Below are 56,453 nucleotides of genomic sequence, written 5' to 3' on the forward strand. Positions count from 1 at the left end.
GGACACGGTGTGCTCCGCTCGCAGGCGTGGGGACCGGCCCCGAGCGGGCCCGGCCGATGACCGGGCCAGTATAGGCGGGGGTGTGCCGACGCCGCGGGGCACCCCACCGGGGCCCGGCCCCTGGGCAGCGCGGTCCCGACCACCGCCCCGGCCGCGCCCGGCGGGTGGTCGGGGCCCGGCGGGGGACGCATGGCGGTTACCCTGGCACCAGGGCGCGGAACAGATCACCGCCCGCAGGCCGGCCCGGAGGAACCTCCCCATGAAGTACGCGCGCATCATCATCGCCGCCGTGGTGGCGCTGGTCCTCGCGCTCACGGCCGGCCTCCTGGGGGGCTGGGCGCCGTTCGTGGTCTCCGTGGGCATGGCGGTCACGATCGGCGTGGGGTGGCCCGCCGCGGCGGGGATCCAGGCCCGGCGCCGCCACAACGTGCTCATCGCCTCGGCCGGCGCCCTGGCGTGCCTGCTGGTGCAGCTGGTGCCGTCGCAGCGTCTCGTGTGGCTGCCCGCCGTCATCGGTGTCTCGTTCATGGCGGTGTGCGTGGCCGAGCTCGTGCGCGGTGAGGGTGCGAAGTACCGGCTGGAGTCCACTCTGGCGTCCGTCACGGGGGTGCTCGCGGCCGTGGCCGCCTCCGGGTGGATCGCGTTCTCCACCGTGGCCCACGAGCAGGGTCTCAGCGGGTGGCTCACCGTGGCCGGTGTGGGCGCCCCGTTGACCGTAATCCTCGTGGTCGCGGGTGCCCGCGTGATCTCTGCGGCCCCCGAGAACCTGGCGCGGCGGGGAATGATCACGCTCGGTGTGACGCCCGTGGCGCTGCTGGGAATGGTGGCAGTTTTCACGGGTCAGGTACTGGCCGCCGTGGTAGCGTGAAGCCATGCTTGCACTCGAAATCTTCTACCTGGTCCTCCTGGGTCTCGCGACCCTCGCCATCCTCGGAATTGGCGCGAAGGTCGTGTTCAGCCTCTTCAAGGGGCAGATGTAGCTCGTGCCCATCGAGATCCCCTCTGACCTGACCCCCGAACTCGTCCCTTTCGCGTGGCTCCTGGGCACGTGGGAGGGCAACGGCTTCATGGGGTACGGCGACGCCGAGCAGCGCGCTTTTCGCCAGCGCGTCTCGTTCGAGCAGACCGGGCTCCCGTTCGTGATCTACCGCGCGCAGACCACGCTCCTCGACGAAGAGGGCGAGCCGCAGCGCGAGGCCACGTACGAGCAGGGCTTCTGGGAGCTCGCGCGTCCCCGTGAGGACGGTGACATCGGCCCCGGCATGCTGCCCCCCGATCCCGTCCCCGTGCTCACCTCTGCGGAGGACGTCGAGAAGCTGCGCAACGCGAACGGTGGCTTCGACATCTCCGTGAGCATCCTCCAGCCCGGTGGGGTGGCGGAGCTGTACCTCGGACAGATCAAGGGCCCGCGCGTGGACCTGCGCACCGACGCCGTGATCCGCGCCCAGGGTGCCAAGGAGTACCAGTCCGGCACTCGCCTCTACGGACTCGTGAACAACCACCTCATGTGGGCCTGGGACATGGCCGCCCAGGGGCGGGAGCTGGCCACGCACGCCTCCGCCGAGCTCACCAAGGTCGAGCCCACGGCAGATCCGCGGTCGTGAGCACGGCGGATTCCGTGTTCCCCTCCGTGCTGCTGGGGCGTCACGGAGCGGTGCCCGCCCAGGGCCTCGACGCCGGGGTGGCCGCCCACTACGGTGACCCCGTCCCGGAGCAGCGGGCCCTCGCCCGCGGACGAGCCGTGGTGGACCAGTCCCAGCGCGGCGTCGTGACCGTGAGCGGCCCGGACCGTCTGAGCTGGCTCACCACGCTCTCCTCCCAGGTGCTGACCTCCCTGGAACCCGGCCGCAGCACCGAGGCCCTGTTCCTCAGCGTGCAGGGACGCGTGGAGTACGCGCCCCACGTCATCGACGACGGCACCACCACGTGGCTCATCACCGAGGCCGGGGAAACCTCCGGTCTGACGGACTGGCTGACCTCCATGCGTTTTGCCCTGCGGGTGGATGTGCAGGATGTCTCCGCGCAGTGGGCCGTCCTGGCGGCCACGCAGGACCTCTCCGCACGGATCCCCGCGCTGCTCCCGGACCGCTCGGGCCCCGCCGTGGGCCCGGTGTGGCAGGACCCCTGGCCCGGGATCGCCGCGGGCGGTCACGGGTACGCCGCTGAGCAGGACCACCCCGGCAGCGCTCGCACCTGGTTCGAGCACCTCGTGCCGCGGGACGCTCTGGCGCCCGTGGTCGAGGGCCTTGAACGGGAAGGTTTCCAGCTCGCGGGATCGTGGGCCGCAGAGGCCCTGAGGATCGAGTCCTGGCGCCCCCGCTGGGGCGCGGACACGGACGAGAAGACCATTCCCCACGAGCTGGACTGGATGCGCACGGCCGTCCACCTGTCCAAGGGTTGCTACCGCGGTCAGGAGACCGTGGCGCGCGTGCACAACCTGGGGCATCCGCCCCGCAGGCTCACCTTCCTGGACCTCGACGGCTCCCAGCACACCCTGCCGGAGGCGGGGGCGGCGGTGGAGCTGTCCGGGCGGGTCGTGGGTCGTGTGACAGCGGCCCAGCTGCACCACGAGGCAGGCCCCATCGCCCTCGCCGTGCTCAAGCGTTCGGTGGATCCGGAGGCGGTGCTCACCGTGCGGGAGATGCCTCACGCCGTGGGCCAGGAGGAGTCCGACGGCTCCGCTCCCGCAGCGGAGCAGTGGGCGGCGTCGCAGACCGTGGTGGTGCCGCCGGAGGCCGGCTCGGTGGTCGGCCGAGCAGGTGGACTCATGCGCGGACCACGCGGCGGAGGCATGCGGATCTGAGCCGTGCGGCGTCGTCGCCCCAGGCCTCAGGTGGACGCGACGGGTGACGGCGGCACCAGGACGACGTGGGCCCTCGGAGGCAGTCCCTCCGAGGGCCCACGTCGTGGAGCAGGGCTCAGCGGCCGAAGAGTTCCTTGGCCTCGTCGTAGCGGTCCTGGGGGACGGCCTTGAGACCGTCGAGGGCCGCGGAGAAGTCCACGCGGACCACGTCGGTGCCGTGCAGGGCGCACATCTTGCCCCACTCCTGGTCCGTCACCATGGTCACGGCGGCGATCCCCAGGCGCGTGGCCAGCACCCGGTCGAAGCCCGTGGGGGCGCCGCCACGCTGGATGTGGCCCAGGATCGTGTTGCGGGTCTCGATGCCCGTGATGCGCTCGATCTCCTGGGTGACGAACTCGCCGATGCCGCCCAGGCGCGGTCGGCCGGAGGCCTCCACGCCCTTGCCCGCAATGGCCTCCTCGCGGTCGTCGGGGATGAAGCCCTCGGCCACGACCACCAGCGGAGACCGGCCGCGGTCGTGGACCTCGCGCACCCACTCGGAGACCTGCTCCATGGACTCGCGAAACTCGGGAATGAGAATCGCGTGGGCGCCGGCGGCCATGCCGGAATGCAGTGCGATCCAGCCCACGTGGCGGCCCATCACCTCGGCCACCATGCAGCGGTGGTGGGACTCGCCGGTGGTGCGGATCCGGTCCATGGCGTCCGTGGCGATGGACACCGCGGTGTCGAAGCCGAAGGTGTAGTCCGTGGCCTGGAGGTCGTTGTCGATGGTCTTGGGCACGCCCACCACCGGAAGCCCGGCGTCCGCGAGACGCTTGGCCCCGGCCAGGGTGCCCTCGCCGCCGATCGCGATCACGGCGTCGATGTTGTTGCTCTCCAGGACCTTGGCGATGTTCTCCGGCCCGCCGTGGGGGCCGTCGAACGGGTTGGTCCGGGAGGTGCCCAGGATGGTGCCGCCCTCACGGGCGAGGCCGCGCACGCTCTGGCGGGGCAGCTCCATGATGTCGCCCTCCACCACGCCGCGCCAGCCGTCACGGAAGCCCACGAACTCGTGGCCGAAGGATTTGATGCCGTGCAGCACCGCCCCGCGGATCACCGCGTTGAGCCCGGGGCAGTCGCCGCCGCTGGTCATAAGCCCGATTCGCATGATGGGGTCAGTGCTCCTCTGTGGTGTCGTGGTCGTTCTGACACCCTCCATCCTAGTGACCGGGGGTTCGTGCGGGGCGGGCGACGCCCCCGCGCACGGACGGGTTCCGTGAACGTTCCCGCCACGGCACGCCCCGGACATTCACCCGGGGTTAATGCGGGGAACTAAGATCGGAGCCGAGAACTGTGAACACGCCGTTCGCGACGCCAGGCCACCAGGAGGACCAGATGACCGCCCAGCAAGAACCGGCCCGTGAGAACCTGCGCGAGTTCATCGACAAGCTCGTGGATCAGGGGTACACGGTGCGGGACGGGCAGTCCCCGGACCCGGACCTGATCGACCCGGGGGGAAGCGCCGTGGAGACGTGGCGCGAGGGCTACCCGTACGACGAGCGGATGTCCCGGGAGGACTACGAGCTGGAGAAGTACCAGCTGCAGATCGAGCTGCTGAAGTTCCAGTACTGGGGCCAGGACAACGACCTCAAGCACGTGGTGGTCTTCGAGGGCCGGGACGCCGCGGGCAAGGGCGGCACCATCAAGCGCTTCACGGAGCACCTGAACCCGCGCGCCGCCCGCGTGGTGGCGCTGAACAAGCCCTCGGACCGTGAGCAGGGGCAGTGGTACTTCCAGCGCTACATCCAGCACCTGCCCACCAACGGCGAGATCGTGCTGTTCGACCGCTCCTGGTACAACCGCGGCAACGTGGAGCGCGTCATGGGGTTCTGCACGGACGAGCAGTACGAGGAGTTCATGCTGCAGGCGCCGGTGTTCGAGAAGATGCTCGTGGACTCCGGGATCCACCTCACCAAGTTCTGGTTCTCCGTGACGCAGCACGAGCAGCGCACCCGCTTCGCGATCCGCCAGATCGACCCCGTGCGCCGCTGGAAGCTCTCCCCCATGGACCTCGCGTCGCTGGACCGCTGGGAGGACTACACGGTGGCCAAGGAGGAGACGTTCCGGCGCACGGACACGGACCACGCCCCGTGGATCACCATCAAGTCCAACGACAAGAAGCGTGCCCGGCTCAACGCCATCCGCTTCTTCCTCAACCAGTTCGACTACGAGGACAAGGACACCTCGGTGGTGTACCCGCCGGACCCGCTGATCGTGCGCCGCGGCCGGGACGCCGTGGACGACTGAGCCGCACTCCGCAGCACCTGCCCCACCTGCCCCAGGCCACCCGATGGATTCCAGCGCGCCCGTGAGCCGCCCCGCCCGGTTCCTCCGAGGCTGGGCGGCCGCTGGCATCAGCATCCTCTGCGCGGCCACGTCCCACTACGCGATCGATCCCAGCCCGCCCAGCGCGCTCCTGCTCGGGGTCGCGTTCACGCTGGCGGGGATGGCCTGCGTGCTGCTCGCCGGGCACCGCATGGGCGCGCTGCGCACAGGGTTCGCAGTACTGCTGAGCCAGGTGCCGTTCCACGTGATGTTCTCGGCAGGTGGTCACTCGGGCTCCCCGGCATCCACCCGCCACGCCGCCGGGGTGAGCTCCCACGCGCACCACGACCCGTCCGTGCTGCACTCCCTGGCCGGTCACGGCGGCGCCGGTCTGACGGAGGCCGCGGCCGCGAGCCCGGTCCCGGGGATGTCCCACGGCGCGGAGATGCTCCACGGCCCCATGATCTGGGCCCACCTGGCGGCCGCGGCCGTGACCTTCGTGCTGCTGCGCCACGCCGAGGACGGCTGGTGGCGCCTGCTGCACGCCGCCGTCCAGCTCCTCTTCTCGGCCGTGGTGCTGCTGCGCCCGGTGCTCGTGCCGTGCCACGGGCTGCGCCCGGTCCCGCTGGCCTACCTCCTGCCACCGCGCACGTGGTCGCCCGTGCGCGTGATCTCGCGGCGCGGGCCGCCCCTCCTCTCGATCTGAGCAGTCCACCACCGACCACACCCCGTCAGGCACGGGGTGCCGTCGGCCTGTCTTTCATCGAGAGGTACTTCACCATGTCCACAGCACTGGATGCATCGTCGTCCGAACGCGCCCGCACCGGCGCACCCATCATGTCCGTGTGGCTGCTGCCGCTGCTGCGACGGCTGCACTTCTACGCGGGGCTCCTCGTGGGCCCCTTCCTGGTGGTCGCCGCGGTCACCGGGGCCCTGTACGTGTTCACGCCCCAGCTGGAGCGGGTGGTCTACGCGAATGCGCTCACCGGCACCGCCTCGACACAGCCCCTGAGCCTGGACGATCAGGTCGACGCCGCCCGGCGCTCGATCGGCTCACCCGACTCGCCGGTGAACGTCCGGCCCGCGTCCGACGGCGGGACCACGCGGGTAATGTTCGCGGATCCCGCACTGGAACGGGGCGAGTCCCGTGCGGTGTTCGTGGATCCCGGCACGGGACGCGTCACGGGGGACATGACCGTGTACGGCACCAGCGGGGCCCTGCCGCTGCGCACCACCATCGACCGGCTCCACCGGGACCTGCTCCTCGGCGAGCCCGGTCGGCTCTACAGCGAACTGGCGGCCTCGTGGCTGTGGGTCCTCGCCCTGAGCGGTCTCTGCATGGTGGTTCTGCACCGGCGTCGTGTGGCGCGGGGCCGCCGCGCCCGGGTGACGCTGGTGCCCCGGCCCGCAGAGGCGAACGCCTACCGGCGGACCCGCTCCTGGCACACCGCCACCGGCGTGTGGCTCGCGGTGGGCTTCCTGTTCCTCGCGGCGTCGGGCCTCACGTGGTCCGCGCACGCGGGGGAGAACGTGGCGCAGCTGCGCACCGCGCTGAACTGGACCACGCCCAAGGTCTCCACCGACCTCGGCGGGGCCTCCGGCGGCGGGGCCGAGGACGAGCACGCCGGTCACCACGGTCACGACGGGCACCAGGGTCACCAGGGACCCGACGACGCCGGGGCGCAGGGCTCCTTCGACGCGGTGCTGGCCACCGCCCGGGAGGCGGGTCTGGACTCGCGGATCGTGGAGCTCAAGCCCGCCTCCGCGGACGGGGCGGCGTGGACGGTCTCCGAGAACGAGCGCTCCTGGCCCACCCAGGTGGACAGCGTGGCGGTGGACCCGCAGCGGTTGCACGTCACCGACCAGGTGCGGTTCTCCGAGTGGGGCCTTCCCGCGAAGCTCACCCAGTGGGCCATCGCCGCGCACATGGGGCTCCTGTTCGGGCTGCCCAACCAGCTCGTGCTGCTCGCACTTGCCGCGGCGATCGTGGTGCTGGTGGTGAGCGGGTACTCCATGTGGTGGCGGCGCCGCCCCACCCGGGCCGCGGGCGTGCAGTTCGGTCCGCTGCCGCCGCGCGGGGCCCTGCGCGCCACCCCGGTGTGGGCGTGGCTCGCGCTGGGGCTGGGAACGGTCGCCGTGGGGCTGTTCGTCCCGCTGCTGGGTCTCTCGCTGCTGGGTTTCCTGGCCGTGGACCTGCTGCTGGGGCTCCGGGCACGACGCCGCTCGGACGGCACCGCGGCCCGGGTCGCCTCACAGGAGCGAGGGCGCGGGGGCATCGCGGGCGCTGACGCGGGAGAGGACCGTGCTCCGCTGCCGGCGCCCTCACTGGAGGGGATGGACCGGGGCTAGGGGCCCGTCACCCGGCACCGGCCCGTGCCCGCCACCCGCGCACGGGGTGAGGAAGGCCGTGGGCCCCACCGTTCGGTGGGGCCCACGGCCGTGGTGCGCTTCAGCGCGGTGTCAGGTGGCGCGCGGTGCGGCGTGCCGGGAACGGGCTCAGGCGGCGTCGGGCCCGAAGTTGTGACGGTCCACGAGCGCCCAGGAGGCCGCGGCGTTGACCGCGGCCACCGTGAGCACCGAGGGCCACGCGCCCATCTTCTTGGCCAGCGGGTGGGACGCGCCGAAGCTCCCGCCGTAGAGCATCCCGAGGCTCGTGGCGGTCGAGGGCCCGGCGGACGCGATCCACGTGCGGCCCGCTGCGGCGCCGCACGCCGCGAGGACCACGCCGCCCAGCGCGCGCACGCCGGTGACGCGGGCGATGCCGTAGCCGCCGATCAGCCCGGCGCCCACGAGGAGCGCACTCGGCACGGCCACGGGGGACGGCAGGTGCGCGTCCAGGCTCTTCACGGTGTCGGTGGCTGCCATGTCAGTTCTTCCCTCCCAGGAACGCCTGCAGCCGGGAGAGCCCCTCGGCGAGGTCGTCGTCACCCAGCGCGTAGGACAGCCTCAGGTAGCCGGAGGGGCCGAACGCCTCGCCCGGGACCACGGCCACCTCGGCTTTCTCGAGGATCAGCTCCGCGAGCTCGGCGGAGGTCTGCGGCGTGACGCCGTCGAACTCGCGTCCGAGCAGGGCGGTCACGTCCGGGTACGCGTAGAAGGCGCCCGTGGGCACGGGGCAGTTCACGCCCTCGATCGCGTTCAGCCCGTCCACGATCGTCCGACGACGCCGGTCGAACGCCTCCCGCATCTCGGCCACCTTGTCCATGGGGCCCTCCAGGGCGGCGAGTGCGGCGGCCTGCGCCACGTTGTTCACGTTGGACGTGAGGTGGGACTGCAGGTTGGCGGCGGCCTTGACCACGTCCTCGGGACCGACCATCCAGCCCACGCGCCACCCCGTCATGGCGTAGGTCTTGGCCACACCGTTGAGCAGGATCAGGTGCTCGTGCAGCGCGGGAACGGCCTGGGCCATGGACACGAACTGCACGTCGTCGTAGGTGAGGTGCTGGTAGATCTCGTCGCTGATCACGAAGATGCCCTTGGCCGCGGCCCACTCGCCGATCGCGCGGGTCTCCTCCTCGGTGTACACCGAGCCCGTGGGGTTGGACGGGGAGCAGAACAGCAGCGCCTTGGTGGCGGAGGTGCAGGCGGCCTCGAGCTGCTCGGGGGTGACCTTGTAGTCGTTCTCCGCGCCCGCGAAGACTTCCACGGGATTGCCGCCGGCCAGGCGGATGGCCTCAGGGTAGGTGGTCCAGTACGGGGCGGGGAGCAGGACGTCGTCGCCGTCGTCCACCACGGTCTGGAAGGCCTGGTACACGGCCTGCTTGCCGCCGTTCGTCACGAGCACCTGCGAGCTCTTGACGTCCCAGCCGCTGTCGCGCGCGGTGGCCCGGGCGATCGCCTCGCGCAGCTTCGGCTGACCGGCGGCGGGGGAGTAGCGGAAGTTCGCCGGGTCCCGCAGGGCCTCGGCCGCGGCCGCCACGATGTCCTCCGGTGTGGAGAAGTCCGGTTCGCCCGCGCCGAACCCGATCACGGGACGACCCTCGGCCTTGAGGGCCTTGGCCTTCGCGTCCACCGCAAGGGTCGCGGACTCCGCGATCGCCGCGATCCGGTGCGAGATGCGCTGCTGCGCTGGTGACATGGGGATCATCTCTCCTGGGCTGGCTGGCGTCGCCCGCGGCGGAACCCGGGCGCTGGTCTCCCAGCTTAGGTGCCCCGCCCCCGGCTTTGCACGGAACGAGGCGGCCGCGTACCATAGTTGGTTGGTGCCGCCACCCGGGACCCCGTTGCCCCACGGCGGAACGGATCCGGGTGACACGAGCCGGTGATAGGCTCGGGCACCGTTGCCGCGGTCGTGGTTCCCTCGACGCGGCAGATGAAGGGCAGTGGCGCAATTGGTAGCGCAGCGGTCTCCAAAACCGCAGGTTGCAGGTTCGAGTCCTGTCTGCCCTGCTTCACGACCCACCACGGCACGAACACCACCGCCGAGAAGCTGCTTCACGCAGGGGAGAGCCGATGTCGCACACCGTCACAGGACAGACCCCGGGTCAACCCGCCGGTTCGGAGCGCAAGCGCGGCTTCTTCGGACGGATCTGGCTGTTCATCCGCCAGGTCGTGGGGGAGCTCAAGAAGGTCGTCACCCCGTCCCGGCGGGAACTCGTCAACTACGTCCTGGTCGTGCTGGTGTTCGTCGCTTTCATGATGGTGCTGATCTCCCTGCTGGACCTGGCCTTCGGGCAGCTGGCCCTCTGGCTCTTCGGTAACGGCGACCAGGCCCAGTAAGACCGCGCAGCACGTCCAGCCGTCCACAGAAAGCAGGAGAAGCCAGTGACCGATCACGAGCTCGAGAACGACGACACTCAGCCCGCGCAGCTCGACACCCCGTCCGGGGACGCTGCGCGCGAGGAGTCGGCGGAGAGCGTGTCCGACACTGTCGCGTCCGCCGAGCCCACGGACTCGCAGGACGTCACCGACGAGAAGGCCGTCCAGGAGGCGGACCTCGACGTCGCCGAGGGCAACGGCGAGGCCACTCCGGTGCCGCTCGTGGAGGTCGAGGTCTCCGAGGAGGCGGCCGAGGACCAGGTGGATCCCGTGGCCGAGTTCAAGGCCAACCTGCGCCGCCAGGAGGGCGACTGGTTCGTCATCCACACCTACGCCGGTTACGAGAACCGCGTGAAGACCAACCTCGAGACCCGCATCCAGTCCCTCAACATGGAAGAGGACATCTTCCAGATCGAGGTGCCCATGGAAGAGGTCGTGGAGATCAAGAACTCCCAGCGCAAGACCGTGCGTCGCGTGCGCATCCCCGGGTACGTGCTGGTGCGCATGAACCTCACTGACGCGTCCTGGGGCGCGGTGCGCCACACCCCGGGCGTCACGGGCTTCGTGGGCCAGGACGCCTACAACCCCGCGCCGCTGCGCCTCGACGAAGTGTTCGACATGCTGGCACCCACGTTCGAGACCCCGGAGAAGGCCAAGGGCCTCGGCGAGACCGCCGGCTCCGGCGCGGGCGCCCAGGGTGGCGCCGCCCCGCAGGTCACGGTGGACTTCGAGGTGGGTGAGTCCGTGATCGTGAAGGAGGGCCCGTTCGAGACCCTCCCGGCCACGATCTCCGAGATCAAGGTGGAATCCCAGCAGCTCGTGGTGCTGGTCTCCATCTTCGAGCGCGAGACCCCCGTGACTCTGGGCTTCAACCAGGTCACCAAGATCTAGCACCCCAGACTTCGGAGTTCCCCGGATGCGCTTTGGTCCGGGGCTTCTCCGTCCGGTCGCCGCGCCACGGCGACCACCCGCCGTCGTACGCTCCTGTGCGGCGGTACGCACAGCCAGAAAGAGGACCATCACATGGCTCCCAAGAAGAAGAAGGTCGCAGGCCTGATCAAGCTGCAGATCCAGGCAGGCGCCGCCAACCCGGCTCCTCCCGTGGGTCCGGCGCTGGGTCAGCACGGCGTCAACATCATGGAGTTCTGCAAGGCCTACAACGCGGCCACGGAATCCCAGCGCGGCAACATCGTGCCGGTGGAGATCACCGTCTACGAGGACCGCTCGTTCTCGTTCGTCACCAAGACCCCGCCCGCCGCGCAGCTGATCAAGAAGGCCGCCGGCGTCGCCAAGGGTTCCGGCGTCCCCCACACCACCAAGGTGGGCAAGATCACCATGGACCAGGTCCGTGAGATCGCCGAGACCAAGAAGGAAGACCTCAACGCCAACGACATCGACGCCGCCGCGAAGATCATCGCCGGCACCGCCCGCTCCATGGGCATCGAGGTCAACTGAGTCCTCCCGACTCACCAGCAACACACTTCATCGTGGCAGGGCCGAGCGCGGTCCGCAGACCACAACTGCACAAGGAGAAGAAGCAGATGGCACAGCGCAGCAAGGCATACCGGGCAGCTGCCGAGAAGATCGAGGCGGGCAAGCTCTACGCTCCCGCCGAGGCGGTCGCCCTGGCCAAGGAACTGGCCGAGGGCAGCAAGTCCGATCCCACCGTGGAGGTCTCCATGCGTCTCGGCGTGGATCCCCGCAAGGCGGACCAGATGGTCCGCGGCACCGTGAACCTGCCCAACGGCACCGGCAAGACCGCCCGCGTGGTCGTCTTCGCCACCGGTGACAAGGCCGCCGCGGCCGAGGCCGCCGGCGCCGACTTCGTGGGCAATGACGACCTGATCGCCAAGATCCAGGGCGGCTGGACGGACTTCGACGCCGCCGTGGCCACCCCGGACATGATGGGCAAGGTGGGTCGCCTGGGCAAGATCCTGGGTCCCCGCAACCTCATGCCGAACCCCAAGACCGGCACCGTGACCATGGACGTGGCCAAGGCCGTCAACGACATCAAGGGCGGCAAGATCGACTTCCGCGTCGACAAGCACTCCAACCTGCACTTCATCATCGGCAAGGCGTCCTTCGACGCGCAGAAGCTCGCCGAGAACTACGGTGCAGCCCTGGAGGAGGTGCTTCGTCTGAAGCCCTCCGCCTCCAAGGGTCGCTACATCACCAAGGCCACCGTGGCCACCACGTTCGGCCCGGGCATCCCCGTGGACCCGAACGCCACCGAGGTGAACGCCCAGGCGTGATCCCGGCTCACCGTGGGGCCCCGCAGGGTGCCACGGCGCAGCAGTGACAGTAGGGTCCGTGCCGTCCCAGGCCGGGCCCTACTGCCATGTTCGGGGCCGGATCGCGATGGGCGTTCCATGATGTACTGGAGGTTGGATCCCGGCGCGGATCCGCCACCGGGTGCCGTCCGGGCTGTGGACGGCACGGAAGGAGAACACAGTGACGCAGTCGTCACCGGTACGTATCGAGCTCTTGCGCATCCCCGAGGCGTTCGACGCGGACGCCCAGCGGCTGCTGGGGGACGTCGCCTCCCTGGTGCAGTCCTCCCGACGCCACGTGTGGGGCACGGACCAGCTGAGCAACGAGGCCCACGACATCTTCCGGGACCTCAAGGACCCCTACGAGCGCGTCAACATCCTGTGCGCCTTCCTGGAGGACCGGCTGGTGGGGCGCGCCGAGGTGCGGATGCCGCTGATCGCGGACACCGGGATGGCGCAGATCGTGGTGCACGTGGACCCGGACGAGACGTCGGAGGGCATTGGACGCGGCCTCCTGGGTGCTGCTGAGCAGCTGGCGCACGGAGAGTCCCGCCGCCTGGTCCGGCTCGTCACCGAGCACCCCGCGTCGGAGGCCCGGGATCCGGCGGGCCCGGGGGACGGCAGCGTGGACGGCAGCTCGGACGGCGAGGAGCCCTCCGGCGGTCACGGCGCGCCGGTGGCGTGGCTGGACGCTGCGGACGGCTCCGGCCGGCTGCCGGCCAGCCACCGTCAGACCCGTTTTGCCCAGCACGCCGGGTACGGCCTGCGCACGGTGAGCAGCTTCGCCCTGCTGCCCGTTCCCCTGGCGGAGACCCGGCTGCAGCGCATCCAGGAGTCCCTGAGCTCGAGCCCGTTCGCCGAGCACTACCGCATGCACACGTGGGTGGGAGAGGCCCCCGAGGAGCTGCTCGCCCCGCTCGCGCAGCTGCACGCGAAGATCCCCACGGACTCGTTCGTGCGCCCCATCGTGGCGGATCCGGATCCCTGGGACGGTGACCGGGTGCGCCGCACCGAGCAGCTGCGCCAGGAGGACGGCGACCGTTCGCTCATGGCCGTGGTCCAGGACCTGCGCACCGGTGAGCTGGTGGGCATGACCGAGCTGATCCTCGCGCAGCACCGCCCCGTGCTGGCGCTGCAGGACGAGACGCTCGTGGTGCGGGAGCACCGCGGCCACCGGTTGGGCATGCGTCTCAAGCTGGCCAATCTGGAGCAGCTCGCGGCCGTGGCGCCGGAGGTCACCACCGTGTACTCGTGGACCCACAGCGGCAACGACCGCATGAACTGGGTGAACGCGCAGCTCGGGTTCCAGGAGGCCGGGCAGTCCGCGATCTGGGAGCAGGACTTCAGCGTCGTCTGACCCCTCGGGGGACGTGCCGCCCCACGCGGGGCGTTCCACCGGAGGTCACCAGGGCAGCGGCAGCACCACAGTGCGGTCTCCGGGCACGAGGCCGGCGCGCGGAATGCTCAGCAGCCCCTCTGCCTCGCTCAGACCCCGCAGCATGTTGGGGCCGACGGCGCGGCACGGCTCCCACGCGTCCCCGCGGCGTCGTGCGGGCACGAGCTTCTCCCGCCGTCCGCCTGCCGCGTCCGCGCCCACGGTGGCGGGAACGAGCTGCGCTGCGGGGTGCCCCGCGAAGCCGGCTAGCAGCGGCCCTCCCACGAGCAGCAGCACCGTGAGCGCCGCCAGGGGGTTGCCGGGCAGGGCCAGCACCGCACTGCGCTCTGCCGCACCCAGCAGGGCGGGGTGCCCCGGCTGCAGGTCGAGCTGGTCCACGAGCACCCGGGTCTCCCGCTCCAGCAGCGGGCGGACCTGGTCCGCCCCGGAGCGGGACGTGCCCCCGGTGGTGATCACCACGTCGTGCTCTGCACACGCCTGCCGGAAGGCCGTGCTCAGGGATGCGGGGTCGTCGTCGACCCGGTGCACGGTGCCCGGCACGGCCCCGTACGCGGTGACCACGTGGGGCACGGACATGCTGAAGGCGTCACGCACCAGACCGGGGGCGGGGACACCGCGCGTGCGCACCTCGGAGCCGGTCAACAGCAGGGCAACACGGGGTGCCCGCCGGACGGGGACGTGGTCCAGTCCGGCCACGGCGGCGAGGGCGGCGTCCGCGGGGGACAGCACCCGGCCGGCGTGGAACAGCACCTCGTGGGCCTGGCACTCCGTGCCCGCCGCGCGGATGTGGCGGCCCTCCAGCTCGGAGGGAGGGGCGCCCGGCGCCAGGCGCACGATGGAGCCGGAGCGGCACGAGAACTCCTCCCGGACCACGCTCGTGGTGCCCTCGGGAATCACGCCCCCCGTGACCACCGGGACGGCAGTGCCCGGTGCGAGGGCCACCGCAGACGCCGCGCTGGGAAGAGGCACCGGGGCACCGGGTTCCGAGTGGGCGGATGGCGAGCCGCCGGTCACCAGGTCCCACGGCCCGGGACCGCGGACCGCGTAGCCGTCCATCGCGCTGGAGGCGTAGTGCGGCACGGAGCAGGCGGCCTCCACGTCCTCGGCGAGAACCCGCCCGGACGCCCGTGCCAGTGGCACCTGATCGGTGGGCACGCCTCCGGTGCCCGCGGCCGGCCCACGCCGCCCGGAGGCCGGATCGGCTCCGGCACGCTGGGCGAGCGCCGCTCCGGCGCGGTGCGCGAGGTCCCGGGCCTCGTCCCGCCCCGCGTGCTGCCGCGATGCGAGTCTGCGGGCCCACACGGGCCCGTCCGGGGAGGGCACGGGCTCACCCACCGGCGAAGGGTGGCAGGACGTCCACGGCGGCGCCGGGAGCCACGGGCGAGTGCGGATCCTTGGCGGCCACGCCGTCCACGAGCCACGAGCAGCGGGGGAGCACCTGCGCGAGGGCGGGCTCACCGGGCGGAGCCACGGGGTGCAGGCTCACGAGCAGCTGCGCCAGGTCGGTACGGCTCAGCGCCAAGGGCGTGGCCACGTGCTCCTCCTCGGTGCCGGCGGCGGCGGCCGCCGCGGCGAAATACCTCACGCGCACCGCGTCAGCCCCCGATCGCGCTCATGCTGCGGTCCGGCTGGATGTAGTCCCCGGAGTCCAGACCGGTGTGGTCCATCCCGTGCGCCCTGGGTTTGACCCACATGGCCTCGCGCCAGCGCTGGGTCACCTGGGCGTCGGTGGCGCCGGAGCGCAGGAGGTGCATGAGGTCGGTCTCGTGGTGGGAGAACAGGCACGAGCGCACGTGGCCCTCGGCGGTGATGCGGGTGCGCGTGCAGTCCTCGCAGAACGGCTCGGTCACCGAGGCGATGATGCCCACGGTGCCCACCACCCGGTCCTCGGCCTTCCGCCGCACGAGGAACTTCTCGGCGGGTGCACCGGCCCGGGGCGCGGTGTCCGGGGCGAGGTCGAAGTCCTGGGAGAGGCTCTCGCGGATCTGCGCGGCGGTCACCATGTTCTCCCGGGTCCAGCCGTGGTCCGCGTCCAGGGGCATCTGCTCGATGAAGCGCAGGTCGCACGCGTTCTCGAGCGCCCAGTGCAGCAGCTCGGGTGCCTCGTGCTCGTTGACGTTCCGCATCAGCACCGCGTTGATCTTCACGGGGCTCATCCCCGCGCGTTGGGCCGCGGCGACGCCGTCCAGCGCCTCGGTGAGCCGCCCGCGGCGAGCGAGGCGTTCGTAGGTCTCCGCGCACAGGGTGTCCAGGGAGATGTTCACCCGTGTCATGCCCGCGTCCGCGAGCCCCTGCGCGCGAGCGGCCAGGCCGATCCCGTTGCTCGTCATGGACACGGGCACGCCCGGCAGCGCGGTGCGCAGGGCCCGCACCAGCTGCTCGAGATCCGGTCTGATGAGAGGTTCACCCCCGGTGAGGCGGATCTCCCGCACTGCGAACTCGGTCACGGCGATGCGTGCGAGCCGCACGATCTCCTCGACCGTCAGCAGGGACTCTCGGGGGAGCCACTGCATGCCCTCCGCGGGCATGCAGTAGGTGCACCGCAGGTTGCACTTGTCGGTGATGGAGATGCGCAGGTCCGTGGCGGTTCGTCCGAAACGGTCCGTCAGCGGTCCCTGCGTGGGCACTCCCCGCGTGGGAAGCACTTGGGGGTTGCCGAGGAAAACGGACATGCGCACCAGTGTAGGTCTCCACCCCGACACCCTCGCCGCCCCCGGGAGGGTGACTACCCTGGACCCATGTCCCGCACCCCGTCCGCGCACCGCACCATCTCCGAGCACCGGGAGGCGGTCCGGGCCCTGCTCCGCTGCGCCCGCGCCCGGGGCCGCGAGGACGACGCCGCACGGCCGGTTCCACTGGCGGCGGCTCGCGGGCGCGTGCTCGCGGAGGATCTCGTGGCTCCTCTGGACCTGCCACCCCACACGAACTCGCAGATGGACGGCTTCGCGGTGCGGGTCGCGGACCTCGCCCCCGCGCACAGGGCAGGGCAGGTCACGCTCCCCGTGCACGGCACCCGCGCCGCCGGGGCCGCCCCGGCGCCCCACGTCCCCGGCACCGCGACCGCCGTGATGACCGGGGCAGTGCTCCCCGAGGGAGCCGATGCCGTGATCCCCGTGGAGCGCGTCCTGCCCCCGCGCTTCGACACCCCCACCGTCACGGTTGCCGCCGCCGACGTCCCGCGGGAGGGCAGCTTCGTGCGGGAGGCCGGCAGCGACGTCGCCCGGGGGGAGGTGGCACTGCCCGCCGGAACGGTGCTCGGAGCCGCCGCGCTGGGGGCGTGCGCGGCGCTCGGGCTCACGGGGGAGGACCCGGTGACGGTGCAGCACGGTCCGCGTGTGCTCGTGGTCAGTGGCGGGGACGAGGTGGTGCCCGCCGGCAGACCGCTGCCCGCGGGGTCCGTGCACGACGCGAACGGGCCGCTGCTCGAGGCGTGGCTCACCGGCCACGGTGCCGCGCGCGTGAGCCGGCTGCGCGTGGACGACGACCCCCACGCGTTCCTCGGTGCCCTCCGTGCGGCACTGGAGGAGTCACGCGCGGACCTCGTGGTCACGAGCGGAGGCATCAGCGCGGGTGCCTTCGAAGTGGTGCGGCAGGGTCTTGAACGGGCGGGCACGCGGATGTGGTTCGGCCACGTGGACATGCAGCCCGGCGGCCCGCAGGGCTGCGGGCTGCTCCGGGGGACACCCGTGCTGTGCCTGCCGGGCAATCCCGTGAGCACGTGGGTCTCGTGCGAGGTGTTCCTGCGCGCCGCGCTCGCGGACGTGTGGGCCTGCTGCCCGCCCGCGCGCTGGACCTCTGCCCGGCTGGACGCCCCGGTGGAGCCCTTGGAATCCCGCACCCAGCTGCGTCGGGGCACGCTGCTGCCCACCGCGCCTGCGCGGGTCGCGCTGGTGGGCGGCGCGTCCTCCCACCTGCTGACCGCGGCCGCGCGGGCGGACGTGCTCGTCCGCATCCCGCCCGGCACCGGTACCCTGCCCCGGGGGACCGAGATGGACGTGCTCGTCCTCGACGGCGGGGTGGTGACCCGGTGCTCGGAGACCTCGGACGAGGCGGCCGGGGCACCTCGCGGAGCTCGGAACGGACCGTGAGACCGGAACGCACACCCGCCCGGCCGGTGAGCCCGGTGCGCACCACGACACGACACGCACGGCGCCCCACGGCGCACGACCACAAGGAGAACAGTGAGCGATCAGCCCGAGGACAGGACGCCGCAGCGTCTCACGCACGTGCGCGAGGACGGCACGGCGCACATGGTGGATGTCAGCGAGAAGGCCGTGACGTCCCGGGAGGCCACGGCCCAGGCCGTGCTCGTCACGCGCCCGGACGTGGTCGAGCTGCTCGCGAACGGGGACCTGCCCAAGGGTGACGCCCTGGCCGTGGCTCGGATCGCGGGCATCATGGCGGCCAAGCGCACGCCGGAGCTGGTGCCCCTGTGCCATCCGTTGCCGTTGAGCAAGGTGACCGTGGACCTCGAGCCGCAGCGGGACAGGGTGGTCGTGCAGGCCACCGTGCGCACCCGCGGTGTCACCGGTGTGGAGATGGAGGCGCTGACCGCCGCGAGCGTGGCGGCTCTCACGCTGTACGACATGGTCAAGACCGTCGACAAGGCCGCCAGCATCGAGGACACCCGGGTGCTGGCCAAGTCGGGCGGCAAGAGCGGTGACTGGAGCGCATCGTGAGCGGACACGGCGAGCGGCACGTGGGCGCCCGGCGTCCGGCCCACCGGGACGAGATCGGCGACTTCCACCTGGTGGGACGCCGGGCGGAGGTCGTGATCGTCTCCAGTTCCGCGGCCGCGGGAACGGCGCAGGACCTGTGCGGACCTGTGCTGCGGGACTGGCTCGAGGGAAGGGGCCTGCGGAGCCGGGTGCACGTGGTTCCGGACGGACCGGAGGTGCTTGCCGCACTGCGGCGTCTCACTGCGCACTCCCACACGGAGGAGGGGCCGCGGTTCGTGGTCACCTCTGGGGGGACGGGGCTGAACTCGGACGACGTCACTCCCGAGGCCACCGCCGCGGTGCTGGAACGGCAGTCCCCGGGCATCGTGCACGCGCTGTGGGCGCAGGGACTTCAGAAGACTCCCACCGCCGCGATGAGCCGCGGCGTGGCCGGTCAGGTGGGGCGGACGTTCGTGGTGAACCTCCCGGGCTCGCGCGGCGGGGTCAAGGACGGGATGGCGGTGCTGGATCCCCTCATCGACCACATCAGCGCCCAGCTGGAGGACGTCCACGGCCACGGGGAGGACCGCTCGGTGACCCGCTCCGGGGACGAGGTTCTCCCCGCCGCCGAGGGCGACTCCCACCCGGACGACGCGGACGCCCAGGTGGCGGCCGGCAGCACGGTCGCCTCCGGGCCCGGGCCGGCGCACGACGCCGCCCGGGCCGCGGACCCGGACGCGGCGGCGTCGTCCCCGGGTGGCGGTGACCCGTGCAGCGGGTCGGAGGCGGCAGACCACGTGCTCCGGGCTCGGATCACGGAGGAACCGCTCGACGGGGACCTCGCCCGGCGCGAGGTGGCCGACCCCGGCTGCGGTGCGGTGGTCGGCTTCAGCGGGGTGATCCGCGACCACGACGGCGGCAGGAGCGGTGTGACGGGGCTCGAGTACAGTGCGCACCCCGCGGCCCAGCAGGTCATGACGGACACGGTGCGCGAGGTCGCCCGTGAGCACCCGGGGGTCCGGCTGTGGGCCGAGCACCGCATCGGGGCGCTCGCCGTGGGGGACAGCGCCCTGGAGGTCGCCGTGGCCGCGGCCCACCGAGCGGAGGCCTTCGCGGCGTGCTCCCGGCTGGTGGACCGCATCAAGGAGTGCGTGCCCATCTGGAAGCGGGAGAGCTTCGAGGACGGGCGGCACACCTGGGTGGGACTGGACGCCTGAGATGGTGGCGCGCAGAATCGTCCCCGCCCGCGTGCGGAGCTTCGACGCCTCGGGGGAGGTCGCCGCTGGGCCGGACCGGCTCGCGGGGGAGGAGCCGATGGAGATCCGCCTGGACGGTGAGCCGTTCACCGTGACCATGCGCACCCCCGGGGACGACTTCGAGCTCGTGACCGGCCTGCTGCTGAGCGAGGCCGTGATCACCGAGATCGCCCACGTGCTCAAGATGGACTACCGCTCCGGTGTGGACCAGGACGGGCACCGCACGTACAACGTGGTGGACGTGCGGCTCTCCCCCCGCGCTCCGGGCCCGGACCGCGGTGCGCGGCGCCAGGTGTTCACGAGCTCCTCGTGCGGGGTGTGCGGCACGCCGTCCCTGGACTCCGTGGCGAAGCCGAGCGCCCACCCGGTGGCCCCGCCCCGCCCCCTCGTGAGCGCGGCACGGCTCGTCTCCCTGCCGGATGAGCTGCGCGGGCACCAGCGGATCTTCGACGCCACCGGGGGAGTCCACGCCGCGGCCCTCTTCCCCGTGGGGCGGGACGAGCCCCTCGTGGTCCGGGAGGACGTGGGTCGCCACAACGCCGTGGACAAGGTGGTCGGGTGGGCCGTTCAACGAGAGCTGCTCCCCCTGGACGAGGTGGTGCTGCAGGTCTCCGCACGAGCATCCTTCGAGCTCGTGGGGAAGGCGGCCATGGCCGGGATCCCCGTGCTCTCGGCCGTCAGCGCGCCCTCGGCGCTCGCCGTCAGTGCGGGGCGCGAGCGCGGTGTCACCGTGGTGGGTTTCAACCGCCGGGGCCGGTGCAACGTCTACACCCTTGCGGAGCGCATCACGGGACGATGACCCGCGCGACCGTCAAGACGCGCCGTCACCTCGCTGGGCGGTCACTCCGCCGGGCGGCCGACGCAGCGCAACCGTCGCGCCGCGGGGAGGGGCCGCTCCCGACCCCACCCGTGCTCACGACCACGCCCCGGGTGGGCGGTGACCGCGGGAAATTGCGTGGGCCCACGCCCCTGGGGTACGGTGGTGGTACCAAAGACCGCCGGTCATCATGCGCACCTCGGTGCGCGTGGTCTAAGAGGTTCTCGGCAACGAGGACCGTCCAGCGCAGGTGAACCAGCACGAATCCTTCATCGGAACACGTACTCACGTGTGTGAATCCGAGCATGGTCGAGCCCCGGGCATCTGCGCGGGGCTTTTGTCGTGTCAGCCTCCGGCGGACACGGAGCCGGCATCCACATGTAAGGAAGGAGCACCATGGCGAATCCTGAAAAGGCTGCCGCGGTTGCAGAGTTGAAGGACTTGTTCTCCAACTCGCACGCTGCCGTCCTGACGGAGTACCGCGGGCTCACCGTGGCTCAGCTGAAGACGCTGCGCCGTGCACTCGGTGAGAACGCCGAATACGCCGTGGTGAAGAACACGCTCACCGCCATTGCCGCGCGTGAATCGGGCATCGAGGCGTTCGAGGGCCAGCTCACCGGCCCCTCGGCCATCGCCTTCGTGTCCGGTGACGCCGTCGAGGCCGCCAAGAGCCTGCGTGACTTCGCCAAGGACAACCCCCAGCTGGTCGTCAAGGGCGGTTACCTGGACGGCGTCGCAATGGACGAGAACGAGATCAAGAAGCTTGCGGACCTCGAGTCCCGCGAGGTTCTGCTGGCCAAGGTCGCCGGTGCCGCCAAGGCGTCGATGTCCAAGGCCGCCGCGCTGTTCCAGGCCCCGCTGTCCAAGACTGTGCGCACCGCGGATGCGCTGCGCGCCAAGCTGGACGAGCAGGGCGAGAGCGCTGCCTGATCCCCTCCGGGGAACCCCAGGTTCCGGGTGGTCGGGCCCCGTCCCGCACAGACCCGTGTTCTTCCCACGCACACCTCGTCGGAGCCACCCGCTCCGGCACCACGTACAAGTAAGGAGCCAACACCATGGCTAAGCTGACCACCGAAGAGCTCATCGAGGCCTTCAAGGAACTGTCCCTCATCGAGCTGTCCGACTTCGTGAAGGCCTTCGAGGAGACCTTCGACGTCACCGCTGCCGCCCCCGTGGCCGTGGCCGGTGCAGCCCCCGCCGGCGGCGACGCCGGTGCCGCCGAGGAGGAGAAGACCGAGTTCGACGTCGTCCTCGAGTCCGCCGGTGACAAGAAGATCCAGGTCATCAAGGAAGTTCGCGGCCTGACCTCCCTGGGCCTGAAGGAAGCCAAGGACCTCGTGGACAGCGCCCCCAAGGCCGTCCTCGAAGGCGCCACCAAGGAAGCCGCTGACAAGGCGAAGGAAGCCCTCGAGGGCGCCGGCGCCACCGTCACCGTCAAGTGATTCCCGGCGCCTCGCGCGCCTGCCGCGCCCGAGCGAGCGTTCTCTGACGCCGCCCGACCGGCTCCCTGCAGAACCCCGCACCGCACGGTGCGGGGTTCTGTGCGTTCCGGGTCTCGTGGGCCGCTCCTCGGCCGGGGGCGTTCACGTCGTCGGTGTGATGTGCGAAACTGTCTCCTGACCATTCGGCCGTCACAGTGCGGCGGGAGAGCGTGGCGGGTCGGGGGCGGGGAACCGTCCGGGACCGCGCCATCGCCGAAGGAGCAAACCCTCCCCGGGAATCTCTCAGGCACCCGTACCGCCGCACCAGGCCACTCTGAAGAGCTCACCGTCCTGCGGGCCGGGGAGCACCGGCGGGGCAGGTCGGTGGTACGCCGCGGGCGGCCCCGGCGAAATCTCTCAGGTCATGGAACAGAGCGGGGAGGACTCATCGGGCACGCCGTGCCCACGAGCAGCCCAGGAGACTTTCGCATGTCCTTCCTGTCACGCCACATCGGTCCCGACGCCGATGACCTCACCACCATGCTCGGCGCCGTGGGTGCCGAGAGCCTGGACCAGCTGATCGACCGCGCCGTCCCGGAGAGCATCCGGATGCGCGAGTCGCTCGACCTGCCCGAGCCCCTGGACGAGCCCGAGGCGCTGTCCGCGCTGCGCCGGATCGCCTCCCGCAACACCGTGATGCGCCAGATGATCGGCCAGGGCTACCACGACACCGTGACGCCCGCCGCGATCCGCCGCAACATCCTGGAGAACCCGGGCTTCTACACGTCCTACACGCCGTACCAGCCGGAGATCTCCCAGGGCCGCCTGGAGCTGCTGCTGACCTTCCAGAACGCGGTCATCGACCTCACCGGCCTGGAGGTCGCGAACGCGTCCCTGCTGGACGAGTCCTCCGCCGTGGCCGAGGCGGTGCTCATGATGCGCCGCGCCAACCGCCGTTCCAAGAGCATGCGTGTCCTCGTGGACAGCCGCAGCCTGCCGCAGACGCTGGCGGTGCTCACCGGACGCACGCGCGCCGCGGGCATCGAACTGGTGCTCGCGGACCTCGGGGATCCCCAGGCCGCCGCGCAGGCGATCTCGGAGGGTGACTTCTTCGGCGTCGTCGTCGCGCAGATCGGCGCGGACGGGGACGTCACCGATCCCACCGCCGTGATCGAGGCCGCCCACGAGGCCGGAGCGCTCGTGAGCGTGAGCACGGACCTGCTCGCCCTGACCATGCTGCGCAGCCCGGGGGAGATGGGCGCGGACATCGCGGTGGGCTCCGCCCAGCGCTTCGGTGTGCCCCTGTTCTTCGGCGGCCCCCACGCGGCGTTCCTGGCGTCCCGCAAGGGCACGGAGCGCTCCCTGCCCGGGCGCATCGTGGGCGTGTCCACAGACTCGTCCGGTGCCCCCGCCTACCGCCTGGCGCTGCAGACGCGCGAGCAGCACATCCGCCGCGAGAAGGCCACCTCCAACATCTGCACCGCCCAGGCGCTGCTGGCCATCGTGGCCGCGGCGTACGCGGTGCACCACGGCCCGGTGGCGCTGCGCGCCCTGGCCGAGCGGCTGCACGGCATGGCCGCGGACCTCGCGGCAGGACTGCGGGCCCGTGGCATCGAGGTGGCCCACGAGCGCTTCTTCGACACGGTGACCTTCTCCGTGCCGGGCCAGGCCGACGCCGTCGTGGCCGCCGCCGCGGACCGCGGGTACAACCTGCGCCGCGTTGACGGGGACACCGTGGGCGTGAGCTTCGGCGAGCCGCACACGGACCGGGACGTCGCGGAGGTGCTCACCGCGGTGACCGAGGCGTGCGGCGCGTCCGAGGGCGAGTCCGCCGCGGACGGCTCCGCGTACGAGCTGCCGGAGACGCTGCTGCGCACGGACGAGTACCTGACCCATCCGGTGTTCCACACCCACCGCTCGGAGACCTCGCTCATGCGCTGGCTGCGCGAGCTGTCGGACAAGGACCTCGCGCTGGACCGCACCATGATCCCGCTGGGCTCGTGCACCATGAAGCTCAACGCGGCCGCGGAGATGGAGCCCATCTCGTGGCCCGAGTTCGCGAGCATCCACCCCCTGGCCCCCGAGGACCAGACCCGCGGGTGGACCGAGCTCATCGAGCAGCTGCAGGACTGGCTCGCGGAGATCACCGGCTACGCCGCGGTCTCCGTGCAGCCGAACGCGGGCTCCCAGGGCGAGCTGGCCGGTCTGCTGGCCATCCGCCGCTACCAGGTGGACCGCGGCGAGCACCAGCGCAAGACCATCCTGATCCCCTCCTCGGCGCACGGCACCAACGCGGCGTCCGCGGTGCTCGCCGACCTCAAGGTCGTGGTGGTGGCCACCGCCCAGGACGGCACGATCGACCAGGACGACCTCCGGGCGAAGATCGACACCGTGGGTGACGAGCTGGCCGGCATCATGGTCACCTACCCCTCCACCCACGGCGTGTACGACACCGACATCACCGAGGTCTGCGCCGCGGTGCACGACGCCGGTGGGCAGGTCTACGTGGACGGCGCCAACCTGAACGCGCTCATGGGCCTCGCACGTCCCGGCCGCTTCGGCGGGGACGTGTCCCACCTGAACCTGCACAAGACGTTCTGCATTCCGCACGGCGGCGGCGGACCCGGCGTGGGCCCCGTGGCCGTGGCCGAGCACCTCGTGCCGTACCTGCCCGGCAACCCGGCCACGGCAGACCTCGACGAGCGCGGCGCGGGCTTCCCCGTGGCCCAGGCGCCGCACGGCTCCGCGGGCGTCCTGCCCATCACGTGGATGTACATCGCCATGACCGGGGCACAGGGGCTCACCGAGTCCTCCCGCACGGCCGTGCTGGGTGCGAACTACATCTCCCGCCGGCTCTCGGACGTGTTCCCCACGCTCTACACGGGGGACGGCGGGCTGGTGGCCCACGAGTGCATCCTGGACCTGCGTCCCATGACCAAGGTCTCGGGCATCACGGCCGAGGACGTGTGCAAGCGGCTCGTGGACTTCGGCTTCCACGCGCCCACGCTGGCGTTCCCCGTGGCGGGCACCCTCATGGTGGAGCCCACCGAGTCCGAGGGGATCGAGGAGCTGGACCGCTTCATCGAGGCCATGCGGACCATCCACGCGGAGATGCAGGAGATCGCGGACGGGAAGGTCTCCCTGGAGGAGTCCGTGATTCGCCACGCGCCGCACACCGCGCAGGTGCTCACCGCGGACGAGTGGGACCGTTCCTACTCCCGCAGCCAGGCCGGCTACCCCGTGTCGGGGCTGCGCCGTGTGAAGTACTGGCCCCCCGTGGGTCGCATCGACAACGCCGCCGGTGACAGGAACCTGGTGTGCGAGTGCCCGCCGATCGAAGCGTTCGACGCCGCGCACGCCGCCGCGTCCGGAGAGGAGAAGTGATGAGCGAGCGTCAGACCGCACTGCACGCGGCCCACGAGCGTCTGGAGGCCCGGTTCACGGACTTCGGCGGCTGGTCCATGCCCGTGCGCTACGCGAGTGACACCGCCGAGCACCACGCCGTGCGCCGCGGCGCCGGGATCTTCGACCTCTCCCACATGGGCGAGGTGGAGGTGACCGGGCCGCAGGCCGGGGCCTTCCTGGACCACGCCCTCGTGGGTGTGCTCTCCGGCATCGGCGTGGGTCGGGCCAAGTACTCGGTGATCGTGGACGAGGACGGCCGCGTGCTGGACGACCTCATCACCTACCGCCTGGGCGAGGACCGCTACCTCGTGGTGCCGAACGCCGGCAACCAGGACACGGTGGTCGAGGCGCTGCAGCAGCGGGCCGAGGGCTTCGACGTCACGGTGCAGAACCAGGGGCCGGAGACGTCCCTGATCGCCGTGCAGGGCCCCCGGGCGCTCGAGGTGCTCCGGGCCACCGGTCTGGACCCCGCCGAGGAGGTGGCCGGCCTGAAGTACTACGCGTGCGCCGTCGCCCGCTGCGGCGGTGCGGACGTGCTGGCCGCCCGCACGGGCTACACCGGCGAGGACGGCTTCGAGCTGTACTGCGCGAACGCCGACGCGGAAACCCTGTGGAACGCCCTGCTCGCGACCGCCGAGGAGCTCGGCACCGAGGACGCACCCGTGCAGCCGGCGGGACTGGCGGCGCGGGACTCCCTGCGCCTGGAGGCGGGCATGCCGCTGTACGGGCACGAGCTCTCGACCGAGATCACGCCCGTGGAGGCTGGACTGGGCAAGCTCGTGGAGATCGCCCTGCGCAAGAAGGACGAGGCCGGGACCCGCACCGTGGGCCACGACGCCCTCGCCGCCATGCTGCAGAACGCCCCCGAGCGCACCCTGATCGGGCTGGAGGGCCTCGGACGCAAGCCCATCCGTGCGGGGTACACGGTGCTGGCGGGGGAGCAGACCGTCGGTGAGGTCACGAGCGGCCTGCCCTCGCCCACGCTGGGCAAGCCCGTGGCCATGGCCCTCGTGGCCACGGACGCGCTCGCCGAGATCGAGGCCGGGAACGTGAGCGTCCAGGACGCCCGCGGCCGCGGCGTCGAGGTCGCGCAGACCGGAATGCCGTTCTACAAGCGGGGCTGATCGCACCGCGCACGACCCCCAGGGGTGGTGCCACGAGCGGGCCTGTCGGGAGTAGCCTCCTGGCAGGCCCGCTCCGTCGTGTGACACCCGACCACCGTGCGGGCCGGGAGAGGCCCGCCGCGCGTGAGCGGGGCGGGCGGAGAAGGAGACACCGTGTTCCTGCGAGACGTCGCCCCCGGGATCCACATGATCCAGAACCACCACGTCAACTGCTACCTGCTGGAGGACTCGCGCGGGCTGACGCTCGTGGATGCGGGACTGCCGCGGGTGTGGAACGAGCTGGGGTGGGCGGTGCGCGAGCTCGGGAGGACGCCGCAGGACATCCGGGCTCTCGTGCTGACCCACGCGCACTTCGACCACGTGGGGGTCGCAGCCAGGCTCGTGCGGCGCCTGGGGATCCCCGTGCACGCCCACGTGAACGAGCGCCACCTCGCGGCGCACCCCTACTCCTACGCCCACGAACGACCCACCGCGCTGTACCCGCTGCGCCATCCCCGGGCCGTTCCCGTCCTGGGATCCATGCTCGCGGGCGGGGCCGCCGCCGTGCGCGGGGTGGCCGTCACCCGGGAGCTCACCGCGGGGCAGATCGTTCCCGTCCCGGGCAGCCCCCGGGTGGTGGCCACCGCGGGGCACACCTGGGGACACTGTGCGCTGCACCTGCCGGACTCCGACGCGGTGATCACGGGCGACGCCCTCGTGACCCTCGACCCCTACACCGGTCTGACCGGGCCGCGCATCGTGGCCGGCGCCGCCACCGCGGATGCGGACATGGCCCTGGACTCCCTCGCTGCGATCGCGGACACCGGCGCGGCCCTGGTGCTGCCCGGTCACGGAGATCCGTGGCGGCTCGGGGCGGTCCGGGCGGCGTCGGAGGCGCGCGCTAACGGCGTCGCCTGAGGGACGGCCGGGCATCTTACGGCCCGGGTGGGGTTTCGTCCAGCAAGGGTGTGGACAAGCTCCGGCGGTTCGCCTAAGCTAGTGCTTTGCGTTGTCCCTTATACATGCGTGCCTTCATATAGCGGTGGGCGCCGCAGGGGCGGTCCGCGACACTCGTCGTCACCGGCCCCTTTCTCTCTCCCCGGGAACCTCGCGTATTCACTGCATGTCTGTGGAAGGATCACATCTTGGTCGCCTCGAGCACCGATACGAACGTCTCCGCCAACCACCCCACGAGCGACAACATTCCGCGTCGCATCTCCTTCGCGAAGATCCACGAACCGCTGGACGTCCCCAACCTGCTCGCGCTGCAGACCGACAGCTTCGACCGCCTGGTGGGCAACGAGCGCTGGCAGGCCCGCGTGGTCGAGGCCCAGGAGACCGGTGACACCAGCGTGTCCACCACGTCCGGGCTCTCGGACATCTTCGAGGAGATCTCCCCGATCGAGGACTTCCAGGGGACCATGTCCCTCTCGTTCTCCGAGCCGGAGTTCTACGACCCGAAGTACACCATGGACGAGTGCAAGGACCGCGACGCCACGTACTCGGCGCCGCTGTACGTCAAGGCCGAGTTCATGAACAACAACACGGGCGAGATCAAGCAGCAGACCGTGTTCATGGGCGACTTCCCGCTGATGACGGAGAAGGGCACGTTCGTGATCAACGGGTCCGAGCGCGTCGTCGTGTCCCAGCTGGTGCGTTCCCCGGGTGCCTACTTCGAGAAGGGCCAGGACCGGACGTCCGACAAGGACATCTACTCCGCCAAGATCATCCCCTCGCGCGGTGCGTGGTTCGAGCTCGAGATCGACAAGCGCGACCAGGTGGGCGTCCGTCTGGACCGCAAGCGCAAGCAGTCCGTCACGGTGCTGCTCAAGGCGCTGGGCTGGAGCGAGGCCAAGATCCTGGAGGAGTTCGGCGAGTTCGACTCCATCCGCGCCACCCTGGAGAAGGACACCACGGAGTCCCGCGAGGACGCCCTGCTGGACATCTACCGCAAGCTGCGTCCGGGGGAGCCGCCCACGGTCGACGCCGCGCAGTCCCTGCTGGACAACATGTACTTCAACCCCAAGCGCTACGACCTCGCGAAGGTGGGCCGCTACAAGCTCAACCGCAAGCTGGGTCTGGACAAGCCGTTCTCGGACCCGGACGCCTCCGTGCTGTCCCTGGACGACATCGTGGCCATGATCCGCTACCTCGTCACCCTGCACGACGGCGGCTCCACCATGCCCGGCACCCGCGACGGCGAGGCCCGCGAGATCCACGTGGACGTGGACGACATCGACCACTTCGGCAACCGTCGCATCCGCGCCGTGGGCGAGCTGATCGAGAACCAGATCCGCACCGGCCTCTCCCGCATGGAGCGCGTGGTGCGCGAGCGGATGACCACCCAGGACGTCGAGGCGATCACGCCCCAGACCCTGATCAACATCCGCCCCGTGGTGGCCGCGATCAAGGAGTTCTTCGGAACCTCCCAGCTGTCGCAGTTCATGGACCAGAACAACCCGCTCGCGGGTCTGACCCACAAGCGCCGCCTGTCCGCGCTGGGCCCCGGTGGCCTCTCGCGCGACCGCGCGGGCATGGAGGTCCGTGACGTCCACCCCTCGCACTACGGCCGCATGTGCCCGATCGAGACCCCTGAGGGCTCCAACATCGGTCTGATCGGCTCGCTCGCGACCTACGCGCGCATCAACCCGTTCGGGTTCATCGAGACGCCCTACCGCAAGGTCGTGGACGGCACCGTCACCGACGACGTCGTCTACCTCACCGCGGACGACGAGCGCGGGCTCACCATCGCGCAGGCCAACGCGCCCCTGACCGAAGACGGGCACTTCGCCGAGGACGCCGTCCTCGCGCGTGCCTCCGACGGCTCCGGCGAGGCCGTGCTGGTGGAGCCCACCGACATCGAGTTCATGGACGTCTCCCCGCGCCAGATGGTGTCGGTGGCCACCGCCCTGATCCCGTACCTCGAGCACGACGACGCCAACCGCGCGCTCATGGGTGCCAACATGCAGCGTCAGGCCGTGCCGCTGCTCACCTCCGAGGCGCCCCTGGTGGGCACCGGCATGGAGCGCTACGCCGCGCTCGACGCCGGCGACTCCGTTCTGGCCACCAAGCCGGGCGTGGTCGAGGAGGTCTCCGCGGACCTCGTCACGGTGCTCAACGACGACGGCACCACCAAGCTCTACCCGATCAACAAGTTCGTGCGCTCCAACCCTGGCAACACGTACAACCAGCGCGTGATCGTGTCCGAGGGCCAGCGCGTGGAGCCCCGCACGGTGATCGCCGACGGTCCCTCCACGGACCACGGCGAGCTCGCACTGGGCAAGAACCTGCTGATCGCGTACATGTCCTGGGAGGGCCTCAACTACGAGGACGCCATCATCCTCTCCCAGCGCATGGTCTCCGAGGACGTCCTCACGTCCATCCACATCGAGGAGCACGAGATCGACGCCCGCGACACCAAGCTCGGTGCCGAGGAGATCACCCGTGACATCCCGAACGTGTCGGAGGAGGTGCTCTCCGCACTGGACGAGCGCGGCATCATCCACATCGGTGCCGAGGTCCAGGCCGGCGACATCCTCGTGGGCAAGGTCACGCCCAAGGGCGAGACCGAGCTGACCCCGGAGGAGCGCCTGCTGCGCGCCATCTTCGGCGAGAAGTCCCGCGAGGTGCGCGACACCTCCCTCAAGGTGCCCCACGGCGAGTCCGGCACCGTGATCGGCGTGCGCGTCTTCGACCGCGAGGACGAGGACGACGACCTGCCCGCCGGCGTCAACCAGGTGGTGCGCGTCTACGTGGCGCAGAAGCGCAAGATCACGGACGGCGACAAGCTCGCCGGACGCCACGGCAACAAGGGCGTCATCTCCAAGATCCTGCCCGTCGAGGACATGCCGTTCATGGAGGACGGCACCCCGGTGGACGTCATCCTGAACCCGCTGGGCGTGCCCGGGCGCATGAACCTGGGCCAGGTGCTCGAGGTCCACACCGGCTGGCTGGCCAAGCAGGGCTGGAACATCGAGGGCGACCCCGAGTGGCTCAAGGGGCTCAGCAACTTCCCCAAGAGCTCCGGTCCCACCAACGTGGCCACCCCGGTGTTCGACGGCGCCCGCGAGGACGAGATCTTCGACCTGCTGGACCACACCAACCCCACGCGGGACGGTCAGCGCCTGATCGGGCGCTCCGGCAAGGCCCGGCTGTTCGACGGCCGCTCCGGTCAGCCGTTCCCGGACCCGGTCTCCGTGGGCTACCAGTACATCTTGAAGCTCCACCACCTGGTGGACGACAAGATCCACGCCCGCTCCACCGGCCCGTACTCCATGATCACCCAGCAGCCGCTGGGCGGTAAGGCGCAGTTCGGCGGTCAGCGCTTCGGCGAGATGGAGGTGTGGGCGCTCGAGGCGTACGGCGCCGCCTACACGCTCCAGGAGCTGCTCACCGTGAAGTCCGACGACGTCCACGGCCGCGTGAAGGTGTACGAGGCCATCGTCAAGGGCGAGAACATCCCCGAACCGGGTGTGCCCGAGTCCTTCAAGGTGCTCATCAAGGAGATGCAGTCCCTGTGCCTGAACGTGGAGGTCCTCTCCGCGGACGGCAACGCAGTGGAAATGCGTGATTCCGAGGACGACAGCTTCCGGGCTGCCGACGAGCTCGGCATCGACCTCTCCCACTCCGAGCCCAGCTCGGTCGAAGAGGTCTGAGACCCCGCTCGTCCACAGATCAGCTCGTCACACTTCAGGATTTTACGAAAGAGGGACAGGACCTTATGTCCAACGATTCTTCACTGGGTCTCATGCAGATCGGCCTGGCCACCGCGGATCAGATCCGCGGCTGGTCCTACGGCGAGGTCAAGAAGCCGGAAACCATCAACTACCGCACGCTCAAGCCCGAGAAGGACGGCTTGTTCTGCGAGAAGATCTTCGGTCCCACCCGGGACTGGGAGTGCTACTGCGGCAAGTACAAGCGTGTGCGCTACAAGGGCATCATCTGCGAGCGCTGCGGCGTGGAGGTCACGCGTGCCAAGGTGCGGCGTGAGCGCATGGGCCACATCGAGCTCGCCGCTCCCGTGACCCACATCTGGTACTTCAAGGGCGTTCCCTCGCGCTTGGGCTACCTGCTGGACCTCGCGCCCAAGGACCTCGAGAAGGTCATCTACTTCGCGGCGTACATGATCACGTCCGTGGACGAGCAGGCCCGTCACGACGACCTGCCCAACCTGCAGGCCGCGATCGACCGCGAGAAGAAGCAGCTCGAGGACACCCGGGACGCGGACATCAACGCGATCGCGCGTGATCTCGAGAACGACCTCGCACGCGTCGAGGAGGAGGGCGGCAAGGCCGCCGAGAAGCGCAAGCTGCGCGACTCCGCCGACCGCCAGATGGCCAACGTGCGCAAGCGCGCCGACCGCGAGATCGACTACCTCGAGAAGGTCTGGGACCGCTTCAAGAACCTCAAGGTCAACGACCTCGAGGGCGACGAGGCCCTGTACCGCCAGATGGTGGACCGCTACGGCATGTACTTCGAGGGCTCCATGGGCGCCGAGTCCATCAAGAAGCGCCTGGAGACCTTCGACCTCGCGGCCGAGGCCGAGGCGCTGCGCGAGACCATCGCCACGGGCAAGGGCCAGCGCAAGACCCGCGCCCTGAAGCGCCTCAAGGTGGTCAACGCGTTCCTCACCACGGACAACTCCCCGCTGGGCATGGTCCTGGACGCCGTCCCGGTGATCCCGCCGGAGCTGCGTCCCATGGTGCAGCTGGACGGTGGCCGGTTCGCGACCTCCGACCTCAACGACCTCTACCGTCGCGTGATCAACCGCAACAACCGCCTGAAGCGTCTGCTGGACCTCGGTGCCCCCGAGATCATCGTGAACAACGAGAAGCGCATGCTGCAGGAGGCCGTGGACTCGCTGTTCGACAACGGTCGCCGCGGTCGTCCCGTCACGGGCCCGGGAAACCGTGCCCTGAAGTCGCTGTCCGACATGCTCAAGGGCAAGCAGGGACGATTTCGTCAGAACCTGCTGGGCAAGCGCGTGGACTACTCCGGTCGTTCCGTGATCGTGGTGGGCCCGCAGCTGAAGCTGCACCAGTGCGGTCTGCCCAAGCAGATGGCGCTGGAGCTGTTCAAGCCGTTCGTGATGAAGCGTCTGGTGGACCTGAACCACGCGCAGAACATCAAGTCCGCCAAGCGCATGGTGGAGCGCTACCGCCCCCAGGTGTGGGACGTGCTGGAAGAGGTCATCACCGAGCACCCGGTGCTGCTGAACCGTGCGCCCACCCTGCACCGTCTGGGCATCCAGGCTTTCGAGCCGCAGCTCGTGGAGGGCAAGGCCATCCAGCTGCACCCGCTCGTGTGCGGCGCGTTCAACGCGGACTTCGACGGTGACCAGATGGCGGTTCACCTGCCGCTGTCCCCGGAGGCGCAGGCCGAGGCCCGTGTGCTGATGCTGTCCTCGAACAACATCCTCAAGCCCTCCGACGGCAAGCCGATCGCCCTGCCCTCGCAGGACATGATCATCGGCCTGTACCACCTCACCACCGTGCGTGAGGGCTGGGCGGGGGAGGGCAACAGCTACTCCTCCGTGGCCGAGGCCATCATGGCCAACGACTCCGGCGAGCTGCACCTCAACGCCAAGTGCAAGATCCGCCTCGAGGACTTCGTGCCCTACGCGGGCTGGGAGGCCCCGGAGGGCTGGGAGCCGGGTCAGCCCGCCGTCGTGGAGACCACCCTGGGGCGCGTGCTGTTCAACGAGACGCTGCCCGAGGACTACCCCTGGGACGAGAACGTCGCGGACAAGAAGCACCTGTCCGCGCTCGTGAACGACCTCGCGGAGCGCTACCCAATGACCCGCGTGGCCAAGACGCTGGACAACCTCAAGGACGCCGGCTTCCACTGGGCCTCGCGCTCGGGCGTCACCGTGGCCATCTCGGACATCGCGACCCCGCCGGAGAAGCCTGCCATCATGGAGGGCTACGAGGCGCAGGCCGCGCGCATCCAGGGCCAGTACGACAAGGGTCTGATCGACGACGACGAGCGCCGCTCGGAGCTCATCGACATCTGGTCCAAGGCCACCGACGAGGTTGCGCAGGCCATGCGCGACAACCTGGAGCCCACCAACACCATCAACCGCATGGTGTCCTCGGGCGCTCGAGGCAACTGGATGCAGGTCCGCCAGATCGCCGGCATCCGTGGCCTCGTGGCCAACCCCAAGGGCGAGATCATGCCCCGTCCGATCAAGTCCTCCTACCGTGAGGGCCTGTCGGTGCTGGAGTACTTCATCGCGACCCACGGTGCCCGAAAGGGTCTCGCGGACACCGCGCTGCGTACCGCCAACTCGGGCTACCTGACCCGTCGTCTGGTGGACGTCTCGCAGGACGTCATCGTGCGCGAGTCGGACTGCCAGACCGTGCGCGGTCTGACGTTGCCGCTGGCGGACATCACGGACACCGGCGTGCGCACGCTCGGCGAGGACGTGGAGAACACGGTGCACGGCCGCGTGCTGGCCAGCGCCGTGGCGGACGAGAACGGCGAGGTGCTGGCCGAGGCCGGCGCGGACATGTCCGACGCCATGATCGAGAAGCTCTACAACGCCGGTGTGGACCAGGTGCGCGTGCGCTCGGTCCTGACGTGCGAGTCCGCCGTGGGCGTGTGCGCCGCGTGCTACGGCCGGTCGCTGGCCACCAACCAGCTGGTGGACATCGGCGAGGCCGTGGGCATCGTGGCCGCGCAGTCCATCGGCGAGCCCGGTACCCAGCTGACCATGCGCACCTTCCACACCGGTGGTGTGGCGTCCTCGGACGGTGACATCACGCAGGGTCTGCCCCGAATCCAGGAGCTCTTCGAGGCCCGCACCCCCAAGGGCGTGGCCCCGATCTCCGAGGTGGCCGGTCGGATCCGCATCGAGGACACCGACAAGTCCCTCAAGATCGTGGTGGTCCCGGACAACGGCGACGAGGAGTTCGCCTACCCGGTACTGCGCCGTGCCAAGCTGCTCGTGGCGGACGGCGAGCACGTCGACGTCGGCCAGCAGCTCGTCACCGGTGCGGTGGATCCCAAGGAGGTGCTGCGCATCCGCGGGCCCCGCGAGGCGCAGAAGCACCTCGTGGACGAGGTTCAGGGCGTATACCGCTCACAGGGCGTGGGCATCCACGACAAGCACGTGGAGGTCATCGTCCGGCAGATGCTGCGTCGCGTGACCATCATCGAGTCCGGTGACACCGCGCTGCTGCCGGGTGAGCTGGTGGACAACGTGCGCTTCCTCGAGGCCAACCGCGGTGCGGTGGCCGAGGGCAACCGTCCCGCCGCCGGTCGTCCGGAGCTCATGGGCATCACCAAGGCCTCGCTGGCCACGGACTCGTGGCTGTCCGCCGCGTCCTTCCAGGAGACCACGCGTGTGCTCACGCAGGCCGCCATGGAGGGCAAGTCGGACCCGCTGCTGGGTCTCAAGGAGAACGTCATCATCGGCAAGCTCATCCCCGCGGGTACCGGTCTGGACCGGTACAACAGCGTGGACGTGGAGCCCACCGAGGAGGCGAAGGCCCAGATGTTCACGGACCCGTCCGCGTTCGCCGACTTCAGCTACGCCGAGGAGAACGCCGGCGGACTGGGCTCCGAGTTCCAGGCCATCCCGCTGGACGACTACGACTTCGGCAACTGAGTCGCCCGCACTGCCGGTCCCGCGCCACGGGCGCGGTGACTGCGTGGTGAAGAGCGACTGAGTTCCGACCCGGCCCGGGTGGGTCTCCCGCACGAGGGAGGTCCACCCGGGCTTCGTCGTGTCCGGGCTCCTGTCGTTGGTCCAGACGCGGACGGCCGCAGGGGGAAGGGGCGCAGATTGGTGAGAGCCGAGATCAAAGAACAAACGCATGCAGTTGACCGCGCACGAAGCTTCCACTGCCAGCCCATAAGGCAAACGAAAACAGTTGTCCAGACCGGGCCGGCGCGTGGTGGAAGGGTGGCCGCACGGGCTGCTGTCCGGCGGGTGGCCCGCACGTGAGGCCGCGACGGCTCGCGGGAGTTTCCAGGACGGTCCCTCTCCGGTTCCGCGGACCGGACGGGTCTGATACGATGGGGCAGAATTGCTCGATTCCGGGCATTCTGCAATGAGATGGCAAATCGGACCCTGTCCTGTGGTACGCACCCTGTACCTAGATGCCATCTTTCGTCATGCTCAGGGGAGGATCCGCGGCGCGGAACCTGCCCGCGAGCACCCCGGGATCAATGTTCCGTCACCGGCGGGCCCGGCAACCACCGGACTCCGCTCCAACAGGAGGCACTGTGCCAACTATCCAGCAACTGGTCCGCAAGGGCCGGCACTCCAAGGTCGTGAAGACCAAGGCTCCCGCGCTCAAGGGGAACCCCATGAAGCGCGGCGTCTGCACCCGCGTGTTCACCACCACCCCCAAGAAGCCGAACTCGGCGCTGCGCAAGGTGGCCCGTGTCAAGCTCAACGGCGGCGTGGAAGTCACCGCCTACATCCCCGGCGAGGGCCACAACCTGCAGGAGCACTCCATCGTGCTCGTGCGCGGCGGTCGTGTGAAGGACCTCCCCGGTGTCCGCTACAAGATCGTGCGCGGCGCGCTCGACACCCAGGGTGTCAAGGGTCGCCAGCAGGCCCGCTCCCGCTACGGCGCCAAGAAGGAGAAGAAGTAATGCCTCGTAAAGGTCCCGCTCCCAAGCGCCCCCTCGTCGTCGATCCCGTCTACGGCTCGCCCGTGGTCACGCAGCTGATCAACAAGGTCCTGCAGGACGGCAAGAAGTCCACCGCCGAGCGCATCGTCTACGGTGCCCTCGAAGGTGTGCGCAACAAGACCAACTCCGATCCGGTGGCCACCCTGAAGAAGGCCCTGGAGAACGTGAAGCCGGCCCTCGAGGTCCGCTCCCGTCGCGTCGGCGGCGCCACCTACCAGGTGCCCGTCGAGGTCAAGGCCGGTCGCGCCCAGGCGCTCTCCCTGCGCTGGCTCGTGGGCTACTCCAAGGCCCGTCGTGAGAACACCATGACCGAGCGCCTGCAGAACGAGATCCTCGATGCCTCCAACGGCCTCGGTGCCGCTGTCAAGCGCCGCGAGGACACCCACAAGATGGCCGAGTCCAACAAGGCCTTCGCCCACTACCGCTGGTAAAATTCGGTAGTCCTGTCGGCCCCGCGGATCCGCGGGGCCGACTTCCAGGGCCCGGCACCACCTTTTACGAAGGGAACCATCGTGGCACTCGACGTGCTTACCGACCTCAACAAGGTCCGCAATATCGGCATCATGGCTCACATCGATGCCGGTAAGACCACGACCACCGAACGCATCCTGTTCTACACGGGCATCAACCACAAGCTCGGCGAGACGCACGACGGTGCCTCCACGATGGACTGGATGGCCCAGGAGCAGGAACGCGGCATCACCATCACCTCCGCCGCGACGTCGTGCTACTGGCACGACTACCAGATCAACATCATCGACACCCCGGGTCACGTGGACTTCACGGTCGAGGTCGAGCGCTCCCTGCGCGTGCTCGACGGCGCCGTGGCGGTCTTCGACGGCAAGGAGGGCGTGGAGCCCCAGTCCGAGACCGTGTGGCGCCAGGCCGACAAGTACGAAGTGCCCCGCATCTGCTTCGTCAACAAGATGGACAAGCTGGGCGCCGACTTCTACTTCACCGTGGACACCATCAAGTCCCGTCTGGGTGCCACCCCGCTCGTGCTGCAGCTGCCGATCGGCGCGGAGAACGACTTCGTGGGCGTGGTCGACCTCATCACCATGAAGGCCCTGGTCTGGGAGGGCGACTCCAAGGGTGACGTCTCCCTGGGTGCCAAGTACGAGACCCGTGAGATCCCCGAGGACCTCCAGGACCGCGCCGCAGAGTACCGCAACCAGCTGGTCGAGGCCGTGGCCGAGGCCGACGACGACCTCATGGAGAAGTACCTCGGCGGCGAGGAGCTGACGGAGGACGAGATCAAGCTCGGCATCCGCAAGCTCACCATCTCCTCCGCCGCGTACCCCGTTCTGTGCGGCTCCGCGTTCAAGAACCGCGGCGTGCAGCCCATGCTCGACGCCGTGGTGGACTACCTGCCCTCCCCGCTCGACGTGGAGGACGTGCAGGGTCACGCTGTGAACGACGAGGAAGAGGTGCTCACCCGCACCGCAGACGCCAACGGCCCGTTCGCCGCGCTGGCGTTCAAGGTCGCGTCGCACCCGTTCTACGGCCAGCTCACGTACATCCGCGTGTACTCCGGCAAGGCCAAGGCCGGCGAGCAGGTCCTGAACTCCACCAAGGGCAAGCGCGAGCGCATCGGCAAGCTCTTCCAGATGCACTCCAACAAGGAGAACCCGGTGGAGGAGATCTCCGCCGGTCACATCTACGCGGCCATCGGTCTGAAGGACACCACCACGGGTGACACCCTGTGCGACTCGTCCAGCCCGATCGTGCTGGAGTCCATGAGCTTCCCCAAGCCCGTGATCTTCGTGGCCATCGAGCCCAAGACCAAGGGCGACCAGGAGAAGCTCTCCACCGCCATCCAGAAGCTCTCCGCCGAGGACCCCACCTTCACGGTGTCCCTCAACGACGAGACCGGCCAGACCGAGATCGGCGGCATGGGCGAGCTGCACCTGGACATCCTGGTGGACCGCATGAAGCGCGAGTTCCGCGTGGAGGCCAACGTGGGCAAGCCCCAGGTGGCCTACCGCGAGACCATCAAGAAGGCTGTCGAGAAGGTCGACTACACCCACAAGAAGCAGACGGGTGGCTCCGGCCAGTTCGCCAAGGTGCAGGTCTCCTTCGAGCCGTTGCCCCTGGACGCCGAGGAGCTGTACGAGTTCGACAACGCCGTGACCGGTGGTCGCGTGCCGCGCGAGTACATCCCCTCCGTGGACCACGGCATCCAGGACGCCATGCAGCTCGGCATCCTCGCCGGCTACCCGGTCGTGGGCGTCAAGGCCACGCTGGTCGACGGCGCCTACCACGACGTCGACTCCTCCGAGATGGCGTTCAAGATCGCCGGCTCCATGGTGTTCAAGGAGGGTGCGCGCCGTGCCAACCCGGTGCTGCTCGAGCCGCTCATGGCCGTCGAGGTCCGCACGCCCGAGGAGTACATGGGTGACGTCATCGGCGACCTGAACTCCCGCCGTGGCCAGATCCAGTCCATGGAGGACGTCACGGGTGTCAAGCTCGTGCAGGCTCTGGTGCCGCTGTCCGAGATGTTCGGCTACATCGGCGACCTGCGTTCCAAGACGCAGGGTCGCGCCGTGTACTCGATGCAGTTCGACAGCTACTCAGAGGTTCCCAAGGCCGTGGCCGAGGAGATCATCCAGAAGAACCGCGGCGAGTGAGCCATCGGGGTTCGCCCCGAGATTTCAGTAAATTCGTAATCCAGAAGTAGACTTGCACAGGTTTCGACACGCTCAGCGCCGATGCGCTGTGGTCACATGCTCCGGTGCCCGGAGCAGTCGAGCAAGTCTCACCTCAATGTTCTAGGAGGAACACATCATGGCGAAGGCCAAGTTCGAGCGCACCAAGCCGCACCTCAACATTGGCACCATTGGCCACGTTGACCACGGCAAGACCACGCTCACCGCTGCAATCTCCAAGGTCCTGGCTGACAAGTACCCGGACGTCAACGAGCAGCGCGACTTCGGTGCCATCGACTCCGCCCCGGAGGAGAAGCAGCGCGGCATCACGATCAACATCGCGCACATCGAGTACCAGACCGACAAGCGTCACTACGCCCACGTGGACGCCCCGGGTCACGCCGACTACGTGAAGAACATGATCACCGGTGCGGCTCAGATGGACGGCGCGATCCTCGTGGTCGCCGCCACCGACGGCCCCATGGCGCAGACCCGCGAGCACGTGCTGCTCGCCCGCCAGGTGGGCGTGCCCTACCTGCTGGTTGCGCTGAACAAGTCCGACATGGTGGACGACGAAGAGCTGCTCGACCTCGTCGAGATGGAGGTTCGCGAGCTGCTGTCGGACCAGGGCTTCGACGGTGACAACGCCCCCGTGGTGCGCGTCTCCGCTCTGAAGGCCCTCGAGGGCGACGCCCAGTGGGTCAAGTCCGTCGAGGACCTCATGGAGGCCGTGGACGAGAACGTGCCGGATCCCATCCGTGACACCGACAAGCCCTTCCTCATGCCCATCGAGGACGTCTTCACCATCACCGGTCGTGGCACCGTGGTGACGGGCCGCGCCGAGCGCGGCACCCTGCCGATCAACTCCGAGGTCGAGATCGTGGGCATCCGCCCCGTGCAGAAGACCACGGTCACCGGCATCGAGATGTTCCACAAGCAGATGGACGAGGCCATGGCGGGCGAGAACTGCGGCCTGCTGCTGCGCGGTCTCAAGCGTGATGACGTCGAGCGCGGCCAGGTCGTGTGCAAGCCGGGTTCCATCACCCCGCACACCGACTTCGAGGCCAACGTCTACATCCTGTCCAAGGAAGAGGGCGGGCGTCACAACCCGTTCTACTCGAACTACCGTCCGCAGTTCTACTTCCGCACCACCGACGTCACCGGCGTCATCACGCTGCCCGAGGGCACCGAGATGGTCATGCCCGGCGATAACACCGAGATGACGGTCGAGCTGATCCAGCCGATCGCCATGGAGGACGGCCTCGGCTTCGCCATCCGCGAGGGTGGCCGCACCGTTGGCTCGGGTCGTGTGACCAAGATCATCAAGTGATCATATGATGATCGGGGAGAGGTTCTGAACTAATCCCTTGCGAAGCCCCGTGGTTCCCCGGAACCACGGGGCTTCGTCGTACCCGCGAGCTACGCCGAGGTTTTCACGTCCCCAGGTTCCCCGGTGACCCGGTGCCGCGGGTCGACGCCGCCGGCGGCCGGCGATCGCTGTCGCAGCGGTGCGCCCCGGTGCATGACACCTGGGACTACCGGCGGCGGCCACCTGACCTCGCGTTCCCGAGTCGGGCGGGGCGACGTCGTTCGGCCCGGGCGAGCGTCCCAGGTGCGGTCTCCCAGGTTGCGCCGCTGCTGTTCTCTCTGGCAGAATGGTCGCTGTTGTTCGCTCAGCGGCGCGTGCTTCACGCGCGGCGGCACCAACGCCTCGTACGTCGCAGGAACCGGGTGCAATGCAGTTGTGTAGCCGAAGCACTCGTGACGCACGCAGCACCGCGCGGCCGCGCCGCGGACAACCACTCATCACCGGCACCATGTCATTGTGCGAGTTCGGTAGCGTCGTCCACCGCGACACGCCCGAGTTCGGGTGCCGGAGCCCCGGCAGGGTGAGGAACCCGGAATCGTCCGGATTCAGTCTGTGCGGGGTGGTGGCAGAGGCCGCCGAACACAAGGAGCCCTGGGCTCCATACAGGGAAGTACTTGAAGAAAGAGAGTCACGACGCCATGGCGGGACAGAAAATCCGCATCCGGCTGAAGTCCTATGACCACGAGGTCATCGACGTCTCGGCCCGGAAGATCGTTGAGACGGTGACGCGCGCAGGCGCCACGGTGGTGGGACCCGTCCCGCTGCCCACCGAGAAGAATGTGTACTGCGTCATCCGGTCGCCGCACAAGTACAAGGACAGCCGCGAGCACTTCGAGATGCGCACGCACAAGCGGCTGATCGACATCATCGACCCCACGCCCAAGGCTGTCGACTCGCTCATGCGTCTCGACCTGCCCGCTGACGTGAACATCGAAATCAAGCTGTAAAAAGGATCGCACCCCAATGACTACCACTTTCGAACGCCAGGTGAAGGGCCTGCTGGGCACGAAGCTCGGCATGACCCAGGTCTGGGACGAGAACGGGAAGTTCGTGCCGGTGACCGTGGTCAAGGCCGACTCCAACGTCGTGACGCAGCTGCGCAACGAGGACAAGGACGGCTACAACGCCGTGCAGATCGGCTTCGGTGCGATCGATCCCCGCAAGGTGACCAAGCCGCTGGCCGGTCACTTCGCCGCTGCAGGCGTGACGCCCCGTCGCCACGTCGTCGAACTCCGTACTTCCGACGCCGCCGAGTACGAGCTGGGACAGGAACTGTCCGTCGAGCTCTTCGAGGCCGGCGCCAAGGTCGACGTGGTCGGCACCACCAAGGGCAAGGGCACGGCCGGTGTGATGAAGCGTCACGGCTTCTCCGGCGTCGGCGCCTCCCACGGTGCGCACAAGAACCACCGCAAGCCGGGCTCCATCGGCGGCGCGTCGTACCCCGCACGCGTGTTCAAGGGCATGCGCATGGCCGGTCGGATGGGCAACGCCCGTCACACCACCATGAACCTGACCGTGCACGCGGTTGACGCCGAGAACTCCCTGCTGCTCATCAAGGGCGCCCTGCCGGGCCCCAAGGGATCGGTCGTCCTCGTCCGTTCCACCGTGAAGGGAGCTTGATATCCATGGCAACTGAAACCGTCAACGTCGAGCTGCCCGCTGAGATCTTCGACGCGCAGACCAATGTGGCGCTGCTGCACCAGGTCGTCGTCGCCCAGCTGGCCGCCGCGCGTCAGGGCACGCACAAGACCAAGACCCGCGCCGAGGTCTCCGGCGCCGGCCGCAAGCCGTTCAAGCAGAAGGGCACTGGCCGCGCCCGTCAGGGCTCCATCCGCGCCCCGCACATGACCGGTGGTGGCGTGGTCCACGGTCCGACGCCGCGTGACTACTCCCAGCGCACCCCCAAGAAGATGAAGGTCGCCGCCCTGCGCGGAGCCCTCTCTGACCGGGCCCGCAACGGCCGCATCCACGTGGTTGCGGATCTGGTGAGCGGGGCCGAGCCGTCCACGAAGGCCGCCAAGCAGGCGCTGCGCTCGATCTCCGAGCGCAAGAACCTGCTGGTCGTGCTGGGCCGCGGCGAGGACACCGCCGCGCTGTCCGTGCGCAACCTGGTCAACGTGCACGCCGTGTACGCCGATCAGCTCAACACGTACGACGTGCTCGTCTCGGACGACGTGGTCTTCACCAAGGCCGCCTACGAGTCGTTCGTGGCAGCCGCGTCCGGTAGCAAGCAGGAGGACGCCAAGTGAGCGCCATCTACAACAAGGACCCGCGCGACGTCATCATCCGTCCCGTGGTCTCCGAGAAGTCCTACGGTCTGATCGACGAGGGCAAGTACACCTTCCAGGTGGACCCCTCGGCCAACAAGACCGAGATCAAGTACGCAATCGAGCAGATCTTCGGTGTGAAGGTTGCGTCCATCAACACCCTCAACCGTCCCGGCAAGCGCAAGCGCACTCGCTTCGGCTGGGGACAGCGAAAGGCCACCAAGCGTGCCGTCGTGTCCCTTCGGGAAGGCTCCATCGACATCTTCGGCGGTCCGCTCTCCTGAGCGGAGACCACTTTAACGAGGAACTCAAAACATGGCTATCCGTAAGCACAAGCCGACAACCCCGGGCCGTCGTGGCTCGTCGGTTGCGGACTTCGTAGAAATCACGCGCACCACGCCCGAGAAGTCCCTGGTGCGTCCGCTGCCCAAGAAGGGCGGTCGCAACAACACGGGCCGCATCACCACCCGCCACAAGGGTGGTGGCCACAAGCGCCAGTACCGCGTGATCGACTTCCGTCGTCACGACAAGGACGGCGTGGACGCCAAGGTCGCGCACATCGAGTACGACCCGAACCGCACGGCTCGCATCGCCCTGCTGCACTACGTGGACGGCACCAAGCGCTACATCATCGCGCCGAACCGCCTCAAGCAGGGTGACGTCGTGGAGTCCGGCCCCACCGCGGACATCAAGCCCGGCAACAACCTGCCGCTGCGCAACATCCCCGTGGGTACCGTCCTGCACGCCGTGGAGCTGCGTCCGGGTGGGGGAGCCAAGCTCGCCCGCTCCGCCGGCGCATCGGTCCAGCTGGTCGCCCGTGAGGGCAAGTACGGCCAGCTGCGCCTGCCCTCCGGCGAGATCCGCAACGTGGACGTGCGCTGCCGCGCGACCATCGGCGAGGTCGGCAACGCCGAGCAGTCGAACATCAACTGGGGCAAGGCCGGCCGCAACCGCTGGAAGGGCATCCGCCCGACTGTCCGCGGTGTGGTCATGAACCCGGTGGACCACCCCCACGGTGGTGGCGAGGGCAAGACCTCCGGTGGTCGTCACCCGGTCAACCCCAACGGCAAGCCCGAGGGACGCACCCGTCGCCCCAACAAGGAAAGCGACAAGCTCATCGTGCGTCGTCGTCGTACCGGCAAGAACAAGCGCTAAGGAGCCTGAACAATGCCACGCAGTCTCAAAAAGGGCCCTTTCGTTGATCAGCACCTCTTCGTGAAGGTCGCCAAGGAGAACGAGAAGGGCACCAAGAACGTCATCAAGACGTGGTCCCGCCGTTCCATGATCATCCCCGACATGCTCGGCCACACCATTGCCGTGCACGACGGGCGCAAGCACGTTCCCGTGTTCGTCACGGAGTCGATGGTCGGGCACAAGCTCGGCGAGTTCGCTCCCACCCGCACGTTCCGCGGCCATGTGAAGGACGACAAGAAGGGCAAGCGTCGCTGACCCCAGGGGTCAGCACGCTGCACTTCTTCGACAAGACGAGAGAAGGAAAGCAATGGAAGCCAAGGCATCTGCGCGCTACATCCGCGTGACGCCTATGAAGGCCCGGCGCGTCGTCAACCTGATTCGTGGCCAGCAGGCGAATGAGGCATTGGCGATTCTGAAGTTTGCCCCCCAGGCAGCTTCCGAGCCGGTGTTCAAGGTTCTCGAATCCGCCGTGGCGAACGCCCGGCAGAAGGCCGACCGCGAGGGACTCGCGTTCAAGCCGGAAGACCTCGTGGTCTCCGCGGCCTTCGTGGACGAGGGACCCACCATGAAGCGGTTCCAGCCGCGTGCCCAGGGCCGTGCGTTCCGCATCAACAAGCGCACGAGCCACGTGACCGTGGTCGTGGCGACCCCGGAGAAGGAGGAGGTCCGCTAAGTGGGACAGAAAATCAACCCCAACGGATTCCGTCTGGGCATCACCACCGACCACGTCTCGCACTGGTACGCCGACTCCAACCAGCCGGGTCAGCGCTACAAGGACTACATCCGCGAGGACGTCAAGATCCGCGAGCTCATGTCCAAGGGCATGGACCGCGCCGGCATCTCCAAGGTCGAGATCGAGCGCACCCGTGACCGCGTCCGCGTGGACATCCACACGGCACGTCCGGGCATCGTGATCGGCCGCCGCGGCGCCGAGGCGGACCGCATCCGCGGCGAGCTCGAGAAGCTCACCGGCAAGCAGATCCAGCTCAACATCCTCGAGGTGAAGAACCCGGAGATCGACGCGCAGCTCGTCGCCCAGGGTGTTGCCGAGCAGCTGGCCTCCCGTGTCGCGTTCCGCCGCGCCATGAAGAAGGCCATCCAGTCCGCGCAGCGCGCTGGTGCCAAGGGCATCCGGATCCAGTGCGCCGGCCGTCTGGGCGGTGCGGAGATGTCCCGCTCGGAGTTCTACCGCGAAGGCCGTGTGCCCCTGCACACCCTGCGCGCGAACATCGACTACGGCTTCTTCGAGGCGAAGACCACCTTCGGCCGCATCGGCGTGAAGGTCTGGATCTACAAGGGCGACCTGACCGACAAGGAACTGGCTGCCCAGCAGGCGGCTGCTCCGTCCTCGCGCGGTCGCAACGACCGTCGCGGCGGTGGCGAGCGGCGTCGTCGTCCGAATGACCGTAACGACCGTGGCGGGCGCCGTGAGCGCGACTCCGCCGCAGCCCCCCAGCAGAACAGCGCTGCGGAGGCCAACAACGCAGAGGGTGGTAAGTAATGCTTATCCCACGTCGTGTGAAGTTCCGCAAGCAGCACCACCCGCGTCGGCGGGGACAGGCCAAGGGCGGAACCCAGGTCACGTTCGGCGAGTGGGGCATCCAGGCGATGAGCCCGGCGTACGTCACGAACCGTCAGATCGAGGCCGCGCGTATCGCCATGACCCGTCACATCAAGCGTGGCGGCAAGGTCTGGATCAACATCTACCCGGACCGTCCCCTGACCAAGAAGCCCGCCGAGACCCGCATGGGTTCCGGTAAGGGTTCCCCCGAGTGGTGGGTCGCCAACGTCAAGCCCGGACGCGTCATGTTCGAGATCTCGGGCGTGAGCGAAGAGGTGGCGCGTGAGGCGCTGCGTCTGGCAATCCACAAGCTCCCGATGAAGGCACGCATCGTGCGTCGCGAAGGCGGTGAATGATCAATGGCTATTGGATCCAAGGATCTGAACATGGACAACCTCGCGGCTCTTGACACCGGTGCCCTCACCGACCAGCTGCGCAAGTCCAAGGAAGAGCTGTTCAACCTGCGCTTCCAGGCTGCAACCGGTCAGCTCGAGAGCAACTCGCGTCTGAAGTCCGTCAAGCGCGACATCGCGCGGATCTACACCGTGCTGCGTGAGCGCGAGCTCGGTATCCGCGAGGACGTGGCGCCGGCCGCAGCGAAGACCGAGAAAAAGGCCTCGAAGAAGGCTGCCAAGTCTGAGGATGATGCCAAGTGAGCGAGCAGGTCAACAACGAGACGGCTACGGCCGAGCGCGGTGACCGCAAGTCCCGCCAGGGCTACGTGGTCTCCGACAAGATGGACAAGACCGTGGTGGTCCAGGTCGAGGACCGCGTCAAGCACGCGCTCTACGGCAAGGTGCTGCGCAAGTCCAAGCGTGTGAAGGCGCACGACGAGCAGAACTCCTGCGGCGTCGGCGACCTCGTGCGCATCGTCGAGACGCGTCCGCTGTCCGCCAACAAGAACTGGCGGATCGTGGAGATCATCGAGAAGGCCAAGTAGGGCTTTCCCGCCGGGTCTCGATGGCAGGCCCCCGTCCGGTGTTCCGGGCGGGGGCCTGCTGCGTGTCTGCGCCCGGGCGATTGGAGATCGACGTCCCGACGCGGTAGAGTAGGCCGGTACGCGTGTCGACACACGTGTGCCCTCTGGCTTCGACCCTGCTGAGCCAGAATCCACAGCCGACCTCGTGCCCACGCGGCACGTCCACGGGTCGGCGGCAAGTCCCGCGGTTCGCCGCGGAAGGCGACCCACCCGCTCGGTGGGCACGCTGCGAGAACTTGCCCGTTGATTCTGCGCTCAGTCATGAATCCGGGCAGGGCAGCAGGACGATTTCCCTCGTCCACACGTGCGAGATCACAGCGTGCAAACTTTGCGCAGCGCCCCGGGCCCCTCCTACGGCCTCGGGGGAGACCGTGGCGTGAAGCGTTCACACGACCACCGTTCCGCAAGGCTCGACATTCAGCAGGTTTGGATGAGAACCGGCGCGACGACAGGAGTATTCAGTGATTCAGCAGGAATCGCGGCTGCGGGTTGCCGACAACACGGGTGCGAAGGAAATTCTCACCATCCGTGTGCTCGGTGGATCCGGACGCCGTTACGCAGGCATTGGTGACGTCATCGTCGCCACCGTCAAGGACGCCATCCCCGGCGGCAACGTCAAGAAGGGCGACGTGGTCAAGGCGGTTGTGGTCCGTACTAAGAAGCAGAGGCGCCGTCCCGACGGTTCCTACATCCGTTTCGACGAGAACGCCGCAGTGATCTTGAAGAACGACGGGGACCCCCGCGGCACGCGCATCTTCGGCCCGGTGGGCCGTGAGCTGCGCGACAAGAAGTTCATGAAGATCGTCTCGCTGGCTCCGGAGGTGCTCTGACATGGCTAAATTCAAGATCAAGACCGGCGACCTCGTGCAGGTCATCACCGGCAAGAACAAGGGCGAGCAGGGCAAGGTCCTGCGCGTGATCACCGAGACCTCCCGCGTGGTGGTCGAAGGCGTGAACGTCGTGACCAAGCACAAGCGCGCCAACGCCCAGGGCGAAGCCGGCGGCCTCGTCAAGTCCGAGGCTCCGATCCACATCTCCAACGTGATGCTCGTGGACCCGGAGACCGGCAAGCCGACCCGTGTGGGCTACCGCACCGAGACCGTGGAGCGCGACGGCAAGCAGAAGACCGTCCGCGTTCGCGTGTCCAAGAGCACCGGCAAGGATCTGTGATGAGCGAAACGACCGAAACCAAGTTCACCCCCCGGTTCAAGACCAAGTACCAGGAGACCGTTGCTCCGGCTCTGCAGGAGCAGTTCGGCTACGCGAACGTCATGGAGATGCCGCGCGTGGTCAAGGTCGTGGTCAACATGGGTCTGGGCGAGGCGGCCAAGGACTCCAAGCTGGTGGACAACGCCATCAAGGACCTCACCGCCATCACCGGCCAGAAGCCCGTGATCAACCGAGCCAAGAAGTCCATCGCGCAGTTCAAGCTGCGTGAGGGCATGCCGATCGGCGCGCACGTCACCATGCGCGGCGACCGCATGTGGGAGTTCCTGGACCGCCTGGTCACCCTGGCGCTGCCCCGTATCCGTGACTTCCGTGGTCTGTCCGACCGCCACTTCGACGGCAACGGCAACTACACGTTCGGCCTGACCGAGCAGTCCATGTTCCACGAGATCGACCAGGACAAGATCGATCGCGTGCGCGGCATGGACATCACCGTGGTCACCACCGCCAAGACCGACGACGAAGGCCGTGCCCTGCTCAAGGCGCTCGGCTTCCCGTTCAAGACCAACTGATTCCATCGACGTCAAAAGGTCCCTGCGGGCTGCAACCGGCAGGGAAACCGTGACGAGGAAGGGCTGAAGCCCACATGACAATGACAGATCCCGTCGCAGACATGCTGACGCGTCTGCGCAACGCGAACTCCGCCTACCACGACACCGTGAGCATGCCGTACTCGAAGCTGAAGGCCCGCATCGCGGAGATCCTGAAGGCCGAGGGCTACATCGCGGACTGGTCCGAGGAGCCGGCCCGGGTCGGCAAGACCCTGACCATGTCGCTGAAGTACGGCTCCAACCGTGAGCGCTCCATCGCTGGTGTCCGCCGCATCTCCAAGCCGGGCCTTCGCGTGTACGCGAAGTCCACCAACCTCCCCAAGGTGTTCGGTGGCCTCGGCATCGCGATCCTCTCCACGTCCTCCGGGCTGCTCACTGACAAGCAGGCCGGCAAGAAGGGCGTGGGCGGGGAAGTCCTCGCGTACGTCTGGTAACCGGTAGCACAGAAGAAGAAAGGAAGAAGACATGTCACGTATTGGACGTCTCCCGATCTCTGTGCCCGCCGGTGTGGAGGTTTCCGTGGACGGTTCCGCAGTGTCGGTCAAGGGCCCCAAGGGCACGCTGACCCACACCGTCGCGGCACCCATCACGGTGGTCGTCGAGGACGGCACCGTGCAGGTGTCCCGTCCCAACGACGAGCGCGAGTCCCGCTCCTTGCACGGTCTCACGCGTTCCCTGATCGCCAACATGATCCAGGGTGTGTCCGAGGGATACACCAAGCAGCTGGAGATCGTGGGCACGGGTTACCGCGTGCAGGCCAAGGGGGCCAACCTGGAGTTCGCTCTGGGCTACAGCCACCCGGTTCCCTTCAACGCGCCGGACGGCATCACGCTGTCCGTCGAGGGGAACAACAAGGTCACCGTTTCCGGTATCGACAAGCAGCAGGTTGGCCAGGTCGCCGCGAAGATCCGCTCCCTGCGTCTGCCCGACCCCTACAAGGGCAAGGGCGTCCGCTACGCGGGCGAGCAGATCCGCCGCAAGGCCGGAAAGGCTGGTAAGTAATCATGGCTCTCGTAATCAAGGGAAAGTCGAAGGCTGCTCAGCGCGCACGGCGTCACCGCCGCGTCCGCAAGCACATCGCCGGAACCGCGCTGCGCCCCCGCCTGGTGGTCACGCGTTCCACCCGCCACATGGTCGCCCAGGTGATCGACGACGACAAGGGCTTCACCCTGGTCTCCGCGTCCACCATGGAGAACGACCTGCGTGCGTCGTCCGACGACAAGACCGCCAAGGCCAAGCGCATCGGTGAGCTGATCGCCGAGCGTGCCAAGGCTGCGGGGATCGAGACCGTCGTGTTCGACCGCGGCGGCAACAAGTACCACGGCCGTGTGGCCGCGGTGGCCGAGGGTGCCCGTGAAGGAGGTCTGGCGCTGTGAGCGAGCAGAAGAACGAGAAGGAAACTCAGGTGAGCGAAGCCACCAACGGTTCCAACGAGACGGCTGAGGCGAACGCCTCGCAGCGTGGTTCCGACGAGAACCGCGGTGGCCGCGGCGGTCGCAACGACCGCGGTGGGCGCAACGAGCGCGGCTCCCGCAACGACCGTGGCGGCCGTGGTGGCCGCGGCGGCCGTGACGAGGAGAAGGACAAGTTCCTCGAGCGTGTCGTGACCATCAACCGCGTCTCCAAGGTCGTGAAGGGTGGTCGTCGCTTCAGCTTCACCGCTCTCGTGGTCGTCGGCGACGGCAACGGCATGGTCGGTGTGGGCTACGGCAAGGCCAAGGAAGTTCCCGCGGCCATCTCCAAGGGTGTCGAGGAGGCCAAGAAGAACTTCTTCCGGGTTCCCCGCGTGGAGGACCGCACCATCCCGCACCGTGTGCAGGGTGAGGCCGCGGCCGGCGTCGTCATGCTGCGCCCGGCCACCCCGGGTACCGGCGTGATCGCCGGTGGTCCGGTGCGTGCGGTCCTGGAGTGCGCGGGCATCCACGACGTGCTCTCCAAGTCCCTCGGTTCCTCCAACCAGATCAACATCGTGCACGCGACCATCCAGGCGCTGCGTGAGCTCGAGGAGCCCGCGTCCGTGGCGGCCCGCCGTGGCCTGCCCATGGACGAGGTCGTCCCGGCGCCGTTGCTGCGTGACATCCAGAAGGCAGGTGCCTGATGAACGGAAAGCGCATCCAGGCCACCGGCGCGACCCTGCGCGTGAAGCAGGTCCGCTCCGTGGTCGGTCAGAAGCAGAACATGCGCGACACGCTGCGTTCGCTGGGTCTCAAGCGCCCCGGCCAGGTCGTGGAGCGCAAGGCCGATGCGGCCACCGTGGGCATGATCAACACGGTGACCCATCTCGTAGAGGTTGAGGAGGCTTGAGCATGGCTGAGAACACCCAGAACAAGCGCCACGCTCTGAAGGTTCACCACCTGCGTCCGGCTCCCGGATCGCACCAGGCCAAGACCCGTCTTGGCCGCGGTGAGGCCTCCAAGGGCAAGACGGCGGGCCGCGGTACCAAGGGCACCAAGGCGCGCTACCAGGTCAAGGCCGGTTTCGCGGGCGGGCAGCTGCCGCTGCACATGCGTCTGCCGAAGCTGCGCGGGTTCAAGAACCCGTTCCGCGTGGAGTACCAGGTCGTGAACCTGGACCGTCTCGCGGAGCTGTTCCCCGAGGGTGGCACCGTCACCGTCGCGGACCTCGTGTCCAAGGGTGCAGTGCGCAAGAACCAGCCGGTGAAGGTGCTGGGCAGCGGGGAGATCTCCGTGGCCCTGAACATCACCGCGGACAAGTTCTCGGCCTCCGCGGCCGAGAAGATTGCCGCGGCTGGCGGTTCCACGCAGAACGCGTGAGAAGTTTCCAGCATTCGGTTGTAGGGTGAATCCCTGAACTGGAAGCGGGCCCCGTGCCGGATCACCGGCACGGGGCCCGCTGTTTTTGCCGGGATGTGCGGACGCGGGCCGGGAGGGTCGCGGCACATCCTTCGCTAGACTTGCCCGGGGTCGGAACCCACCGGGCCACCACGTTTTGGAGGAGGACCAGTGCTCAGTGCTTTCGCGCGGGCGTTCACCACGCCGGAGCTGCGCAACAAGCTGCTGTTCACGCTCGCGATCATCGTGATCTACCGGTTGGGGACCTTCATCCCCGCGCCGGGCGTGGACTACGGCAACGTGCAGCAGTGTCTCGCCATGGGAAACACCACGGGCGGGGCGTACGACCTGGTCAACCTGTTCAGCGGAGGTGCGCTGCTCCAGCTGTCGATCTTCGCCCTGGGCGTGATGCCCTACATCACGGCGAGCATCATCGTGCAGCTGCTGCGCGTGGTGATCCCGCGCTTCCAGGAGCTCCACGACGAGGGCGCGCAGGGGCAGACCAAGCTGACCCAGTACACTCGGTACCTCACGATCGGGCTGGCCGCACTGAACGCCACCACGGTGGTGTCCCTGGCCCGTTCCGGAAGCCTGCTGGGCAACTGCCCCCTGCCGGTGATTCCCGACGACTCCATCATGGTCATCATCATCATGATCATCACCATGACGGCGGGCACCACCGTGATCATGTGGCTGGGCGAGCGCATCACGGACCGCGGCGTGGGCAACGGCATGTCGCTGCTGATCTTCACCTCCATCGCGGCCACCTTCCCCTCGGCTCTCGGCGACATCCTCAAGTCCCGCGGCTGGGGAGTGTTCCTGGGTGTGTGCGCGATCGGCCTCGTGGTGATCACGTGCGTGGTCTTCGTGGAGCAGTCGCAGCGGCGGATCCCCGTGCAGTACGCCAAGCGCATGGTGGGCCGGCGGACGATCGGCGGCACGAGCACCTACATCCCGCTCAAGGTCAACATGGCTGGCGTGATCCCCATCATCTTCGCCTCCTCCATGCTCACGCTGCCCACGATGCTCGCGCAGTTCGCCATGCCGGACGACGGCAGCCCCGCCCCCGGGTGGGTGGACTGGATCAACACGTACCTGGCCGGCGGTGACCACCCGGTCTACATGGTCACGTACTTCCTGCTGATCGTGGCGTTCACGTACTTCTACGTGTCCATCACGTTCAACCCGGAGGAGGTCTCCAACAACATGAAGCGCTACGGAGGCTTCATCCCCGGGATCCGTGCGGGTCGCCCCACGGAGAACTACCTGCGCTACGTGCTCACGCGCATCACGCTTCCCGGCGCGCTGTACCTGGGCATCCTGTCGATGATCCCGCTGATCGCCCTGGTGCTTTTCGACGCCAACCAGAACTTCCCGTTCGGCGGCCCCTCCCTGCTGATCGTGGTGGGCGTGGGCCTGGACACCGTCAAGCAGATCGACGCGCAGCTGCAGCAGCGCCACTACGAGGGGCTCCTGCGCACCTGAGCCGGTCGTTGACAGACCGGGGCCGCGTGTTGGCGGGCCGTTAGACTGGAGTCCACGTTCACGACGACGCAAGGAGAGAACATGACCCGCATGTTGATCATCGGACCGCCCGGTGCAGGCAAGGGCACTCAGGCCGCCCGGATCTGCGATCGGCTGGGCGTTCCCGCCATCTCCACCGGGGACATCTTCCGTGCGAACATCAAGGACCAGACGGAGCTGGGCCGTGAGGCGCAGCGCTACACGGACGCGGGCAACCTGGTGCCGGACTCCGTGACTAACGACATGGTGCGGGACCGGTTGTCCCAGCCGGACACCGCAGAGGGGTTCCTGCTGGACGGCTACCCCCGCAACACGGCACAGGTCGAGGAGCTGGACAGGATCCTCGAGGCCAGCCAGGTGTCCCTCGACGTGGTGCTCCTGCTCACGGCGGACAACGACGAGCTCGTGTCCCGCCTGCTGGGCCGGGCTCAGGAGCAGGGACGCACCGACGACACCGAGGACGTCATCCGGCACCGGCTGGACGTCTACGACGAGCAGACCGCTCCTGTGGTGGGCGTCTACGAGGACCGCGGCATCGTGGTCCGCGTGGACGGCCTGGGCAGCATCGACGAGGTCACCGAGCGCATCATGGCGGCGCTGCCCCGCTGACCCTGCGGAGCGGCGTCGTGCACCGCGCGGGTGTCGCGGCGCGGTCCATGACAACAGATTCACCATTTCCGGGCCCCCGAGGCGGTGCGCGAGCACCGGATCGGGGGCCCGTCCGCCCACCGCACCGGGACACCGGGGCCGGTGCCATCGACAACACACGGGAGGAGCCGAGCACCGTGTTCGGACGCCGCAGGATCCAGTTGAAGTCCGACGCCGAGCTGGCGGCCATGTCACGCGCGGGCGTGGTGACGTCCCTCGCGCTCGACGCCGCCGTGGCGGCCGCCGTGCCCGGGGCCACCACCGCTGACCTGGACACGGCCTTCCGCGCCGTCCTGGACGAGCACGGGGCGAGCTCCAACTTCCTGGGCTACCACGGGTATCCCGCCACGGTGTGCACGTCCGTGAACGACGAGGTGGTTCACGGGATACCGGGGGAGCGGGTGCTGCGGGACGGGGACATCGTCTCGATCGACGGCGGCGCCGTGGTCGCGGGCTGGCACGGTGACTCCGCGCGCACGGTCCTGGTGGGCACCACGCACGATCCGGCGGACCAGCAGCTCTCCGACGTCACCCGGGCCGCCATGTGGCGGGGCATCGCCGCGATGGCCACGGGCACGCACGTGGGGGACATCGGCCTTGCCGTGGAGAACCACGTGCGGGCCACGGTGGGGGCCCGGCTGGGCATCCTCGAGGACTACGTGGGCCACGGCATCGGCACGGAGATGCACATGGCACCGGACGTCCCCAACTTCGCGATCAAACACCGGGGGCCACGCCTGACCACCGGGATGGCACTGGCGATCGAGCCGATGCTGGTGCGCGGGGACATCGAGACCCGCGTGCTGGACGACGACTGGACGGTGGTGACCGTGGACGGTTCCCGAGCGAGCCAGTGGGAGCACAGCGTGTGCCTGCACAGCCAGGGGCTCTGGGTGCTGACCGCAGAGGACGGCGGAGCAGCGGAGCTCGCACCCCTGGGAGTCCAGCCGGTGCCCATCCCCGGCACCTGAGACCGGCAACCACCACGACCCTGGGACACTCGCAGGGAGAGGACAGCAATGACCACGCAACCCGTTGAGATCACCCCGCGGCCGGAAGCCGGCCAGCTCGTGTTCAAGCCCGCCCGTCGCGGCAAGCCCCCGCTGCACATCGCGGACTTCGACATGGCCGGGCGCAAGGCGTTCCTGCAGGACGCTGGCTACCCCGCCTTCCGGGCCTCCCAGCTGTCCAAGCACTACTTCGAGAGGTTCGAGGCGGACCCCGAAGCCATGACGGACCTGCCGGCGGACCAGCGCGAGGATCTGGTGGCCAAGGCCATGCCCCCGCTGCTGCGGACCGTGCGGCAGCTGCGCGCGGACGAGGGCATGACGGTCAAGTCCGTCCACCGCCTGTTCGACAACGCCATGGTCGAGTCCGTGCTGATGCGCTACGACAAGCGGGTCACCATGTGCATCTCCTCCCAGGCGGGCTGCGGCATGAACTGTCCGTTCTGCGCCACGGGCCAGTCCGGCCTCACCCGCAACCTCTCCGCCGCGGAGATCGTGGACCAAGTGGTCCAGGGCGTCCGGGCGCTGCGGGACGGCGCCGTGGGGGACCCCGAGGAGGCGCCCCAGCGGGTCTCGAACATCGTGTTCATGGGCATGGGGGAGGCCCTCGCGAACTACAAGGCCACCATGGGGGCGGTGCACCGCATCATCGACCCCTCGCCGGACGGGCTGGGCATCTCGGCACGCGGTCTCACCATGTCCACGGTGGGGCTGGTTCCCGGGATCCGGAAGTTCACGCTCGAGAAGCTGCCCATCACGCTCGCGCTGTCCCTCCACGCCCCGGACGACGAGCTGCGTGACGAGCTCATCCCGATCAACACCCGCTGGAAGGTGGACGAGGCCCTCGACTCCGCCCGGGACTACTACGACGCCACGGGCCGGCGCGTGTCGATCGAGTACGCCCTGATCCGCGACATCAACGACCAGGGCTGGCGCGCCGATCTGCTGGGGGAGAAGCTCAACAAGCGCGGAGGCGGCTGGGTGCACGTGAACCCCATTCCGCTCAATCCCACGCCGGGCTCCAAGTGGACCGCGTCCCGTCCGGGCGTGGAACAGAACTTCGTGGAACGCCTGCGTGCCCACGGCATCCCCACCACGGTGCGGGACACCCGCGGCTCGGACATCGACGGCGCGTGCGGGCAGCTGGCCACGGACGTCTGACGGCGACGGCACCGTCCCGCCGTCGCTTGCGCAAACGAGCAGAACCGCGTAGTGTCGTCGGTTGGTTGTTTGTGCTCGCAGATCGAGTCATGCCCGGAATCCACCCCCTCGTTGCCACGTGCGGCGCGGGGTTGTTCGTCTGGGGAGCTGGAAGCGGGCACCGCCGTCCGGATAGACACCCGGACCCCTCGAGAAGTTAGCGGAGGATATGGCCAAGAAAGACGGAGTCATCGAGATCGAAGGCACTGTGGTCGAGGCACTGCCCAATGCGTCGTTCCGTGTGGAGCTGACCAACGGGCACAAGGTGCTCGCCCACATCTCTGGCAAGATGCGCCAGCACTACATCCGGATCCTCCCCGAGGACCGCGTGGTGGTGGAGCTCAGCCCCTACGACCTCTCCCGAGGCCGGATCGTCTACCGCTACAAGTAGCATCCAGGCCCCGTGCTGGCGCAGACAGCGTCTGCACGGCAGGGGTCGGAGTGCACACGCCATTACTAGTACGCGAAGGAATGCGATGAAGGTCCAACCGAGCGTCAAGCAGATCTGCGACAAGTGCAAGGTGATCCGCCGCAACGGGCGGGTCATGGTGATCTGCGAGAACCCCCGGCACAAGCAGCGCCAGGGCTGACGGGAACGCTCCCGCCCACGCAAGTGGATTGACAAGAACGGACACCGCAGCCGCCGCCCCAGGGCGCGGCAACCCCCGGCACGGAGGCCGGAGACTGATCGGAGCACGATCGGGACGCGGTGTTCAAGACCTCCGGAACATCAAGGAGAACCGCCACTATGGCTCGTCTCGCAGGCGTCGATCTTCCCCGTGAAAAGCGGCTGGAAGTTGCGCTGACCTACATCTACGGCGTGGGCCGCACCCGCGCACTCGAAACCCTGGAAGCCACGGGCATCTCCGGGGACGTGCGCGTCAAGGATCTCACCGATCCGCAGCTCGTGGAGCTGCGTGACTACATCGAAGGCAACTACAAGGTCGAAGGCGATCTTCGCCGTGAGGTGGCCGCCGACATCCGCCGCAAGGTCGAGATCGGCAGCTACCAGGGCCTGCGTCACCGTCGGGGTCTGCCCGTCCACGGCCAGCGCACCAAGACCAACGCACGCACCCGCAAGGGTCCCAAGCGCACGGTCGCCGGTAAGAAGAAGTAATCGCGGCCGCCGCCCAGTGGGCGGCTGACCGACGTCGAAGATCTTTGTAGGAGAATCCATGGCCCAGAAAACTCGCGCGACGGCCGCTCGCAAGCCGCGTCGCAAGGTGAACAAGAATGTGACCCAAGGTCAGGCTCACATCAAGTCCACGTTCAACAACACCATCGTGTCCATCACCGACCCCTCGGGTGCGGTCCTGTCGTGGGCCTCTGCCGGCGGCATGGGCTTCAAGGGCTCGCGCAAGTCCACTCCGTTCGCCGCGCAGCAGGCCGCCGAGGCCGCAGCCAAGGGCGCCCAGGAGCACGGCATGCGCAAGGTGGATGTGTTCGTCAAGGGACCGGGCTCGGGGCGCGAGACCGCGATCCGCGCTCTGCAGGCCACCGGGCTGGAGGTCGGCTCCATCCAGGACGTGACCCCGTCCGCGCACAACGGCTGCCGTCCCCCCAAGCGCCGCCGCGTCTGACTCGTGTCGCGTGGTCACCGGGCTCCCAGGAGCCCGGTGACCACGCATCGACGCGGTGACCTCGCCTGCTCACCGC

At 69.0% G+C, this 56,453-nt stretch carries 60 protein-coding genes, 1 tRNA gene and 1 riboswitch; of the genes, 55 read left to right on the forward strand and 6 right to left on the reverse strand.

The annotated features are described in order from the left end of the window. The first annotated feature begins 259 nt into the window (after window positions 1-259). From QL985_RS02895 to QL985_RS02905, 3 genes are all read left to right on the forward strand, one after another. The gene (locus QL985_RS02895) at window positions 260-868 is read left to right on the forward strand and encodes a hypothetical protein (RefSeq protein ID WP_259906492.1); all 609 of its coding nucleotides are present in this window, start codon (window positions 260-262) and stop codon (window positions 866-868) included. A 115-nt stretch (window positions 869-983) separates the two neighbouring features. Then, window positions 984-1,604 carry an FABP family protein gene (locus QL985_RS02900; protein ID WP_257745112.1) on the forward strand — a complete coding sequence of 207 codons (621 nt, stop codon included), beginning with the start codon at window positions 984-986 and terminating at the stop codon, window positions 1,602-1,604. After that, window positions 1,601-2,803 (forward strand): folate-binding protein, encoded by a 1,203-nt coding sequence (locus QL985_RS02905; protein ID WP_257745113.1) that lies wholly within the window; start codon window positions 1,601-1,603, stop codon window positions 2,801-2,803. The genes QL985_RS02900 and QL985_RS02905 overlap by 4 nt, the downstream gene beginning before the upstream one ends. Window positions 2,804-2,918: 115 nt before the next feature. Here QL985_RS02905 and QL985_RS02910 read toward each other — a convergent pair whose 3' ends face one another. Next, entirely contained in the window at window positions 2,919-3,950 is a 1,032-nt protein-coding gene (locus QL985_RS02910; RefSeq protein WP_019309677.1) for an ATP-dependent 6-phosphofructokinase, read from the reverse strand. A gap of 227 nt (window positions 3,951-4,177) precedes the next feature. Here QL985_RS02910 and ppk2 point away from each other — a divergent pair, with 227 nt between their 5' ends. The 3 genes from ppk2 (at window position 4,178) to QL985_RS02925 (ending at window position 7,456) form a co-directional block, all read left to right on the forward strand. Next, window positions 4,178-5,089 carry a polyphosphate kinase 2 gene (ppk2, locus tag QL985_RS02915; RefSeq protein ID WP_029603156.1) on the forward strand — a complete coding sequence of 304 codons (912 nt, stop codon included), beginning with the start codon at window positions 4,178-4,180 and terminating at the stop codon, window positions 5,087-5,089. 61 nt (window positions 5,090-5,150) lie between these two features. Continuing rightward, window positions 5,151-5,813, forward strand: coding sequence for a hypothetical protein (locus QL985_RS02920; protein WP_059281395.1), 663 nt, complete (start codon window positions 5,151-5,153; stop codon window positions 5,811-5,813). 74 nt (window positions 5,814-5,887) lie between these two features. Then, entirely contained in the window at window positions 5,888-7,456 is a 1,569-nt protein-coding gene (locus QL985_RS02925; RefSeq protein ID WP_259906453.1) for a PepSY domain-containing protein, read from the forward strand. A 147-nt stretch (window positions 7,457-7,603) separates the two neighbouring features. Here the strand turns inward: QL985_RS02925 and QL985_RS02930 are convergent, their stop codons facing one another. Continuing rightward, complete coding sequence (locus QL985_RS02930) at window positions 7,604-7,972, reverse strand: hypothetical protein (RefSeq protein WP_259905791.1); 369 nt, start codon at window positions 7,970-7,972, stop codon at window positions 7,604-7,606. Between the two features lies 1 nt (window position 7,973). Further along, window positions 7,974-9,185: a pyridoxal phosphate-dependent aminotransferase gene (locus tag QL985_RS02935; RefSeq protein ID WP_259905790.1), complete on the reverse strand. Its 1,212-nt coding sequence runs from the start codon at window positions 9,183-9,185 to the stop codon at window positions 7,974-7,976. Between the two features lie 238 nt (window positions 9,186-9,423). On the opposite strand from QL985_RS02935, the gene QL985_RS02940 reads away from it, so the two are divergent. From QL985_RS02940 to QL985_RS02965, 6 genes are all read left to right on the forward strand, one after another. After that, window positions 9,424-9,496 (forward strand) — tRNA-Trp (locus QL985_RS02940). A 63-nt stretch (window positions 9,497-9,559) separates the two neighbouring features. Beyond that, on the forward strand, window positions 9,560-9,826 hold the full coding sequence (secE, locus tag QL985_RS02945) for a preprotein translocase subunit SecE (RefSeq protein ID WP_019309671.1): 267 nt from the start codon (window positions 9,560-9,562) through the stop codon (window positions 9,824-9,826). A gap of 45 nt (window positions 9,827-9,871) precedes the next feature. After that, entirely contained in the window at window positions 9,872-10,756 is an 885-nt protein-coding gene (gene nusG, locus QL985_RS02950; RefSeq protein ID WP_259897917.1) for a transcription termination/antitermination protein NusG, read from the forward strand. A gap of 132 nt (window positions 10,757-10,888) precedes the next feature. Beyond that, window positions 10,889-11,320, forward strand: a complete 432-nt coding sequence (gene rplK / locus QL985_RS02955; protein ID WP_019309669.1) for a 50S ribosomal protein L11 — start codon at window positions 10,889-10,891, stop codon at window positions 11,318-11,320. A gap of 86 nt (window positions 11,321-11,406) precedes the next feature. Continuing rightward, a complete protein-coding gene (gene rplA / locus QL985_RS02960) occupies window positions 11,407-12,117 on the forward strand; it encodes a 50S ribosomal protein L1 (RefSeq protein ID WP_102613086.1) in 711 nt (236 codons plus the stop codon). A gap of 199 nt (window positions 12,118-12,316) precedes the next feature. Further along, a complete protein-coding gene (locus QL985_RS02965) occupies window positions 12,317-13,492 on the forward strand; it encodes a GNAT family N-acetyltransferase (RefSeq protein WP_121566677.1) in 1,176 nt (391 codons plus the stop codon). Window positions 13,493-13,537: 45 nt separating this feature from the next. Here QL985_RS02965 and QL985_RS02970 read toward each other — a convergent pair whose 3' ends face one another. Genes QL985_RS02970 through moaA form a run of 3 tightly spaced genes read right to left on the reverse strand, consistent with a single transcriptional unit; the run spans window position 13,538 to window position 16,203 of the window. Continuing rightward, entirely contained in the window at window positions 13,538-14,866 is a 1,329-nt protein-coding gene (locus tag QL985_RS02970) for a molybdopterin-binding protein (protein ID WP_259905789.1), read from the reverse strand. Next, window positions 14,859-15,122 carry a MoaD/ThiS family protein gene (locus QL985_RS02975; protein ID WP_144802401.1) on the reverse strand — a complete coding sequence of 88 codons (264 nt, stop codon included), beginning with the start codon at window positions 15,120-15,122 and terminating at the stop codon, window positions 14,859-14,861. The genes QL985_RS02970 and QL985_RS02975 overlap by 8 nt, the downstream gene beginning before the upstream one ends. Window positions 15,123-15,126: 4 nt before the next feature. Beyond that, window positions 15,127-16,203, reverse strand: coding sequence for a GTP 3',8-cyclase MoaA (gene moaA / locus QL985_RS02980; protein ID WP_259905788.1), 1,077 nt, complete (start codon window positions 16,201-16,203; stop codon window positions 15,127-15,129). Between the two features lie 66 nt (window positions 16,204-16,269). Between moaA and glp the strand changes: the two genes are divergently transcribed. From glp to rpsK, 43 genes are all read left to right on the forward strand, one after another. Beyond that, window positions 16,270-17,619, forward strand: a complete 1,350-nt coding sequence (gene glp / locus QL985_RS02985; protein ID WP_259905786.1) for a gephyrin-like molybdotransferase Glp — start codon at window positions 16,270-16,272, stop codon at window positions 17,617-17,619. Window positions 17,620-17,712: 93 nt separating this feature from the next. Further along, window positions 17,713-18,210: a cyclic pyranopterin monophosphate synthase MoaC gene (gene moaC, locus QL985_RS02990; protein WP_259905784.1), complete on the forward strand. Its 498-nt coding sequence runs from the start codon at window positions 17,713-17,715 to the stop codon at window positions 18,208-18,210. Continuing rightward, window positions 18,207-19,406 (forward strand): molybdenum cofactor biosynthesis protein MoaE, encoded by a 1,200-nt coding sequence (locus QL985_RS02995; RefSeq protein WP_290147583.1) that lies wholly within the window; start codon window positions 18,207-18,209, stop codon window positions 19,404-19,406. The genes moaC and QL985_RS02995 overlap by 4 nt, the downstream gene beginning before the upstream one ends. 1 nt (window position 19,407) lies before the next feature. Then, entirely contained in the window at window positions 19,408-20,244 is an 837-nt protein-coding gene (gene fdhD / locus QL985_RS03000; protein ID WP_259905782.1) for a formate dehydrogenase accessory sulfurtransferase FdhD, read from the forward strand. A 414-nt stretch (window positions 20,245-20,658) separates the two neighbouring features. After that, entirely contained in the window at window positions 20,659-21,192 is a 534-nt protein-coding gene (gene rplJ, locus QL985_RS03005; protein ID WP_019309659.1) for a 50S ribosomal protein L10, read from the forward strand. A gap of 125 nt (window positions 21,193-21,317) precedes the next feature. Further along, window positions 21,318-21,704, forward strand: a complete 387-nt coding sequence (gene rplL / locus QL985_RS03010) for a 50S ribosomal protein L7/L12 (RefSeq protein ID WP_259905781.1) — start codon at window positions 21,318-21,320, stop codon at window positions 21,702-21,704. 190 nt (window positions 21,705-21,894) lie between these two features. Continuing rightward, window positions 21,895-22,012, forward strand: a riboswitch (glycine riboswitch). 160 nt (window positions 22,013-22,172) lie between these two features. Then, window positions 22,173-25,067, forward strand: a complete 2,895-nt coding sequence (gene gcvP / locus QL985_RS03015) for an aminomethyl-transferring glycine dehydrogenase (RefSeq protein ID WP_259905780.1) — start codon at window positions 22,173-22,175, stop codon at window positions 25,065-25,067. Continuing rightward, window positions 25,067-26,212 carry a glycine cleavage system aminomethyltransferase GcvT gene (gcvT, locus tag QL985_RS03020; protein WP_259905779.1) on the forward strand — a complete coding sequence of 382 codons (1,146 nt, stop codon included), beginning with the start codon at window positions 25,067-25,069 and terminating at the stop codon, window positions 26,210-26,212. The genes gcvP and gcvT overlap by 1 nt, the downstream gene beginning before the upstream one ends. 153 nt (window positions 26,213-26,365) lie before the next feature. Further along, window positions 26,366-27,109, forward strand: a complete 744-nt coding sequence (locus QL985_RS03025) for an MBL fold metallo-hydrolase (protein WP_259905778.1) — start codon at window positions 26,366-26,368, stop codon at window positions 27,107-27,109. 227 nt (window positions 27,110-27,336) lie between these two features. Then, complete coding sequence (gene rpoB / locus QL985_RS03030; RefSeq protein ID WP_259905777.1) at window positions 27,337-30,846, forward strand: DNA-directed RNA polymerase subunit beta; 3,510 nt, start codon at window positions 27,337-27,339, stop codon at window positions 30,844-30,846. A 65-nt stretch (window positions 30,847-30,911) separates the two neighbouring features. After that, on the forward strand, window positions 30,912-34,799 hold the full coding sequence (locus tag QL985_RS03035; RefSeq protein WP_259905776.1) for a DNA-directed RNA polymerase subunit beta': 3,888 nt from the start codon (window positions 30,912-30,914) through the stop codon (window positions 34,797-34,799). Between the two features lie 620 nt (window positions 34,800-35,419). Next, complete coding sequence (gene rpsL, locus QL985_RS03040) at window positions 35,420-35,794, forward strand: 30S ribosomal protein S12 (protein ID WP_012397684.1); 375 nt, start codon at window positions 35,420-35,422, stop codon at window positions 35,792-35,794. After that, window positions 35,794-36,264 (forward strand): 30S ribosomal protein S7, encoded by a 471-nt coding sequence (gene rpsG, locus QL985_RS03045; protein WP_012397685.1) that lies wholly within the window; start codon window positions 35,794-35,796, stop codon window positions 36,262-36,264. Before rpsL ends, rpsG begins: the two co-directional genes overlap by 1 nt. 81 nt (window positions 36,265-36,345) lie before the next feature. Further along, complete coding sequence (gene fusA / locus QL985_RS03050; protein ID WP_019309652.1) at window positions 36,346-38,460, forward strand: elongation factor G; 2,115 nt, start codon at window positions 36,346-36,348, stop codon at window positions 38,458-38,460. Window positions 38,461-38,617: 157 nt separating this feature from the next. After that, complete coding sequence (gene tuf, locus QL985_RS03055; protein ID WP_019309651.1) at window positions 38,618-39,808, forward strand: elongation factor Tu; 1,191 nt, start codon at window positions 38,618-38,620, stop codon at window positions 39,806-39,808. 677 nt (window positions 39,809-40,485) lie between these two features. Further along, window positions 40,486-40,794, forward strand: coding sequence for a 30S ribosomal protein S10 (gene rpsJ / locus QL985_RS03060; RefSeq protein ID WP_003803825.1), 309 nt, complete (start codon window positions 40,486-40,488; stop codon window positions 40,792-40,794). A gap of 16 nt (window positions 40,795-40,810) precedes the next feature. Then, window positions 40,811-41,467 carry a 50S ribosomal protein L3 gene (rplC, locus tag QL985_RS03065; protein ID WP_019309650.1) on the forward strand — a complete coding sequence of 219 codons (657 nt, stop codon included), beginning with the start codon at window positions 40,811-40,813 and terminating at the stop codon, window positions 41,465-41,467. A 5-nt stretch (window positions 41,468-41,472) separates the two neighbouring features. Continuing rightward, window positions 41,473-42,096 carry a 50S ribosomal protein L4 gene (gene rplD, locus QL985_RS03070; RefSeq protein WP_070636806.1) on the forward strand — a complete coding sequence of 208 codons (624 nt, stop codon included), beginning with the start codon at window positions 41,473-41,475 and terminating at the stop codon, window positions 42,094-42,096. Beyond that, on the forward strand, window positions 42,093-42,398 hold the full coding sequence (gene rplW / locus QL985_RS03075; protein ID WP_019309648.1) for a 50S ribosomal protein L23: 306 nt from the start codon (window positions 42,093-42,095) through the stop codon (window positions 42,396-42,398). The genes rplD and rplW overlap by 4 nt, the downstream gene beginning before the upstream one ends. 31 nt (window positions 42,399-42,429) lie before the next feature. Further along, window positions 42,430-43,269, forward strand: coding sequence for a 50S ribosomal protein L2 (gene rplB / locus QL985_RS03080; protein WP_019309647.1), 840 nt, complete (start codon window positions 42,430-42,432; stop codon window positions 43,267-43,269). 12 nt (window positions 43,270-43,281) lie between these two features. Next, window positions 43,282-43,563, forward strand: a complete 282-nt coding sequence (rpsS, locus tag QL985_RS03085; protein ID WP_019309646.1) for a 30S ribosomal protein S19 — start codon at window positions 43,282-43,284, stop codon at window positions 43,561-43,563. A gap of 52 nt (window positions 43,564-43,615) precedes the next feature. Next, window positions 43,616-43,981 (forward strand): 50S ribosomal protein L22, encoded by a 366-nt coding sequence (gene rplV / locus QL985_RS03090; RefSeq protein ID WP_012397693.1) that lies wholly within the window; start codon window positions 43,616-43,618, stop codon window positions 43,979-43,981. Beyond that, window positions 43,982-44,809: a 30S ribosomal protein S3 gene (rpsC, locus tag QL985_RS03095; protein ID WP_259897476.1), complete on the forward strand. Its 828-nt coding sequence runs from the start codon at window positions 43,982-43,984 to the stop codon at window positions 44,807-44,809. Continuing rightward, complete coding sequence (gene rplP / locus QL985_RS03100) at window positions 44,809-45,225, forward strand: 50S ribosomal protein L16 (protein ID WP_019309644.1); 417 nt, start codon at window positions 44,809-44,811, stop codon at window positions 45,223-45,225. The genes rpsC and rplP overlap by 1 nt, the downstream gene beginning before the upstream one ends. Window positions 45,226-45,228: 3 nt before the next feature. Next, window positions 45,229-45,525, forward strand: a complete 297-nt coding sequence (gene rpmC, locus QL985_RS03105; RefSeq protein ID WP_019309643.1) for a 50S ribosomal protein L29 — start codon at window positions 45,229-45,231, stop codon at window positions 45,523-45,525. Further along, window positions 45,522-45,809, forward strand: a complete 288-nt coding sequence (rpsQ, locus tag QL985_RS03110; protein WP_019309642.1) for a 30S ribosomal protein S17 — start codon at window positions 45,522-45,524, stop codon at window positions 45,807-45,809. Before rpmC ends, rpsQ begins: the two co-directional genes overlap by 4 nt. Window positions 45,810-46,309: 500 nt before the next feature. Further along, window positions 46,310-46,678 carry a 50S ribosomal protein L14 gene (gene rplN / locus QL985_RS03115; RefSeq protein ID WP_012397698.1) on the forward strand — a complete coding sequence of 123 codons (369 nt, stop codon included), beginning with the start codon at window positions 46,310-46,312 and terminating at the stop codon, window positions 46,676-46,678. Between the two features lies 1 nt (window position 46,679). Beyond that, window positions 46,680-47,018: a 50S ribosomal protein L24 gene (gene rplX / locus QL985_RS03120; RefSeq protein ID WP_019309641.1), complete on the forward strand. Its 339-nt coding sequence runs from the start codon at window positions 46,680-46,682 to the stop codon at window positions 47,016-47,018. Further along, the gene (rplE, locus tag QL985_RS03125; RefSeq protein WP_019309640.1) at window positions 47,018-47,587 is read left to right on the forward strand and encodes a 50S ribosomal protein L5; all 570 of its coding nucleotides are present in this window, start codon (window positions 47,018-47,020) and stop codon (window positions 47,585-47,587) included. Before rplX ends, rplE begins: the two co-directional genes overlap by 1 nt. A 74-nt stretch (window positions 47,588-47,661) precedes the next feature. Further along, window positions 47,662-48,060, forward strand: coding sequence for a 30S ribosomal protein S8 (gene rpsH, locus QL985_RS03130; protein ID WP_059281412.1), 399 nt, complete (start codon window positions 47,662-47,664; stop codon window positions 48,058-48,060). Between the two features lie 31 nt (window positions 48,061-48,091). Beyond that, window positions 48,092-48,628, forward strand: a complete 537-nt coding sequence (gene rplF / locus QL985_RS03135; protein WP_019309638.1) for a 50S ribosomal protein L6 — start codon at window positions 48,092-48,094, stop codon at window positions 48,626-48,628. Between the two features lie 2 nt (window positions 48,629-48,630). Further along, complete coding sequence (gene rplR, locus QL985_RS03140; protein WP_012397703.1) at window positions 48,631-49,002, forward strand: 50S ribosomal protein L18; 372 nt, start codon at window positions 48,631-48,633, stop codon at window positions 49,000-49,002. Beyond that, a complete protein-coding gene (gene rpsE / locus QL985_RS03145; RefSeq protein ID WP_019309637.1) occupies window positions 48,999-49,724 on the forward strand; it encodes a 30S ribosomal protein S5 in 726 nt (241 codons plus the stop codon). The genes rplR and rpsE overlap by 4 nt, the downstream gene beginning before the upstream one ends. Further along, the gene (gene rpmD, locus QL985_RS03150) at window positions 49,724-49,930 is read left to right on the forward strand and encodes a 50S ribosomal protein L30 (protein ID WP_012397705.1); all 207 of its coding nucleotides are present in this window, start codon (window positions 49,724-49,726) and stop codon (window positions 49,928-49,930) included. Before rpsE ends, rpmD begins: the two co-directional genes overlap by 1 nt. A gap of 2 nt (window positions 49,931-49,932) precedes the next feature. Then, complete coding sequence (rplO, locus tag QL985_RS03155; protein WP_019309636.1) at window positions 49,933-50,400, forward strand: 50S ribosomal protein L15; 468 nt, start codon at window positions 49,933-49,935, stop codon at window positions 50,398-50,400. A gap of 189 nt (window positions 50,401-50,589) precedes the next feature. After that, on the forward strand, window positions 50,590-51,903 hold the full coding sequence (gene secY, locus QL985_RS03160; protein WP_059281413.1) for a preprotein translocase subunit SecY: 1,314 nt from the start codon (window positions 50,590-50,592) through the stop codon (window positions 51,901-51,903). Between the two features lie 81 nt (window positions 51,904-51,984). Then, window positions 51,985-52,551: an adenylate kinase gene (locus tag QL985_RS03165; protein ID WP_059281414.1), complete on the forward strand. Its 567-nt coding sequence runs from the start codon at window positions 51,985-51,987 to the stop codon at window positions 52,549-52,551. 176 nt (window positions 52,552-52,727) lie between these two features. Beyond that, the gene (gene map, locus QL985_RS03170; RefSeq protein ID WP_257744161.1) at window positions 52,728-53,561 is read left to right on the forward strand and encodes a type I methionyl aminopeptidase; all 834 of its coding nucleotides are present in this window, start codon (window positions 52,728-52,730) and stop codon (window positions 53,559-53,561) included. Between the two features lie 48 nt (window positions 53,562-53,609). Next, window positions 53,610-54,758 carry a 23S rRNA (adenine(2503)-C(2))-methyltransferase RlmN gene (gene rlmN, locus QL985_RS03175; RefSeq protein ID WP_257744163.1) on the forward strand — a complete coding sequence of 383 codons (1,149 nt, stop codon included), beginning with the start codon at window positions 53,610-53,612 and terminating at the stop codon, window positions 54,756-54,758. Window positions 54,759-54,966: 208 nt separating this feature from the next. Further along, complete coding sequence (gene infA, locus QL985_RS03180; protein WP_012397711.1) at window positions 54,967-55,188, forward strand: translation initiation factor IF-1; 222 nt, start codon at window positions 54,967-54,969, stop codon at window positions 55,186-55,188. Window positions 55,189-55,273: 85 nt separating this feature from the next. After that, the gene (rpmJ, locus tag QL985_RS03185) at window positions 55,274-55,387 is read left to right on the forward strand and encodes a 50S ribosomal protein L36 (RefSeq protein WP_012397712.1); all 114 of its coding nucleotides are present in this window, start codon (window positions 55,274-55,276) and stop codon (window positions 55,385-55,387) included. A 158-nt stretch (window positions 55,388-55,545) separates the two neighbouring features. Next, window positions 55,546-55,914: a 30S ribosomal protein S13 gene (gene rpsM / locus QL985_RS03190; protein ID WP_012397713.1), complete on the forward strand. Its 369-nt coding sequence runs from the start codon at window positions 55,546-55,548 to the stop codon at window positions 55,912-55,914. 58 nt (window positions 55,915-55,972) lie between these two features. Beyond that, complete coding sequence (gene rpsK, locus QL985_RS03195) at window positions 55,973-56,377, forward strand: 30S ribosomal protein S11 (protein ID WP_012397714.1); 405 nt, start codon at window positions 55,973-55,975, stop codon at window positions 56,375-56,377. Window positions 56,378-56,453 lie beyond the last annotated feature (76 nt).

This window comes from Kocuria sp. APC 4018, assembly GCF_030407675.1.
GTDB classification, from domain to species: domain Bacteria; phylum Actinomycetota; class Actinomycetes; order Actinomycetales; family Micrococcaceae; genus Kocuria; species Kocuria rhizophila.

What these genes read in the sequence shown, in the direction of transcription:
- QL985_RS02930 (WP_259905791.1), bottom strand. Translation starts at nt 7,972, where the DNA reads ATGGCAGCCACCGACACCGTGAAGAGCCTGGACGCGCACCTGCCGTCC.
- rpsM (WP_012397713.1), top strand. Translation starts at nt 55,546, where the DNA reads ATGGCTCGTCTCGCAGGCGTCGATCTTCCCCGTGAAAAGCGGCTGGAA.
- rpmC (WP_019309643.1), top strand. Translation starts at nt 45,229, where the DNA reads ATGGCTATTGGATCCAAGGATCTGAACATGGACAACCTCGCGGCTCTT.
- QL985_RS02935 (WP_259905790.1), bottom strand. Translation starts at nt 9,185, where the DNA reads ATGTCACCAGCGCAGCAGCGCATCTCGCACCGGATCGCGGCGATCGCG.
- QL985_RS02910 (WP_019309677.1), bottom strand. Translation starts at nt 3,950, where the DNA reads ATGCGAATCGGGCTTATGACCAGCGGCGGCGACTGCCCCGGGCTCAAC.
- QL985_RS03165 (WP_059281414.1), top strand. Translation starts at nt 51,985, where the DNA reads ATGACCCGCATGTTGATCATCGGACCGCCCGGTGCAGGCAAGGGCACT.
- gcvP (WP_259905780.1), top strand. Translation starts at nt 22,173, where the DNA reads ATGTCCTTCCTGTCACGCCACATCGGTCCCGACGCCGATGACCTCACC.
- rpsG (WP_012397685.1), top strand. Translation starts at nt 35,794, where the DNA reads ATGCCTCGTAAAGGTCCCGCTCCCAAGCGCCCCCTCGTCGTCGATCCC.
- rplR (WP_012397703.1), top strand. Translation starts at nt 48,631, where the DNA reads ATGGCTCTCGTAATCAAGGGAAAGTCGAAGGCTGCTCAGCGCGCACGG.
- rpsS (WP_019309646.1), top strand. Translation starts at nt 43,282, where the DNA reads ATGCCACGCAGTCTCAAAAAGGGCCCTTTCGTTGATCAGCACCTCTTC.
- moaA (WP_259905788.1), bottom strand. Translation starts at nt 16,203, where the DNA reads ATGTCCGTTTTCCTCGGCAACCCCCAAGTGCTTCCCACGCGGGGAGTG.
- rpmD (WP_012397705.1), top strand. Translation starts at nt 49,724, where the DNA reads ATGAACGGAAAGCGCATCCAGGCCACCGGCGCGACCCTGCGCGTGAAG.
- fdhD (WP_259905782.1), top strand. Translation starts at nt 19,408, where the DNA reads ATGGTGGCGCGCAGAATCGTCCCCGCCCGCGTGCGGAGCTTCGACGCC.
- glp (WP_259905786.1), top strand. Translation starts at nt 16,270, where the DNA reads ATGTCCCGCACCCCGTCCGCGCACCGCACCATCTCCGAGCACCGGGAG.
- rpsJ (WP_003803825.1), top strand. Translation starts at nt 40,486, where the DNA reads ATGGCGGGACAGAAAATCCGCATCCGGCTGAAGTCCTATGACCACGAG.
- QL985_RS02895 (WP_259906492.1), top strand. Translation starts at nt 260, where the DNA reads ATGAAGTACGCGCGCATCATCATCGCCGCCGTGGTGGCGCTGGTCCTC.
- rpsK (WP_012397714.1), top strand. Translation starts at nt 55,973, where the DNA reads ATGGCCCAGAAAACTCGCGCGACGGCCGCTCGCAAGCCGCGTCGCAAG.
- gcvT (WP_259905779.1), top strand. Translation starts at nt 25,067, where the DNA reads ATGAGCGAGCGTCAGACCGCACTGCACGCGGCCCACGAGCGTCTGGAG.
- rlmN (WP_257744163.1), top strand. Translation starts at nt 53,610, where the DNA reads ATGACCACGCAACCCGTTGAGATCACCCCGCGGCCGGAAGCCGGCCAG.
- rplC (WP_019309650.1), top strand. Translation starts at nt 40,811, where the DNA reads ATGACTACCACTTTCGAACGCCAGGTGAAGGGCCTGCTGGGCACGAAG.
- rplB (WP_019309647.1), top strand. Translation starts at nt 42,430, where the DNA reads ATGGCTATCCGTAAGCACAAGCCGACAACCCCGGGCCGTCGTGGCTCG.
- rplL (WP_259905781.1), top strand. Translation starts at nt 21,318, where the DNA reads ATGGCTAAGCTGACCACCGAAGAGCTCATCGAGGCCTTCAAGGAACTG.
- QL985_RS03035 (WP_259905776.1), top strand. Translation starts at nt 30,912, where the DNA reads ATGTCCAACGATTCTTCACTGGGTCTCATGCAGATCGGCCTGGCCACC.
- rplD (WP_070636806.1), top strand. Translation starts at nt 41,473, where the DNA reads ATGGCAACTGAAACCGTCAACGTCGAGCTGCCCGCTGAGATCTTCGAC.
- rpsH (WP_059281412.1), top strand. Translation starts at nt 47,662, where the DNA reads ATGACAATGACAGATCCCGTCGCAGACATGCTGACGCGTCTGCGCAAC.
- infA (WP_012397711.1), top strand. Translation starts at nt 54,967, where the DNA reads ATGGCCAAGAAAGACGGAGTCATCGAGATCGAAGGCACTGTGGTCGAG.
- rplX (WP_019309641.1), top strand. Translation starts at nt 46,680, where the DNA reads ATGGCTAAATTCAAGATCAAGACCGGCGACCTCGTGCAGGTCATCACC.
- rplE (WP_019309640.1), top strand. Translation starts at nt 47,018, where the DNA reads ATGAGCGAAACGACCGAAACCAAGTTCACCCCCCGGTTCAAGACCAAG.
- secE (WP_019309671.1), top strand. Translation starts at nt 9,560, where the DNA reads ATGTCGCACACCGTCACAGGACAGACCCCGGGTCAACCCGCCGGTTCG.
- QL985_RS02925 (WP_259906453.1), top strand. Translation starts at nt 5,888, where the DNA reads ATGTCCACAGCACTGGATGCATCGTCGTCCGAACGCGCCCGCACCGGC.
- rpmJ (WP_012397712.1), top strand. Translation starts at nt 55,274, where the DNA reads ATGAAGGTCCAACCGAGCGTCAAGCAGATCTGCGACAAGTGCAAGGTG.
- tuf (WP_019309651.1), top strand. Translation starts at nt 38,618, where the DNA reads ATGGCGAAGGCCAAGTTCGAGCGCACCAAGCCGCACCTCAACATTGGC.
- rplO (WP_019309636.1), top strand. Translation starts at nt 49,933, where the DNA reads ATGGCTGAGAACACCCAGAACAAGCGCCACGCTCTGAAGGTTCACCAC.
- ppk2 (WP_029603156.1), top strand. Translation starts at nt 4,178, where the DNA reads ATGACCGCCCAGCAAGAACCGGCCCGTGAGAACCTGCGCGAGTTCATC.
- rplV (WP_012397693.1), top strand. Translation starts at nt 43,616, where the DNA reads ATGGAAGCCAAGGCATCTGCGCGCTACATCCGCGTGACGCCTATGAAG.
- rplF (WP_019309638.1), top strand. Translation starts at nt 48,092, where the DNA reads ATGTCACGTATTGGACGTCTCCCGATCTCTGTGCCCGCCGGTGTGGAG.
- rplA (WP_102613086.1), top strand. Translation starts at nt 11,407, where the DNA reads ATGGCACAGCGCAGCAAGGCATACCGGGCAGCTGCCGAGAAGATCGAG.
- rplJ (WP_019309659.1), top strand. Translation starts at nt 20,659, where the DNA reads ATGGCGAATCCTGAAAAGGCTGCCGCGGTTGCAGAGTTGAAGGACTTG.
- rplK (WP_019309669.1), top strand. Translation starts at nt 10,889, where the DNA reads ATGGCTCCCAAGAAGAAGAAGGTCGCAGGCCTGATCAAGCTGCAGATC.
- rplP (WP_019309644.1), top strand. Translation starts at nt 44,809, where the DNA reads ATGCTTATCCCACGTCGTGTGAAGTTCCGCAAGCAGCACCACCCGCGT.